The organism is Amycolatopsis rifamycinica, assembly GCF_000695625.1.
Lineage (GTDB): Bacteria > Actinomycetota > Actinomycetes > Mycobacteriales > Pseudonocardiaceae > Amycolatopsis > Amycolatopsis rifamycinica.
Map to the genome: position 1 here is coordinate 1 of NZ_JMQI01000028.1, position 54,804 is coordinate 54,804.

Annotated in this window: 59 protein-coding genes (1 of these 59 only partly in view); 25 read left to right on the top strand and 34 right to left on the bottom strand. The window is 72.3% G+C overall.

All coding sequences use genetic code 11. The features are described 5' to 3' along the window. Positions 1 to 32: 32 nt before the first annotated feature. Positions 33 to 923 carry a 30S ribosomal protein S2 gene (gene rpsB, locus DV20_RS14410; protein ID WP_043780369.1) on the bottom strand — a complete coding sequence of 297 codons (891 nt, stop codon included), beginning with the start codon at positions 921 to 923 and terminating at the stop codon, positions 33 to 35. Positions 924 to 1,883: 960 nt separating this feature from the next. Here rpsB and DV20_RS14415 point away from each other — a divergent pair. After that, entirely contained in the window at positions 1,884 to 2,378 is a 495-nt protein-coding gene (locus tag DV20_RS14415) for a M23 family metallopeptidase (protein ID WP_407638341.1), read from the top strand. On the opposite strand, the gene DV20_RS14420 is transcribed toward DV20_RS14415, so the two are convergent. From DV20_RS14420 to ffh, 18 genes are all read right to left on the bottom strand, one after another. Then, the gene (locus DV20_RS14420; RefSeq protein WP_043780371.1) at positions 2,379 to 3,227 is read right to left on the bottom strand and encodes a FliA/WhiG family RNA polymerase sigma factor; all 849 of its coding nucleotides are present in this window, start codon (positions 3,225 to 3,227) and stop codon (positions 2,379 to 2,381) included. Between the two features lie 109 nt (positions 3,228 to 3,336). Continuing rightward, on the bottom strand, positions 3,337 to 4,317 hold the full coding sequence (locus DV20_RS14425; RefSeq protein WP_043780373.1) for a tyrosine recombinase XerC: 981 nt from the start codon (positions 4,315 to 4,317) through the stop codon (positions 3,337 to 3,339). A 103-nt stretch (positions 4,318 to 4,420) separates the two neighbouring features. Then, positions 4,421 to 5,563 carry a DNA-processing protein DprA gene (gene dprA, locus DV20_RS14430; protein ID WP_200876425.1) on the bottom strand — a complete coding sequence of 381 codons (1,143 nt, stop codon included), beginning with the start codon at positions 5,561 to 5,563 and terminating at the stop codon, positions 4,421 to 4,423. Further along, a complete protein-coding gene (locus DV20_RS14435; RefSeq protein WP_043780375.1) occupies positions 5,560 to 5,808 on the bottom strand; it encodes a hypothetical protein in 249 nt (82 codons plus the stop codon). The genes dprA and DV20_RS14435 overlap by 4 nt, the downstream gene beginning before the upstream one ends. Before the next feature lie 95 nt (positions 5,809 to 5,903). Then, positions 5,904 to 7,415, bottom strand: a complete 1,512-nt coding sequence (locus DV20_RS14440; RefSeq protein WP_043780377.1) for a YifB family Mg chelatase-like AAA ATPase — start codon at positions 7,413 to 7,415, stop codon at positions 5,904 to 5,906. Next, positions 7,415 to 7,792, bottom strand: coding sequence for a YraN family protein (locus DV20_RS14445; protein WP_043780934.1), 378 nt, complete (start codon positions 7,790 to 7,792; stop codon positions 7,415 to 7,417). The genes DV20_RS14440 and DV20_RS14445 overlap by 1 nt, the downstream gene beginning before the upstream one ends. A gap of 292 nt (positions 7,793 to 8,084) precedes the next feature. Next, positions 8,085 to 8,408 (bottom strand): DUF2469 domain-containing protein, encoded by a 324-nt coding sequence (locus DV20_RS14450; RefSeq protein ID WP_003096226.1) that lies wholly within the window; start codon positions 8,406 to 8,408, stop codon positions 8,085 to 8,087. Next, on the bottom strand, positions 8,405 to 9,244 hold the full coding sequence (locus DV20_RS14455; protein ID WP_051736005.1) for a ribonuclease HII: 840 nt from the start codon (positions 9,242 to 9,244) through the stop codon (positions 8,405 to 8,407). Before DV20_RS14455 ends, DV20_RS14450 begins: the two co-directional genes overlap by 4 nt. 89 nt (positions 9,245 to 9,333) lie before the next feature. After that, entirely contained in the window at positions 9,334 to 10,272 is a 939-nt protein-coding gene (gene lepB / locus DV20_RS14460; protein ID WP_043780380.1) for a signal peptidase I, read from the bottom strand. A gap of 31 nt (positions 10,273 to 10,303) precedes the next feature. Continuing rightward, a complete protein-coding gene (gene rplS / locus DV20_RS14465) occupies positions 10,304 to 10,672 on the bottom strand; it encodes a 50S ribosomal protein L19 (protein WP_013223853.1) in 369 nt (122 codons plus the stop codon). A 133-nt stretch (positions 10,673 to 10,805) separates the two neighbouring features. Continuing rightward, positions 10,806 to 11,585 (bottom strand): tRNA (guanosine(37)-N1)-methyltransferase TrmD, encoded by a 780-nt coding sequence (gene trmD, locus DV20_RS14470; RefSeq protein ID WP_043780382.1) that lies wholly within the window; start codon positions 11,583 to 11,585, stop codon positions 10,806 to 10,808. A gap of 1 nt (position 11,586) precedes the next feature. After that, positions 11,587 to 12,099, bottom strand: coding sequence for a ribosome maturation factor RimM (gene rimM, locus DV20_RS14475; protein WP_043780384.1), 513 nt, complete (start codon positions 12,097 to 12,099; stop codon positions 11,587 to 11,589). 22 nt (positions 12,100 to 12,121) lie between these two features. Next, positions 12,122 to 12,361, bottom strand: coding sequence for an RNA-binding protein (locus DV20_RS14480; RefSeq protein WP_003103110.1), 240 nt, complete (start codon positions 12,359 to 12,361; stop codon positions 12,122 to 12,124). Then, positions 12,358 to 12,801, bottom strand: a complete 444-nt coding sequence (rpsP, locus tag DV20_RS14485; protein WP_043780385.1) for a 30S ribosomal protein S16 — start codon at positions 12,799 to 12,801, stop codon at positions 12,358 to 12,360. The genes DV20_RS14480 and rpsP overlap by 4 nt, the downstream gene beginning before the upstream one ends. A gap of 171 nt (positions 12,802 to 12,972) precedes the next feature. After that, positions 12,973 to 13,776 (bottom strand): CPBP family intramembrane glutamic endopeptidase, encoded by an 804-nt coding sequence (locus tag DV20_RS14490; RefSeq protein ID WP_043780386.1) that lies wholly within the window; start codon positions 13,774 to 13,776, stop codon positions 12,973 to 12,975. Between the two features lie 99 nt (positions 13,777 to 13,875). Next, the gene (locus tag DV20_RS14495; RefSeq protein ID WP_043780387.1) at positions 13,876 to 14,601 is read right to left on the bottom strand and encodes a CPBP family intramembrane glutamic endopeptidase; all 726 of its coding nucleotides are present in this window, start codon (positions 14,599 to 14,601) and stop codon (positions 13,876 to 13,878) included. A gap of 46 nt (positions 14,602 to 14,647) precedes the next feature. Then, positions 14,648 to 15,724: an amidohydrolase family protein gene (locus DV20_RS14500; protein ID WP_043780938.1), complete on the bottom strand. Its 1,077-nt coding sequence runs from the start codon at positions 15,722 to 15,724 to the stop codon at positions 14,648 to 14,650. A gap of 8 nt (positions 15,725 to 15,732) precedes the next feature. Continuing rightward, a complete protein-coding gene (gene ffh, locus DV20_RS14505) occupies positions 15,733 to 17,271 on the bottom strand; it encodes a signal recognition particle protein (protein ID WP_043780388.1) in 1,539 nt (512 codons plus the stop codon). 196 nt (positions 17,272 to 17,467) lie between these two features. Between ffh and DV20_RS14510 the strand changes: the two genes are divergently transcribed. Together DV20_RS14510 and DV20_RS14515 are read left to right on the top strand one after the other, a co-directional pair. After that, entirely contained in the window at positions 17,468 to 19,246 is a 1,779-nt protein-coding gene (locus DV20_RS14510) for an ABC transporter ATP-binding protein (protein ID WP_043780389.1), read from the top strand. Positions 19,247 to 19,255: 9 nt separating this feature from the next. After that, complete coding sequence (locus tag DV20_RS14515) at positions 19,256 to 19,735, top strand: MarR family winged helix-turn-helix transcriptional regulator (RefSeq protein WP_043780390.1); 480 nt, start codon at positions 19,256 to 19,258, stop codon at positions 19,733 to 19,735. A gap of 278 nt (positions 19,736 to 20,013) precedes the next feature. Here the strand turns inward: DV20_RS14515 and ku are convergent, their stop codons facing one another. Both ku and DV20_RS14525 read right to left on the bottom strand, forming a co-directional pair. Beyond that, on the bottom strand, positions 20,014 to 20,886 hold the full coding sequence (ku, locus tag DV20_RS14520; RefSeq protein ID WP_043780392.1) for a non-homologous end joining protein Ku: 873 nt from the start codon (positions 20,884 to 20,886) through the stop codon (positions 20,014 to 20,016). 53 nt (positions 20,887 to 20,939) lie between these two features. After that, positions 20,940 to 21,302 carry a hypothetical protein gene (locus DV20_RS14525; RefSeq protein WP_043780393.1) on the bottom strand — a complete coding sequence of 121 codons (363 nt, stop codon included), beginning with the start codon at positions 21,300 to 21,302 and terminating at the stop codon, positions 20,940 to 20,942. Between the two features lie 120 nt (positions 21,303 to 21,422). Between DV20_RS14525 and DV20_RS14530 the strand changes: the two genes are divergently transcribed. The 6 genes from DV20_RS14530 (at position 21,423) to DV20_RS14555 (ending at position 27,364) form a co-directional block, all read left to right on the top strand. Next, entirely contained in the window at positions 21,423 to 22,010 is a 588-nt protein-coding gene (locus tag DV20_RS14530; RefSeq protein ID WP_043780395.1) for a TetR/AcrR family transcriptional regulator, read from the top strand. 23 nt (positions 22,011 to 22,033) lie between these two features. Further along, positions 22,034 to 22,786, top strand: coding sequence for a glucose 1-dehydrogenase (locus tag DV20_RS14535; RefSeq protein ID WP_043780396.1), 753 nt, complete (start codon positions 22,034 to 22,036; stop codon positions 22,784 to 22,786). 620 nt (positions 22,787 to 23,406) lie between these two features. Continuing rightward, the gene (locus DV20_RS14540) at positions 23,407 to 24,711 is read left to right on the top strand and encodes a GGDEF domain-containing protein (protein ID WP_043780398.1); all 1,305 of its coding nucleotides are present in this window, start codon (positions 23,407 to 23,409) and stop codon (positions 24,709 to 24,711) included. Between the two features lie 67 nt (positions 24,712 to 24,778). Then, entirely contained in the window at positions 24,779 to 25,381 is a 603-nt protein-coding gene (locus DV20_RS14545) for a TetR/AcrR family transcriptional regulator (protein WP_043780400.1), read from the top strand. After that, positions 25,378 to 26,040, top strand: coding sequence for a VC0807 family protein (locus tag DV20_RS14550; protein ID WP_043780401.1), 663 nt, complete (start codon positions 25,378 to 25,380; stop codon positions 26,038 to 26,040). Before DV20_RS14545 ends, DV20_RS14550 begins: the two co-directional genes overlap by 4 nt. Continuing rightward, positions 26,033 to 27,364 (top strand): FAD-dependent oxidoreductase, encoded by a 1,332-nt coding sequence (locus tag DV20_RS14555; protein WP_043780403.1) that lies wholly within the window; start codon positions 26,033 to 26,035, stop codon positions 27,362 to 27,364. Before DV20_RS14550 ends, DV20_RS14555 begins: the two co-directional genes overlap by 8 nt. A gap of 59 nt (positions 27,365 to 27,423) precedes the next feature. On the opposite strand, the gene DV20_RS14560 is transcribed toward DV20_RS14555, so the two are convergent. From DV20_RS14560 to DV20_RS14570, 3 genes are read right to left on the bottom strand one after another with little or no spacing between them, the layout of a single operon-like run. Then, entirely contained in the window at positions 27,424 to 29,733 is a 2,310-nt protein-coding gene (locus DV20_RS14560; RefSeq protein ID WP_043780405.1) for a [protein-PII] uridylyltransferase, read from the bottom strand. A 9-nt stretch (positions 29,734 to 29,742) separates the two neighbouring features. Then, positions 29,743 to 30,081: a P-II family nitrogen regulator gene (locus DV20_RS14565; protein ID WP_013223833.1), complete on the bottom strand. Its 339-nt coding sequence runs from the start codon at positions 30,079 to 30,081 to the stop codon at positions 29,743 to 29,745. Next, entirely contained in the window at positions 30,078 to 31,463 is a 1,386-nt protein-coding gene (locus tag DV20_RS14570; RefSeq protein WP_167344379.1) for an ammonium transporter, read from the bottom strand. The genes DV20_RS14565 and DV20_RS14570 overlap by 4 nt, the downstream gene beginning before the upstream one ends. 173 nt (positions 31,464 to 31,636) lie before the next feature. Here DV20_RS14570 and DV20_RS14575 point away from each other — a divergent pair, with 173 nt between their 5' ends. Next, positions 31,637 to 32,485: a putative RNA methyltransferase gene (locus tag DV20_RS14575; RefSeq protein WP_063607810.1), complete on the top strand. Its 849-nt coding sequence runs from the start codon at positions 31,637 to 31,639 to the stop codon at positions 32,483 to 32,485. Next, on the top strand, positions 32,485 to 33,111 hold the full coding sequence (locus tag DV20_RS14580; RefSeq protein ID WP_043780408.1) for a (2Fe-2S)-binding protein: 627 nt from the start codon (positions 32,485 to 32,487) through the stop codon (positions 33,109 to 33,111). Before DV20_RS14575 ends, DV20_RS14580 begins: the two co-directional genes overlap by 1 nt. On the opposite strand, the gene DV20_RS14585 is transcribed toward DV20_RS14580, so the two are convergent. Together DV20_RS14585 and DV20_RS14590 are read right to left on the bottom strand one after the other, a co-directional pair. Next, entirely contained in the window at positions 33,108 to 33,962 is an 855-nt protein-coding gene (locus tag DV20_RS14585) for a sigma-70 family RNA polymerase sigma factor (protein ID WP_043780410.1), read from the bottom strand. The two genes, DV20_RS14580 and DV20_RS14585, sit on opposite strands and share 4 nt — an antisense overlap. 83 nt (positions 33,963 to 34,045) lie before the next feature. After that, positions 34,046 to 34,954, bottom strand: a complete 909-nt coding sequence (locus tag DV20_RS14590; protein WP_200876437.1) for a LysR family transcriptional regulator — start codon at positions 34,952 to 34,954, stop codon at positions 34,046 to 34,048. Positions 34,955 to 35,024: 70 nt separating this feature from the next. On the opposite strand from DV20_RS14590, the gene DV20_RS14595 reads away from it, so the two are divergent. Beyond that, positions 35,025 to 35,879 (top strand): SDR family NAD(P)-dependent oxidoreductase, encoded by an 855-nt coding sequence (locus tag DV20_RS14595; RefSeq protein ID WP_043780412.1) that lies wholly within the window; start codon positions 35,025 to 35,027, stop codon positions 35,877 to 35,879. A 15-nt stretch (positions 35,880 to 35,894) separates the two neighbouring features. On the opposite strand, the gene DV20_RS14600 is transcribed toward DV20_RS14595, so the two are convergent. Next, positions 35,895 to 36,332, bottom strand: coding sequence for a VOC family protein (locus DV20_RS14600; RefSeq protein ID WP_051736007.1), 438 nt, complete (start codon positions 36,330 to 36,332; stop codon positions 35,895 to 35,897). Positions 36,333 to 36,407: 75 nt separating this feature from the next. Between DV20_RS14600 and DV20_RS14605 the strand changes: the two genes are divergently transcribed. The 4 genes from DV20_RS14605 to DV20_RS45870 all read left to right on the top strand — a co-directional run bounded on the left by DV20_RS14605 (position 36,408) and on the right by DV20_RS45870 (position 39,405). Further along, a complete protein-coding gene (locus tag DV20_RS14605; protein WP_043780414.1) occupies positions 36,408 to 37,694 on the top strand; it encodes an O-acetylhomoserine aminocarboxypropyltransferase/cysteine synthase family protein in 1,287 nt (428 codons plus the stop codon). Continuing rightward, positions 37,691 to 38,176 carry a CoA-binding protein gene (locus DV20_RS14610; protein ID WP_043780415.1) on the top strand — a complete coding sequence of 162 codons (486 nt, stop codon included), beginning with the start codon at positions 37,691 to 37,693 and terminating at the stop codon, positions 38,174 to 38,176. The genes DV20_RS14605 and DV20_RS14610 overlap by 4 nt, the downstream gene beginning before the upstream one ends. Before the next feature lie 43 nt (positions 38,177 to 38,219). Next, positions 38,220 to 38,969, top strand: a complete 750-nt coding sequence (locus DV20_RS14615; RefSeq protein WP_043780417.1) for an MBL fold metallo-hydrolase — start codon at positions 38,220 to 38,222, stop codon at positions 38,967 to 38,969. 262 nt (positions 38,970 to 39,231) lie between these two features. Continuing rightward, the gene (locus DV20_RS45870) at positions 39,232 to 39,405 is read left to right on the top strand and encodes a hypothetical protein (RefSeq protein WP_167344380.1); all 174 of its coding nucleotides are present in this window, start codon (positions 39,232 to 39,234) and stop codon (positions 39,403 to 39,405) included. Here DV20_RS45870 and alc read toward each other — a convergent pair. Together alc and allB are read right to left on the bottom strand one after the other, a co-directional pair. After that, positions 39,402 to 40,415, bottom strand: a complete 1,014-nt coding sequence (alc, locus tag DV20_RS14620) for an allantoicase (protein ID WP_043780419.1) — start codon at positions 40,413 to 40,415, stop codon at positions 39,402 to 39,404. The two genes, DV20_RS45870 and alc, sit on opposite strands and share 4 nt — an antisense overlap. 1 nt (position 40,416) lies before the next feature. Next, positions 40,417 to 41,745 (bottom strand): allantoinase AllB, encoded by a 1,329-nt coding sequence (gene allB, locus DV20_RS14625; protein ID WP_043780421.1) that lies wholly within the window; start codon positions 41,743 to 41,745, stop codon positions 40,417 to 40,419. A gap of 129 nt (positions 41,746 to 41,874) precedes the next feature. On the opposite strand from allB, the gene DV20_RS14630 reads away from it, so the two are divergent. The 6 genes from DV20_RS14630 to DV20_RS14655 all read left to right on the top strand — a co-directional run bounded on the left by DV20_RS14630 (position 41,875) and on the right by DV20_RS14655 (position 46,490). Then, positions 41,875 to 42,351 (top strand): helix-turn-helix domain-containing protein, encoded by a 477-nt coding sequence (locus DV20_RS14630; RefSeq protein ID WP_043780423.1) that lies wholly within the window; start codon positions 41,875 to 41,877, stop codon positions 42,349 to 42,351. Between the two features lie 55 nt (positions 42,352 to 42,406). Then, positions 42,407 to 42,856 (top strand): 2-oxo-4-hydroxy-4-carboxy-5-ureidoimidazoline decarboxylase, encoded by a 450-nt coding sequence (locus DV20_RS14635; protein ID WP_043780426.1) that lies wholly within the window; start codon positions 42,407 to 42,409, stop codon positions 42,854 to 42,856. Next, positions 42,853 to 43,170: a hydroxyisourate hydrolase gene (gene uraH / locus DV20_RS14640; protein ID WP_043780428.1), complete on the top strand. Its 318-nt coding sequence runs from the start codon at positions 42,853 to 42,855 to the stop codon at positions 43,168 to 43,170. The genes DV20_RS14635 and uraH overlap by 4 nt, the downstream gene beginning before the upstream one ends. Before the next feature lie 2 nt (positions 43,171 to 43,172). Continuing rightward, positions 43,173 to 44,054 (top strand): factor-independent urate hydroxylase, encoded by an 882-nt coding sequence (pucL, locus tag DV20_RS14645; protein ID WP_043780430.1) that lies wholly within the window; start codon positions 43,173 to 43,175, stop codon positions 44,052 to 44,054. 177 nt (positions 44,055 to 44,231) lie between these two features. Continuing rightward, complete coding sequence (locus DV20_RS14650; protein WP_456356070.1) at positions 44,232 to 44,816, top strand: TetR/AcrR family transcriptional regulator; 585 nt, start codon at positions 44,232 to 44,234, stop codon at positions 44,814 to 44,816. Between the two features lie 114 nt (positions 44,817 to 44,930). Continuing rightward, positions 44,931 to 46,490 (top strand): glycoside hydrolase family 27 protein, encoded by a 1,560-nt coding sequence (locus tag DV20_RS14655; RefSeq protein ID WP_043780435.1) that lies wholly within the window; start codon positions 44,931 to 44,933, stop codon positions 46,488 to 46,490. Here the strand turns inward: DV20_RS14655 and pucD are convergent. From pucD to DV20_RS14675, 4 genes are read right to left on the bottom strand one after another with little or no spacing between them, the layout of a single operon-like run. Next, a complete protein-coding gene (gene pucD / locus DV20_RS14660; protein ID WP_043780436.1) occupies positions 46,477 to 48,735 on the bottom strand; it encodes a xanthine dehydrogenase subunit D in 2,259 nt (752 codons plus the stop codon). The genes DV20_RS14655 and pucD overlap by 14 nt on opposite strands. Further along, positions 48,732 to 50,072 (bottom strand): 8-oxoguanine deaminase, encoded by a 1,341-nt coding sequence (locus tag DV20_RS14665; protein ID WP_043780438.1) that lies wholly within the window; start codon positions 50,070 to 50,072, stop codon positions 48,732 to 48,734. Before DV20_RS14665 ends, pucD begins: the two co-directional genes overlap by 4 nt. Then, on the bottom strand, positions 50,069 to 50,536 hold the full coding sequence (locus tag DV20_RS14670) for a (2Fe-2S)-binding protein (RefSeq protein ID WP_043780441.1): 468 nt from the start codon (positions 50,534 to 50,536) through the stop codon (positions 50,069 to 50,071). Before DV20_RS14670 ends, DV20_RS14665 begins: the two co-directional genes overlap by 4 nt. After that, positions 50,527 to 51,390, bottom strand: coding sequence for an FAD binding domain-containing protein (locus DV20_RS14675; protein ID WP_043780443.1), 864 nt, complete (start codon positions 51,388 to 51,390; stop codon positions 50,527 to 50,529). Before DV20_RS14675 ends, DV20_RS14670 begins: the two co-directional genes overlap by 10 nt. A 121-nt stretch (positions 51,391 to 51,511) precedes the next feature. Here DV20_RS14675 and DV20_RS14680 point away from each other — a divergent pair, with 121 nt between their 5' ends. Together DV20_RS14680 and DV20_RS14685 are read left to right on the top strand one after the other, a co-directional pair. After that, a complete protein-coding gene (locus DV20_RS14680; RefSeq protein ID WP_043780447.1) occupies positions 51,512 to 52,831 on the top strand; it encodes a PucR family transcriptional regulator in 1,320 nt (439 codons plus the stop codon). Between the two features lie 105 nt (positions 52,832 to 52,936). After that, positions 52,937 to 53,425: a MarR family winged helix-turn-helix transcriptional regulator gene (locus tag DV20_RS14685; protein ID WP_043780448.1), complete on the top strand. Its 489-nt coding sequence runs from the start codon at positions 52,937 to 52,939 to the stop codon at positions 53,423 to 53,425. Here the strand turns inward: DV20_RS14685 and DV20_RS14690 are convergent. Then, positions 53,422 to 53,763 (bottom strand): DoxX family protein, encoded by a 342-nt coding sequence (locus tag DV20_RS14690; protein ID WP_043780449.1) that lies wholly within the window; start codon positions 53,761 to 53,763, stop codon positions 53,422 to 53,424. The genes DV20_RS14685 and DV20_RS14690 overlap by 4 nt on opposite strands. A gap of 105 nt (positions 53,764 to 53,868) precedes the next feature. Here DV20_RS14690 and DV20_RS14695 point away from each other — a divergent pair, with 105 nt between their 5' ends. Then, positions 53,869 to 54,804: the 5' portion of a DUF2786 domain-containing protein gene (locus DV20_RS14695; protein WP_043780450.1), read on the top strand. 219 nt of this gene lie beyond the right edge of the window; 936 of the gene's 1,155 nt are visible here — the first part of the coding sequence; its start codon is at positions 53,869 to 53,871; its stop codon lies off the right edge, out of view.

The window sequence follows — 54,804 nt, forward strand, 5'->3', positions numbered from 1 at the left end:
CCCGGGGGCGCGGCCGCACGGGCGGTGAAGCATCAGGAGGAGGCGGTCGCCTGCTCGGGGGCGGCCTCGGCCGGAGCCGCTTCGGCCGGGGCGGCCTCGACGGCAGCGGCGGCTTCGGTCGCGTCGGCGGCGGCGGTCTCGGAGCCGGCGAGCAGCTCCTTCTCCCACTCGGCCAGCGGCTCGTCCGCGGCGACGCCCGGCTCCGGCTTGGAGTCGGCCGAAGCACCGTTGCGGCTGGAGCGCTGCATCAGACCGGCGGCCGCGGCCTCGGCGACGACCTTGGTCAGCAGCGCGGCCGAGCGGATCGCGTCGTCGTTGCCCGGGATCGGGTAGTCGACCTCGTCCGGGTCGCAGTTGGTGTCCAGGATCGCGACGACCGGGATGTTCAGCTTCCGAGCCTCGCCGACGGCGATGTGCTCCTTCTTCGTGTCGACGATCCACACCGCGCTCGGCACCTTGGCCATGTCGCGGATACCGCCGAGGGTCTTCTCGAGCTTGTCCTTCTCGCGGGTCAGCGTCAGGATCTCGCGCTTGGTGAGGCCCTCGAAGCCGCCGGTCTGCTCCCGCGACTCGAGCTCCTTCAGGCGGAGGAGGCGCTTGTGCACGGTCTGGAAGTTGGTCAGCATGCCGCCGAGCCAGCGCTGGTTGACGTAGGGCATGCCCACGCGCGCGGCTTCGTTGGCGATGGCTTCCTGAGCCTGCTTCTTGGTGCCGACGAACATGATGGTGCCGCCGTGCGCGACGGTTTCCTTGATGAACTCGTACGCACGGTCGATGTAGGTCAGCGTCTGCTGCAGGTCGATGATGTAGATGCCGTTGCGCTCGGTGAAGATGTAGCGCTTCATCTTCGGGTTCCACCGGCGGGTCTGGTGCCCGAAGTGCACGCCGCTGTCGAGCAGCTGCTTCATGGTGACGACGGCCATTGCCGGAATCACACCTCTTCTGTGTAGTGCGCGCTTCGCTTCCGCTGACGCGCTGCTCGGTTTGTCGCTCGCGGCCGGGTGGCCGTTCGCCCTGGTGCCCGTGCCGGCGTCCGGACCCCGGGAGGTGAAACCCCCGGGAACCGCCGGACCCCGTGCGCCCGCCCGGCTTGCTTCCAGACCGGGGAACGCGCACGTGCACGCGAAGTCAGCCCGCTGAAACGGACTGCGCAGAAGATTCTACCCCCTCCCACCACCCCCTCCCCCACCGGCGGCCGCTGAGCGACGCGGTTGTCCACATCGACTCCGGTTATCCACAGATTCGCCATCCCCTCCCCACGAGGCGGCCGCCTGCCGCAGGCTGGAGACATGGAGTCGATCATGCGGTCCCAACGGTGGCTGGTGGCGGCGATTGTGCTGGTCACGGCGGTTTGGGGAGGAGTGTTCGCGAGGGGAGACGGGGGCGTCCGGGCCCCGGGCGCGCCTGGTTCGGGAGGTGAGCTGTCCGTGCCGGCGTGGCTGGGGACAGGTGCCGCCCGCGAGGAGGAATCCGGACCCCCACGGGCGGCCGTGGAGCCAGGGAGGGATGGCTTGGCACCACCACCGCCGCCGGACGTCGGGCCCACCGCGACGGCACCTGCCGGACCACGGCCGAGCGACGTGGCCGCACACCCGGCCGGGCCGACCTGGCGGCCCACCACGACAACACCAGCCGGACCACGGCCGGGCGAGGTGGCCACACACCCGGCCGAGCCGACCTGGTGGCCCACCGCGGCAGCACCAGCCGAGCCACGGCCGGGCGACATGGCCACACACCCGGCCGAGCCACCTTGGTGGCCCACCGCGGCGCGGGCCGAGGCACCGGCAGGTCGGCACGTGACCACCGCGCGCCCGTCGCCGGCCGAGGGCGCAGCATTTCTCCCGGCCGCGCGGGGTCCGGGCGCGCCGTGGGCGATCACGCTCATGGTCGCCCCGGCTTGGGCACCTCTGGTCGCGGTCGAACCCGGAGCCGGCCGCTCCCTCACCACGCGGCACTCCCGGCTCGCCTGGCCACTTTCACCCGATCCGGTGGTCACCAAGTACTTCGACGCCCCGGAAACGCCCTTCGGCCCCGGCCACCGCGGAGTCGACCTGGCCGCCGTGCCCGGGCAGGACGTGCTGGCCGCCGATACGGGTGTCGTGGTCTTCGCCGGTCTCGTGGGCGGGCGGCCTGTGCTCTCCGTCGACCACGATGGCGGCTTGCGGACCACCTACGAGCCCGTCGCGCCGAAGGTGGCGGTGGGCGAACAGGTCTACCGCGGCCAGGTGCTCGGCACCGTCCTCGCCGGGCATCCCGGTTGTGCGGTGGCGGCGTGCCTGCACTGGGGCGTGCGGCGGGGCGAGGAGTACGTCGATCCCCTCGCGTTGACCGGCGAGGTGGGCGAATACCGGCTCAAGCCGTGGGGAGGTGGTCGGTGATCAGGTGCCGGTCTGCTCGACCAGCTTGGCGCGCAGCCGCATGACCGCCCGCGTGTGCAGCTGGCTCACCCGCGACTCCGTGACCCCGAGGACCTTGCCGATCTCGGCGAGGGTCAGGCTCTCGAAGTAGTAGAGGCTGACCACGATCTTGTCCCGCTCGGTCAGCTGCGCGATCGCCTGGGCGAGCTGACGGCGGTTGTCCTGGTCGACGAGCACCGCGACCGGGTCGACGGCGTCGTCGTCGGGCAGCGTGTCGACCAGCGAGCCGCTGTCCTTGCCCGCGGCCACCAGGTCCTCCAGCGCGACGACGCTGGTGAGCTGCAGCTGACCGTAGAAGTCGCGCAGGTCGTCGAGGCCGATGCCGAGTTCGGCGGCGAGCTCCGCGTCCGTCGGGGTGCGGTGCAGGCGGGCGCCGAGGCGCTCCATCGCGCGCTCGGCCTCCTTGGCTTTGCTGCGGACCGCGCGCGGCACCCAGTCCTGGGAACGGAGGTCGTCCAGGATCGCGCCGCGGATGCGCTGCATCGCGTACGTCTCGAAGCGCAGGCCGCGCTCGGGGTCGAACTTCTCGATCGCGTCGACGAGCCCGAAGATGCCCGACTGCACGAGGTCGCCCACGTCGATGTGGGTGGGCAGGCCGGTGCCGACCCGGCCGGCGACGTACTTGACGAGCGGGGCGTAGTGCAGCACGAGCCGATCGCGCGACGCCTGGTCCGGGTTGTCGGCGAACTGCTGCCACAGAGCCGCGATCCCGGCGTCGACGTCGTAGCCGGCCCGGGTCTCCGCGGGCGCGGCAGCCTCACCGTGAGTGGTCACTCCGGCGGCTTCGGTCACGTGCGGGCCTGCGGTCATTGCACAGTCGTTCTCGGCATGCGGCTCAGTGTCGTCTCCGTGCTCGTGCGGATGCGCGTGCGCCGCCGGGCCCGCTGGTGACGACCCCGGCGAGCCACCCCCGGCCGCCTCAGGCCCTGGGGTGCGCTCGGTCATGGATCGCTTTCAACCGGTCGACGGTCACATGAGTGTAGAGCTGCGTCGTGGCAAGCGTAGCGTGACCAAGCAGTTCCTGAACGCTCCTGAGATCGGCACCCCCTTCGAGCAGATGCGTCGCGGCGGAATGCCGCAGGCCGTGGGGCCCCATGTCGACTGCTCCGGGCACCGCCGAGACGGCGTCGTGCACGACACGCCGCACCGCGCGCGGGTCGACGCGTTTGCCCCGCACCCCCAGGAAAAGCGCGGGCTCGACGCTCTCACCACCGCTTTCGGCGACGATCTTCGGGCGGCCCTCGTCGATCCAGTCCGCGAGCGCCTCCGCCGCCGGGACGCCGAACGGGACGACGCGTTCCTTGCCGCCCTTCCCCAGCACCGTCACGACACGACGGGAGAAGTCGGCCCCGCCGACGTCCAGCCCGCACAACTCGGACACGCGGATGCCGGTGGCGTAGAGCAGCTCGACGATCGCGCGATCACGCAGGGCGACCGGATCGCGCTGTGCCGCCCCGGCGGCCGACGCCTGCATGACCTCCCCCGCCTGCCCGGCACGCAGCACTCCCGGCAGGGTGCGGTGCGCCCGCGGGGCGGCGAGCCGGCCGCCCGGGTCAGTGGCCAGGACGCCGGTGCGGTGCGCCCAGGCGGTGAAGGTCCGAGCCGAGGCGGCCCGCCGCGCGAGCGTCGTCCGGCTCGCCCCACCGGACTGCTGCGCGGCGAGCCACGCGCGCAGCCGGGCGAGGTCCAGCTCTGCCACCTCATCGCCACCGTCGACGACGAACCCCAGCAGCGAAACCGCATCTCCCACGTACGCCCGGACGGTGTGCGCGGACAGGCCGCGTTCGAGCCCGAGGTGCCGTTCGTAGGCGGTGACGACGGCCCGCACGGGCTCGGGCAGCGCGGCCCGGAGCGCGCGCAGGTCGGGGCGGCGGGCCCGGCCGGAGCGTGATGGCGGCATGGCTGTCACGCTGCGCGAACAACCGCCTTCGGTCAAGGATCGCCACGCGGCCCCACCGGACCGGCCGAACGCGGGCGGCGATTTCGCCCGGATTCCGTCGTCGTCACGCGCTTTCCTTCCGTCGTCGCCAGCCGGATTCCCCGCGGACGGCGAATCCGTCGATTTCCAGCTCGGGCAGCAGCGCCCGCACCCGCCGCAACGGGAGCCCGGACTCGGCCGCGACCTCGGCGTCGGACCGGTCGGCGCGCACGGCGAGTGCCTCGAAGATCCGCAACGCCTCGGGCCCCAGCCGGTCGGTGCGCCGTTTCGGCCGGCTGGAGACGGGGTCCTCGGCGACGCCGAACCACCCGACGGTTTCGAGGACTTCGTCGACGGTCGAGACCAGCGTCGCCTTGGCGTCGCGGATCAGGTTGTGACAGCCGGCGGACATGCCGGACGACACCGGCCCGGGCAGGGCCATCACCACCTTCCCGAGGGCGCCGGCGGTGCTCGCGGTGTTGCGGGCGCCGCTGCGGCGTCCCGCCTCGACCACCAAGGTGCCCTCGGTGAGGGCGGCGATGAGCCGGTTCCGGACGAGGAAGCGGTGGCGCGCCGGCGGGACGCCGGGTGGGTACTCGCTGACGACGGCGCCGCCGGAGCGGACGATCCGCTTCAGCATCGTGACGTGCCCCGCCGGATAGCCGGCGTCGACAGCGCATCCCAGCACGGCGACGGTGACCCCCTCGGCGGCGAGTGCGCCTCGGTGCGCGGCTCCGTCGATGCCGTAGGCGGCGCCCGAGAACACCGGCACGCTCCGGCCGGCCAGGCCGTAGGCGAACTCGGCGGCGTGGTGTTCGCCGTACTCGGTCGCGGCACGAGCACCGACGATCGCCACGGCCCGATCGGCGGCCGTGCCGAGCGCGACTTCCCCGGCAACCCACAACGCCAAGGGCGGGACGGCCTCGGCCACCCCGCGCCGGGCGGCGAGCTCCAGGGCGAGCAGTGGCCAGGCGGGCCACTCGTCGTCCTCGGGGACGACCAGCCGGGCACCGGCCTCGGCGGCCCGGGCGAAATCCTGGGCGACGAGGTCGTAGCCCCGCCGTGCCTCGGTCGCCTTGAGCACTCCCTCCGGGCAGTCGCCACGCCGGACACGCGCGGCGGCCGCTACCGGCCCGTGCTCGGCGACGAACGCCACGAGGGCGGGTGCCGGTGGCTCGGCCACCCGCAGCAGGTACGCACGAGCCTGCCGCACTTCATCGGGACTCATGCCGCGACCTGCTTCCCGGAGGCAGGCATCGGCCTGGACCAGCAGCCGCCGACAGACGCAACGCCAGCCGAGACCAGCGGTTCGGTCGCCGGCTTCCGGACAGCCGCCATATCGAACCCGGCGCGCACCAGTGGCTCGACGATCCGCTGGACACCGACCTCGCGACGCGGCGCGACCGCATCGAGGCCACCCGCGCCGGCTGGCCGTAAGCCCACACCAGCCTGCGGCAACTCGTCGACACGCATGCCGCCCCCTCGGGCAACCTCGGCGGCAAGGAGCGGCGTCGATGGTGTGGCCGCGCGCAAGCGGTGAGCGCCGGCCCGGCGCGCCTCGGCGGGGCTCATGCCGCCACTCGCTCTCGGAAGGCCAGCGCCGCGCTCACCTGTTCGGCTCCCGGACGGGACTCGCCGTCCAGGTCGGCCAACGTCCAGGCTATTCGCAGGCAGCGGTCGGCTCCGCGACCGCTCAGGGCGCCTCGCTCCATCGCTCGGTCCAGCACCACTGTCGCTTCGGCGGGCAGGGCGAACTGACGACGTAGAGCTGGTCCGGGCACCTCCGAGTTGGACAGCCAGCCGTGCTCGCTCCAGCGTCGGGCTGCGCGCTCGCGGGCCGCGAACACCCGCCGGCGCACCGCCTCCGATGGCTCTGCCGCGCCGGTGTCGTGCGCGCTGATCGCACTCAGCGGGCGCAAGCGGACCCTCAGGTCGACGCGATCGAGCAGCGGTCCGGAAAGTTTGGCGAGGTAGCGGCGGCGGGCGCTCGGCGAGCACACGCAGTCCGTGTCCTTCGGCGGTGCGCACGCACACGGGTTGGTGGCCAGGACCAGCTGGAACCGCGCGGGATAGGTGATCGATCCCTTGACGCGGGAGATGCGGACCTCGCCCTCTTCCAGGACCGTCCGGAGCGATTCAAGGCACTGCGCGCCGAATTCGCAGACCTCGTCGAGAAACAGGACGCCACGGTGTGCCCTGCTGATCGCGCCCGGCCCGGCGATGCCGCTGCCTCCGCCGATCAGAGCCGGCACGGAGATCGAATAGTGCGGGGCCACGAACGGCGGGACGGTCACCAGTGGCGAGGACTTCGACAGCGAACCGTCGACCGAGTGGACCGCGGTGACCTCCAGGGACTCCTCCGGCGACAGCTGCGGGAGGAGGCCCGGCAGCCGCTTCGCCAGCATCGTCTTGCCGACTCCGGGCGGGCCGGTCAGCAGGAGGTGGTGGCCGCCCGCCGCGGCGACCTCCAGAGCCCAGCGTGCCTCCGGCTGCCCGACGACGTCCGCGAGATCCGGTACCTCCGGCGGGGGCACCGGGCCGGGCGGCTCCGGCTGGGCCAGCTCGGCTTCGCGGTTCAGCCAAGCCACGAAATCCCGCAGGTGCGGTGCGCCCGCGACTTCGATGCCGTCCACGAGGGCGGCTTCGACGAGGGAGTCCGTCGGCACGACGGCTCGCCCGTAGCCGGCCGCCCGGGCCGCCAGCAGGCCCGGGAGGATGCCGCGGACCGCGCGGATCCGGCCGTCCAGGGCGAGCTCGCCCAGCAGCACGGTGCCGAGCAACCGGGTGGCCGGGACCGCGCCCGAAGCGGCGAGCACCGCCGCGGCGATGCCCAGGTCGAAGGCCGACCCCATCTTGGGCAGGTTCGCCGGGGACAGGCCGAGCGTGATCTTGCCGTCGGGCCAGGGCTGACCGGAATTGCGGACCGCGGACCGGACGCGGTCCTTCGCCTCGCGCAACCCGGCGTCGGGCAGGCCCACGAGGGTGATCCGGCTGAGCCCGCCGCCGAGGTCGGCCTCGATTTCGATCACCCGGCCGTTGATGCCGAGAAGACCGGCGGACCAGGCTTTGGCGATGGGCATCAGAACGCCGCCTCGAGGTGCTGGAGCCGCGGACGGGTGCCCGGTTCGGCGAGGATCGTGACGACGTCGTAGCGGACGGGGCACCAGCCGAGGCGGAACTCGCGGAGCCAGCGCTGGGCGGCTCGGCGGACGCGGCCGGCCTTCTCTTCGGTGACCGTCTCCGTCGGGAGGCCGAATTCGGTACCGGAGCGGGTTTTCACCTCGCAGACGATGATGCGGGTGCGGTCGGTGAGGACGAGGTCGAGCTCGCCTTCGCGGCAGCGCCAGTTGCGGGCCAGCAGGACGAGGCCGCGGTTCCGGAGGTAGCCGAGGGCGATGTCCTCGCCCCAGGCGCCCAGGTCGCGGCGGTGTCTTGCGAGCTCGTCGGTGCCCGTCATCGTGTTCGCCCCCTCGTCGGTTCGCAGCCGTGCGATCACGGTGCGTGTGCCTTCGACGATGCCAGCGGGCGGAGGGGGCTCACCAGACCCGGATCGCGCAGCTGTGGACAACCGGGGTGTTGTGGACAACTGGTTCGAGGAAGGCCACCGGACGCCCCGAAAAGTCGGCGAGGTTCGCTACCGGAACGGACGACACGCGTACCTGGATGGACGACACGCGTACCGGGAGGGCGGACAGCACTGCGCCGGCTCACCCGGTGAGGGTGAGCCGGCGCAGTGGGTCGAACCGGAGTCAGCCCGAGAACGGGCCGTCTTCGGGCAGGCGGAGGTCCGGCTTGTCCAGCTCCTCCACATTGACGTCCTTGAACGTGATGACCCGGACGTGCTTGACGAAGCGGGCCGGGCGGTACATGTCCCAGACCCACGCGTCGGACATGCGGACCTCGAAGTACACCTCACCACCGCCGTCGCGGACCTGGACGTCGACCGCGTTCGCCAGGTAGAACCGCCGCTCGGTCTCCACCACGTACGAGAACTGGCCGACTATGTCGCGGTACTCGCGGTACAGCGAGAGCTCCATCTCGGTCTCGTACTTCTCGAGATCCTCTGCGCTCATGAAATCCGCGCCCCTCCTCGGGATCGTGCTGCTGCTCCGCCGGCGGAGCGTTCATTGTGACCCACACCCGCGGCCGGGGCATGCAGCGGCAGGCTGAGTTGTGGCTCTAATGCCTCGTCGAGGACAGCGGCGTGGCCGGCGCCGGGCGTCTCCATGGCCTTCTCCAGCGCCGCGTACGTCAGCAGGACCGGCCGCGCCGGACGCAGGCCGTGCTTGACGGCCACCGTGGCCACGTTCGTGTACGACCAGCGGTGGACGTCGCTGGGGCCGTGTTCACGCAGCGCCGCCAGGTGGTCGGACGTGCTGTACCCCTTGTGGACGTCGAACCCGTAGTGCGGGAAGTCGTCGTGGTAACCGGCCATGATGCGGTCCCGCGTCACCTTGGCCAGCACCGACGCGGCCGCGATGCAGGCCACCGAACGGTCGCCCTTGATGACCGCCGCGTTGGGGGCCGTCAGCCCCGGCACGCGGAACCCGTCGGTGAGGATGTAGCCCGGCTGGACCCGCAGGGCCGCCGCGGCGCGGCGCATGCCCTCCAGGTTCATCACGCGGATGCCGTAGAGGTCGACCTCTTCGGTCGGGATGACGATCACCGAGTAGTCGACGGCACGGGCGAGGACCAGGTCGTAGACCCGGTCACGCGCCTTCGCCGTCATCATCTTGGAGTCCGTCAGCTCGGTGAGCTTCGCCGCGTCGCTCTGCTTGAGCACGCAGGCCGCGACCACCAGCGGCCCCGCGCACGCCCCGGCGCCGGCTTCGTCCACGCCGGCGACCGGGCCGAGGCCACGGCGGTCGAGGGCGCCCTGCAGACCCCAGAAGAGGTCGCCGCGCACCACAGCTCGCGGTGGCCGGATCGGCTCGGCCGCCGTCAGGGGAACCGGAAGTGTCAAGGCTGGATCACCCGTCTGCCGCAAGGGTCGGGTGGCTAGGGCTTCCGCCCGGCCGCCCGGCGCAGTCCGGACTTGAGCTTGCGCCCGACGAACAACGCCGGCCACGCCGCCGCGATCCCGGCGCCGAGCGGGAGCCCGCTCTGCCAGGCCGGCGCGCCCAGGGCCACCGGCTGCGCCGCTTCCTGCGGGTTGTGGTCGGTGATCCCGCCCCACCGGCCCGGCGGCAGGACGATGATCCGCGCCTTGCCGATGATGTTGTCCACCGGGACCGCGCCGTTCACGCCGCCGCCGCCCTGGTACCGGGAGTCGTCGGAGTTGTTCCGGTTGTCGCCCATCACCCAGACCGTGCCGGCGGGGACCTTGACCGGGTCGAAGGTCTTCTGCTGCTGGACGGACGGGTCTTCCCAGTGGATGTACGGCTCGTCGAGCGCCTTGCCGTCCACGATCACGCGGTCCTGCGGGTCGCAGCACTGGACGGTCTGGCCGCCGACCGCGATCACCCGCTTGACGAAGTCGCGCTCGTCCGGCGGGGCGAACCCGACCAGCGAGCCGAGCCCGCGCAGGCCGCGGACGACGATGTTGCCCGATTCCTGCGGCGGGACCTCGTTGTTGATCCAGGCCTGCGGGCCCTTGAACACGATCACGTCGCCCGGCGAGGGCTCGGTGAAGTCGTAGGTGACTCGGTCGACGAGGATCCGGTCTCCGGTGCACCCGGGGCACCCGTGCAGGGTGGCCTCCATGGAGCCCGAAGGGATCATGAAGACCTTCGCGAGGAATGTCTGGATCAGGATCGTGAGCACCAGGGCGATCACGAGCAGGATCGGCAGTTCCTTCCAGAACGACCGTTTCTTGGCGGGTTTGGCGCGCCGCCGGCGGGATCCCCCGCGCTCCTCGGAGCGGGACAGCCTGGGCTTGTCCGCCTCGGAGCGATCGGGGTCATCCTCGGGAGCGTTCTGGGACACGGGTTCGGCCACGTCGTCAGGCTACCGGTAACCGGGTGGTGACTCAGTTAGCCGAGGCCGTCTCGCGGTTCTCGCGGCGCTCCTTGATCTTGGCCTTCTTGCCACGCAGGTCGCGGAGGTAGTACAGCTTCGCGCGCCGCACGTCGCCGCGCTTGTGCACCTCGATCTCGGCCAGGTTCGGCGAGTGCACGGGGAAGGTGCGCTCCACGCCGACACCGAAGGAAACCTTGCGCACGGTGAAGGTCTCCCGGATGCCCCCGCCCTGACGGCGGATGACCACGCCCTGGAAGACCTGGTTGCGCTCGCGGTTGCCTTCGATGACGCGGACGTGCACCTTGAGCGTGTCGCCCGGGCGGAAGTCCGGGATGTCGGAACGCAGCGACTGCTTGTCCAGCGCGTCCAGGGTGTTCATCGGTGGTCCGTCCTCGTCTTCGGTATGGCTTGCGTACAGATCCCGGGTGCGCAACGGTTCCGCTGCGGGCGACCCGGGGGGCTGATGGCGGGCTCGTGGACGAGGAGGTCCACTCACGCCAACCTGTCAAGTATTACAGACCGGGATCGGGCCGGGAGAACCGGCCCTCGGCCTGCTCGGGGTCCAGGCCCTTCAGGACCCCGCGATCGTGCTTGTCGAGACTACCTTCCGGCAGCCGCGCCAGGAGATCGGGGCGGCGGCGGGCCGTGCGCTCGAGGGCCTGGTCACGCCGCCAGCGGTCGATCAGCGCGTGGTTGCCCGACCGCAGCACCTCCGGCACGGCCAGGTCCCGCCACACTTCCGGGCGCGTGTAGCTGGGCCCCTCGAGCAGGCCGTCGGAGAACGAGTCCTCGGCGGCCGAACGCGCGTTGCCGAGCACCCCGGGCAGCAGCCGGACGACGGCCTCGACGATGACCAGCACCGCCGCCTCGCCGCCGACCAGGACGTAGTCGCCGATCGACACCTCGTCCACCGGCATCCGGCGGGCCGCGTCGTCGACGACGCGCTGGTCGATGCCCTCGTACCGGCCGCAGGCGAACACCAGGTGCTTCTCCGCCGCGTACGCGTGCGCCAGCTCCTGGGTGAACGGCCGCCCGGCCGGCGTCGGCACGACGAGCCGCGTCCCGGACGTGCAGACGTCGTCCAGCGCCGGGCCCCAGATCTGCGGCTTCATCACCATGCCGGGGCCGCCGCCGTACGGCGCGTCGTCGACCGCGCGGTGCACGTCGTGCGTCCAGTCGCGCAGGTCGTGCACGCCGACCTCGATGAGGCCGCGGTCGATCGCCCGGCCCAGCAGCGCGGCGCGCAGCGGGTCGAGGTACTCGGGGAAGATCGTGACGACGTCGATCCGCATCTCAGGCGTCCAGCAGCCCTTCCGGCGGGTCGAGCACGACCCGGCCGCCCGCGACGTCCACCGTCGGGACGATCGCGCGGACGAAGGGCACGAGGACCTCGCGGCCCTCGACGTCGAGCTCCAGCAGCTCGCCGGCCGGCGAGTGGACGATCTCGACGACCTTGCCGACGACCGTGCCGTCGGCCAGCTCGGCCCGCAGGCCGGCCAGCTCGTGGTCGTAGAACTCTTCGGGGTCCTCGGTCGGCGGCAGCGTGGCCGTGTCGGCCAGCAGCAGCGCGCCCCGCAGCGTCTCGGCGACGTCGCGGGTGAGGACCTCCTCGAAACGCACCAGCAGCCGCCCGCTGTGTTCGCGGGCGGCTGCGATGGTGAGTTCCCTCTTGCTGCCGTCACGCAGCTTCGTCGTGACGGCCGCACCGATCTTGAACCGCTCTTCCGGCGAGTCCGTGCGCACGTCCACCGCGAGTTCCCCGCGGATGCCGTGCGCCTTCGCGATGCGGCCGACTACGACGTCCATCCTGACCGTGCTTCCGAGAGGCTCAGCGGTCGGTGTCGACGACGTCCACCCGGACGCCGCGGCCACCGATGCCGCCCATGACGGTGCGCAGGGCGGTCGCCGTGCGACCACCCCGGCCGATCACCTTGCCGAGGTCGTCGGGGTGCACGTGCACCTCGAGCGTGCGGCCACGGCGCGTGGTCAGCAGCTCGACCCGGACCTCGTCCGGGTTGTCGACGATCCCGCGCACCAGGTGCTCGAGGGAGTCCGCGAGGAAACTCACTCGGACTTCTCGCCCTCAGCGGCCTCCGCCTTCTCGGCTTCGGCCTTCTTCGGAGCGGACTTCTTCTTCGGCGTGGTGGCCTCGGTGGAGGGCTCCTCGCCGGCCGCGGCCAGCGCCGCGTTGAACAGGTCCTGCTTGGACGGCTTCGGCTCGGCCACCTTCAGGGTGCCCTCGGCGCCCGGCAGGCCCTTGAACTTCTGCCAGTCACCGGTGATCTCCAGCAGGCGCTGGACCGGCTCGGTCGGCTGCGCGCCGACACCCAGCCAGTACTGGGCGCGCTCGGAGACGACCTCGATCAGGCTCGGCTCTTCCTTCGGGTGGTACTTGCCGATCGTCTCGATGGCCTTGCCGTCCCGGCGGGTGCGCGCGTCGGCAACGATGATGCGGTAGTACGGCGCACGGATCTTGCCGAGGCGCTGCAGCTTGATCTTGACGGCCACGGGTGTGGGTTCTCCTCGAATCTCTCTGGTGCTGGGCTGGGCGCACGCGGGCCGAGTGGGGACACGGACGCGGGCACCCGAAGGTCAGGAGCTTTCGCACGGTGAGAGGGTCCGGCGGAAGCAGGCAGTGCACCATTCTGCCAGACGGCGCTCACGGGACCGGAAACAGCCCTAGAAAGAGGCCACGCCGAGCGCCCCGAGCAGGATGGTCAGCGCCGGCAGGAAGTTGTTCACCTGGTGCGCGACGATGCTGCCCGGCAGGCGGCCGGTGACCAGCCGCACCAGGCCGATCGGCACCGCGATGACCAGCAGCAACGTCGTCCGCAGGGGCTCGAGGTGGCTCGCCGCGAACACGGCCGTGGAGAGCAGGAACGCCGCGACGCGGCCCCAGCGCTCGCTGCGCCACTGCAGCTGTTCCGCGGCGCCCCAGAGCAGGCCGCGGTAGATGATCTCCTCGCAGATCGGGCCGAGCAGCCAGAGGTAGACGAACATCACCACCGCCGCGGAAATCGACATCCGGCGGTCCTCGACCAGGGCGCTGATCGCCGACGTCGCGTTGGCGTCGCCGACCAGCCGCGTCCACAAGTAGGCGGCGATGGTGGTGAAGACCAGCCCGACGCAGCCGTACCGCAACCCGGTCTTCACGTCGGCCCAGCGCCACTCGAGCCGCAGGTCGGAGACGGGCCCGTTGCCGCGCACGAAGGTGATCAGCACCGCGACGCCGGCCGCGATCATCGTCGGCAGCATGGTGCCGAGGAGCACGACACGCATGGGCAGCGGGCCGGGACCGGTGTCGCCGACGAGGACGGACACGAAGGCCGCCGAGGCCAGCAGCACGGCTTCGACGAGCAGGAAGGCCCCGAAACCCCACCGGTGCCGCGGCGCGGGCGGCAGGAAGGCGGTCGCGGCGGGCTCCTCGGGCTCGGGCAACGGCGTGGCGTCGGCAGCCGGGTCCCGGGGCTGGGAAGTGGTCACGCCTTGCCCTCCGCGTCGCTCGGCTCAGATGTCGAGCCTAGCCGCCGCGATGTGATCTCACAGTATCCGTCCAGCTACTGTCCATCGATCTTCGCAACGTCAGTGCGCGACGAACAGCAGCACCGCGGGCGGCAGGTTGTTGGCCGCGTGGGCGATCACCCCCGCGCTGACCCGGCCGGACAGGTGCCGGGCCAGCCCCATCGCGATGCCCTGGCCGAACAGGGCGATGGTGCGGGTCGGCTCGCCGTGCAGCTGGGCGAACACGAGCGAGGTGAGCACGAGCACCGCCCACGGCGGGACCCGGTGGAACGACAGCGCGTTCCACAGCGTGCCGCGGACCAGCAGTTCCTCGGTGAGCGGCGCGCCGGCGATGACGATCACCGCCGCGAGCACCAGCCACACCGTGTCGCCGTCGAAGGTGTCGGCGAGGTCGGTCAGCGGGCTGTCGGAGACGTCGTCGGCGCCGTAGACCGCGATCAGCATCAGGTTGAGCAGGTAGCCGACGACCAGCGCGAGCACTCCGCAGGCGAGGCCGATCCGGACGTCGCGCCAGGTCGGCTTGAGGCCGAAGTCGGTGCGCAGCCCCTGTCCCCACTGCCACGAGCCCACCGCCGGGCCGAGGCCGAGCAGCAGGTTGGGGACGAACGCCAGGAGCAGCAGCGGGCCGATGTCGTGGAGCTCGAGCGGGTCGAACTCGCCGACGTTGCGGTTGACCGCCGCGGCGATGATCAGGTTGGCCAGGTAGTAGCCGGCGATGCCCGCGAAGAACGCCACGAAGCACCAGTGCGCCCCGAGCACGCGCCGTGCGCCGTCGTCGTCCGTCACGCGTCCCACGCTAAAGTGCCGTCCCCGCAAGGAAATCGGCGGGGGTCTAGGCGTACACGACCCCGCCGAGGACGATGTGCGACGGATGCCGCAGGACGCCCAGGTCCTCGCGCGGATCGCTCGGGTAGACGAGCAGGTCGGCGGGCGCGCCGTCGTCGACGCCGGGGTGGCCGAGCCAGTCGCGGGCGGCCCAGGACGCGCTCGCGAGGGCCTGCTCGCGCGTCATGCCGGCGCGGTGGAGCGCCTCGATCTCGTCGACGAGCCTGCCGTGCTCGACCATCCCGCCGGCGTCACTGCCCGCGAAGACGCGTACGCCCGCTTCGATGGCCGAAGCGACCATGTCGCCGACCCCGGCGTGCAGCGCGCGCATGTGCGCCGCGTACGTCGGGTACTTGCCCGCCTTGTCGGCGATGCCCGGGAAGTTCTCGATGTTGATCAGCGTCGGGACCAGGGCAACATCGTGGCGCGCCAGCTCGGCCAGCTGGCCGGCGCTCAGTCCCGTGCCGTGCTCCAGGCAGTCGATGCCGGACGCGATCAGCCCGGGCAACGCCGCTTCGCCGAACACGTGCGCGGTGACACGGGCACCGTTCTCGTGCGCCACCTTGACGGCTTCGGCCAGGACGTCGTCCAGCCACAGCGGGGCCAGGTCGCCGACGCCGCGGTCGATCCAGTCGCCGACGAGCTTGACCCAGCCGTCGCCGTCGCGGGCCTGCTCGGCCACGGCGTCCGGCAGCTGCGCCGGGTCCTCGAGCTCGATGCCGAGGCCTGGGATGTACCGCTTGGCCAGTGCGAGGTGCCGCCCGGCGCGGATGATCGTCGGCAGGTCGGCCCGCCGCTGCAGCGGGCGGACGTCGATCGGCAGCCCGCAGTCGCGGATGAGCAACGTGCCCGCGTCACGGTCCGCCTGAGCCTGGACGGCCGCTTCCTCGAGGGAGACGGGCCCGCCGACGCCGATGCCGGGGTGGCAGTGCGCGTCGACCAGACCAGGCACGACGAAGACGTCCCGGCCGAGACTTTCGGCGTCCGGCACCGGCTCGAACGAGATCCGGCCGCCGGTGATCCACAGCTCCCCCGGCTCGCCGCCGGGCAGGATCACCCCGGCGACGTGCAGTGTCTTCTCCACCACGCGGCTCAATTGTCCTTGGGGTTCTTCGGCAGCTTGAACTTCGACGGGTCGAAGCCCGGGACGTCGTTCATGCCGCCCAGCTGCGACAGGTCGGGCATCCCGCCCGGCATCTGCCCGCCCGGGGGCAGCATCGGCATGCCGCCGGGGAAGCCGCCGCGGACCTTGGGCTGGGTCGGGCCGCGCCCGCCCTTCTTGCCCTTCTTGCCCTTGCGCTTGGAGCTGCCGCCCCCGCCGCCGAAGCCGAACCGGCCGGCCATCTGGGCCATCATCTTGCGGGCCTCGAAGAACCGGTTGACCAGGTCGTTGACCTCGCGGACGGTGACGCCCGAGCCGTTCGCGATGCGGAGCCGGCGGGACCCGTTGATCATCTTCGGGTCTTCGCGTTCGGCCGGGGTCATGCCGCGGATGATCGCCTGGAGCTTGTCCAGGTGCTTGTCGTCGACCTGGGCCAGCTGGTCCTTCATCTGGCCGGCACCGGGCAACATGCCCAGGAGGTTGCCGATCGGGCCCATCTTGCGGACCGCGAGCATCTGCTCGAGGAAGTCCTCGAGGGTGAGCTGGCCGCTGGAGAGCTTCTCGGCGGCCTTCTCGGCCTGCTTCTGGTCGAAGGCCTGCTCGGCCTGCTCGATCAGGGTGAGCACGTCACCCATGCCGAGGATCCGCGACGCCATCCGGTCCGGGTGGAAGGTGTCGAAGTCCTCGAGTTTCTCGCCGTTGGAGGCGAAGAGGATCGGCTGGCCGGTGACCTCGCGGACGCTCAGCGCGGCACCACCGCGCGCGTCGCCGTCGAGCTTCGTGAGCACGACGCCGGTGAAGCCGACACCGTCGCGGAACGCCTCGGCCGTGGTCACGGCGTCCTGGCCGATCATCGCGTCGACGACGAACAGGACCTCGTCCGGGTCCACCGCGTCGCGGATGTCCGCGGCCTGCTTCATCAGCTCTTCGTCGACGCCCAGGCGGCCCGCGGTGTCGACCACGACCACGTCGTGCTGCGCGTGCTTGGCCTCGGCGATGGCGCGGCGCGCGACGTCGACCGGGTCGCCGACGCCGTTGCCCGGCTCCGGCGCGAAGGTGACGACGCCGGCGCGCTCGCCGACGACCTGCAGCTGCGTGACGGCGTTCGGGCGCTGGAGGTCACAGGCGACCAGCATCGGCGCGTGGCCCTGCTTCTTCAGCCACATCGCCAGCTTGCCGGCGAGCGTCGTCTTACCGGCACCCTGCAGACCGGCGAGCATGATCACGGTCGGTGGGGTTTTGGCCAAGTTGAGCCGGCGCGTCTCGCCGCCGAGGATCCCGACGAGCTCCTCGTTGACGATCTTGATGACCTGCTGCGCGGGGTTGAGCGCCTGGGAGACCTCGGCACCCTTCGCCCGCTCCTTGATCCTCGCGATGAAGGTCTTGACCACGCCGAGGGCGACGTCGGCCTCCAGCAGCGCGATGCGGATCTCGCGCGCCGTGGCGTCGATGTCGGCGTCGGACAGCTTGCCCTTGCGCGTGAGCGTCTGCAGGGCGGCGGTGAGCCGATCGGAGAGGGTGTCGAACACGGGTGTGCACGCTCCAGCTGGGTCGATGGTGGCGCGCCGGACGCAGCCGGCTCTGTCGAGGGTAGTCGCTCCGGCTGCTCCCCTCTGCGGGTATACGAGCAATAGTAATCATCGGTTTACCAGTTGCCGATGCCACTTTCGTGTGAAAGCACAAAAACCAGTGGCGGCGTGGGCCGATTTTAGTAAACATAGGTGCATGACCACTGTCCCCGTCCTCCGCGAACCGGCCGCGGACGCCGACGAGCCCGTGCCGCTGCGGCGGATCGCCGGGCTGTTCCGGCCGCACCGCGGGCCGCTCGGCGCGCTGTTCGCGCTGATCGTGGTCCAGGCCGGCCTCGGGGTCGTCTCGCCGTTCCTGCTGCGCGAGATCCTCGACGACGCCCTGCCCCACCGGGACACCCTGCTGATCAGCCTGCTGGCGGCCGGGATGATCATCTGCGCGGTGGGCGGCGGCTCCCTCGGCGTCGCCACCACCGGGTTGTCCAACACCATCGGGCAACGGGTCATGAACGAGCTCCGCGTCTCGGTCTACGGCCACCTGCAGCGGATGTCGCTCGGCTTCTTCACGCGGACGAAGAGCGGCGAAGTGCTGTCGCGGGTGTTCAACGACATCGGCGGCGTGGACAACGTGATCACCACGACGGCCGGGTCGATGGTGCAGAACGCGACCACGACGATCGCCATCACGGTGGCCCTGGTCGCGCTCGACTGGCAGCTCGCGGCGCTGTCGCTCGTCGTCGTGCCGGTGTTCCTACTGTTCACGCTGCGGCTGGGCGAGAAGCGGCGGAACCTGGCCCGCGGCCGGACCCGCCGGATGGCCCGGCTGACGACGATGGTCGAGGAGTCCCTGTCGGTCACCGGGGTGCTGCTCGCCAAGACGATGGGCAACGAGCGGGCCATGCGTGAGCGCTTCGGGGCGGAGTCGCGGGAGATCGCGTCGCTGGAACGGGCCGCCGCGCTGGCCGGCCGGCGGCAGACCGCGTCGCGGGCGATGAGCCTGACCGTCATCCCGGCACTGGTCTACTGGATCGCCGGGCTGGCACTGGCGGGCGGGGCGACGCCGTTCTCGCTGGGCACCGTCGTGGCGTTCACCAGCATGCTGAACCGGCTGGTCGCGCCGGCGAGCGCGATGCAGGCGATCGGGCAGAACGTGGCGACGTCGAAGGCGTTGTTCTGCCGGATCTTCGAGGTGCTGGACCTGCCGGCGGAGATCGCGGACAAGCCCGGGGCGCGGACACTGGAGGTGCGCCGCGGCGACGTCTCGATACGGGGCGTCTCCTTCCGTTACGACGAAGACGGCCCGCCGACGCTGGAGGGCATCGACCTCGACGTGCCGGCCGGCACCACGACGGCCCTGGTCGGCTCGACCGGCTCGGGCAAGACGACGCTCGCCTACCTCGTGGCGCGGCTGTACGAGGTGCGCAGCGGTTCGGTGACGATCGACGGCACCGACGTCCGGGACGTCACGCTGGCCTCCCTCGCGGCCGGCGTGGGGCTGGTGTCGCAGGAGACCTACCTCTTCCACGACACCGTGCGGGAGAACCTGCGGTTCGCGAAGCCGGACGCGACCGACGAGGAGGTCGAGGCCGCCGCGAAGGCCGCCCACATCCACGACACCCTGGCGGCGCTGCCCGAGGGCTACGACACGGTCGTCGGCCAGCGCGGCTACCGGTTCTCCGGCGGCGAGAAGCAGCGGATGGCGATCGCCCGGATCATGCTGCGCAGCCCGCCCGTGCTGATCCTCGACGAGGCGACCAGCGCGCTCGACACCCGCACCGAACGCTCGGTGCAGGCCGAACTCGACCGGCTCGCCGCGGGGCGCACCACGCTGACGATCGCTCACCGGCTGTCCACTGTGGAGTACGCGGACCAGATCGTGGTGCTACACGAAGGCCGGATCGTGGAGCGCGGGACGCACGAAGAGCTGCTGGCGCACGACGGGCGTTATGCCCGGCTGGTGCGCGGGAGCACCTAATGTGGGGGCATGCACGCCGAAACGGGCCGGACCCTCGACGAGATTGCCTCGCGGCTGACCGCGGACGCGGAGCTCGCGGACCTGGCCCGGCGGGTGCGCGAAGGCGTCGGACGGCTGAACTGGCGGATGCGCGCCGAGGCGGACAAGACCAGTCCGGGACCGGCCCTGCTCGCGGTGCTGAGCCGGCTCTACCGGGCGGGCACGCAGACGCCGACCGAACTGGCGGAGGCGGAACGGCTCCAGCCGCAGTCGCTCACCCGGATCCTGGCCGCGCTCACCATCCGCGGGCTGATCGAGCGGGAGCCGGATCCGGACGACGGGCGCCGTTCGCGGATCAGCATCAACGACGACGGCTTGGCCGTGCTGCGCGAGTACAGCGCGCAACGCGAACGCTGGCTGGCCGCCGCGGTCGAGTCGACGCTGTCGCCGACCGAGCGGCAGCTGCTCCGGCTGGCCGCCGATCTGCTGATCCGGGTCGCGGACGCCTGAAAGCTGCCGTGGAGACCCCTCGATCCCTCCACGGCAGCCTTCGGACACCCCCTTGGTCCCGCGCCGCCTCCCCGCGGTGCGGGACGGGTTCCGGAAACGGGCCGCTCCTCCTCCGACCCGCCCCGGAACCCTGGCGTCTGGACGGCTCACCTCCCCAGGGGCCGTCCGGACTGCCCCCCTCGCCAGCGATCCGGTACTCGCTGACAAGGAGAAGTCTGCCGCGCCGAAGGGTGGCGGGTTCAGTGTGAGAACCCTCAATTACCCGTGGGTAGTAATACTCAAGACGTCTTCGTGCGGCCGCGCGTCGCCGCTCGCTTCGCGGTCGTCCGCGCCTTCGCGGCCCTCGATGCAGCCGCCTTAGCCTTCGTGACGGCCGCGTTGCGCGCGTCCTCCGCTTCGGCGGCGCTCTCCTGCAACGCCGCCAGCAGGCGGGTTACTCCCTCGGCCTGTTCGGCGGCCGTCGGCTGGACGACTTCGGCGCCGTCGATCTTCGCCTGGACCAGCGCCTGGAAGGCCTCGCGGTAGCGGTCGGGGTACTTGGCCGGGTCGAACTCGCCGGTCAGCTCCTCGACCAGGTTCACCGCGCGCCGGAGCTCGCCGGGCCGGATGTCGACGTCGGCGTGCTGGAAGGGGAAGTCCGGCGTGCGCACCTCGTCCGGCCACCGCATCGTCTCCAGCACGATCACCTGATCGCGCACGCGCAGCGCCCCGAGCGTCTCGCGGCGGCGCAGCGCCACCGTGACCAGCGCGAGCCGATCCGACTGCTGGAGCGCTTCGCTGAACAGCACGTACGGCTTCGTGCCCGCCGGCTCGGGTTCGAGGTAGTAGCTCTTCGCGAACCAGAGCGGGTCGACGTCGGCCAGCGGCGCGAACCCGCGGATGGCGATCGTGCGGCCCGGCATCGGGAGCGACGCCAGCTCGTGGTCGGACAGCAGGACGACGTCACCACCGGGAACGGGGTAGCCGTGGATCATTTCCCCAGGCGGGACTTCGGCGCCGTCGACCTCGCACACGCGCTTCACCCGGACGCGGCCGCCGTCGGCCTCGTGCACCTGGTGCAGCGGGATGTCCCGCTCCTCGGTGGCGCTGTACGCCTTCACCGGGATGGCGTAGCTGCCGAACCCGATCGTGCCCGTCCACACTGCGCGCATCCGTGCCACCTCCGCAGCTCTCAGGCTAGACAGCGGGTGCGGCGGATCGACAGCTACAAACGGGTGTCAGGCGAGACGGATTCGCTCACACATTCGAATGACGGCGTGACCTCGTCGAGCGCTTCCGCCGAGCACCGGGAGGCGATGGCGGCCGCGCGGAGCACCTCGAAGACCACCTCGACGTCCAGCGGCGGCGCCGCGGCGAGCGCGGCCGAACTGGCTTCGACTCGGGCGGCGAGGCCGGCGAGGGCGTGGGAAATGGCTTCCTGGCCGGCGACGAGCTGGGCGACGACGTCGGTGAGCTCGGCCGTCGTCGCACCCGGGCCGCCGCAGCGCAGGCCGGCGGCGAGTTCCTCGGCGCAGGAGCGCAGGTGGGTGGCGACGACGGTCGGCGGCAGCGTCAGCCGATCCTGCATCGCTCACCCCCTCGGGCCGGTCCGAGCAGCCATAGTGCCACCGCACGCGCCGTCACCGGACACGACACACCGCCGCCCGCATATTTGACCGATCGTTCTGGATTAAGCTAGCGTTCGATCATGTCCCGGATCAAGGAGTTCGACGTCGACGAAGCCTGCGACGGCGCGCTCACGCTCTTCCGGCGCCAGGGGTACGAGGCGACGTCGGTCAGCGACCTCGTCACACACCTCGGCGTGGCCAAAGCCAGCCTGTACGCCACCTTCGGCACGAAGCACGACCTCTACGTCACGGCGTTGAAGCGCTACGCGGAACGAACCGACGCGCGGGTGATGGCGCAGCTGTCGGAGCCGGGGTCCGGGGTGGCCACGGTCCGTCGGCTCTTCGACGGCTACGCGGCCGAAATCCTGGGCGACGAAACGAGAATGGGCTGCTTCGTCGTCAACTCGGCGATCGAGCTGCTCCCCCACGACCCCGACGTCGCCCGGCTGGTGGAACGCAGCTGGAACACCCTCGAGGTCGCGCTCACCATGGCGCTGGAACGCGCGAAGGCCCAGGACGAACTCCCCGGCGGCAGCGACCCGGCGACACTGGCGCGTTTCCTGCTCACCGTGCTCCAGGGACTGCGCGTCCTGGGCAAGGGCGCCGACGCCGTCGGCCGGGTGGAGGCGGCCGTCTCCACGGCCATGCGGCTCCTCATTCGAGAATGACCGGACCAGAAAGAAGGATCACGATGGGGGTACGTTTCGCGGGCAAGGTCGTCCTCGTGACGGGCGGTGGCTCGGGCATCGGCCGGGCGACGGCGCGGGCGTTCGCGGGGGAAGGCGCGACGGTGGTCGTCGCCGGGCGCGACGGGCGGCGGCTCGAGTCGGCGGTGCGGGAGATCGGCGGCGACGCGAGCGCGGTGACCGTCGACGTCACCGACTCGGCGGACGTGGCGCGGATGGTGGAGACGGTCGTCGCGCGGCACGGCGGGCTGGATGTCGCGTTCAACAACGCGGGCATCCTCGGCTCGCCGGCGGCGGCCGCGGACCTCGACGAGGACGACTTCGGTGCGGTGCTGGGCACGAACGTCACCGGGACGTGGCTGTGCCTGAAGCACGAGGTCGCGCACATGCGGGCGCACGGCGGCGGCGCGATCGTCAACATGGCGTCGAACATCGGCGCGCACGGCAGGCTGCCGAACATGGCGGCCTACGCGGCGTCGAAGGCGGCGGTGAGCGCGCTGACCAGGACGGCGGCGCGCGACCACATCGGCGACGGTGTCCGCATCAACGCGGTCAGCCCGGGCGCGACCGACACGGACATGTCCCGGCGCCCCGGCGAGACGGACGCCGATCGCGCCGCGCGGCTGAAGAACGCGATCCCGCTGGGCCGGGTGGGCGCCACCGCCGAGGTGGCCGCCGCGGTGCTGTGGCTGGCTTCGGACGAAGCCGCGTTCACCGTGGGGCACGACTTGGTGGTCGACGGCGGGGCGACCGCCTGAGCGGTCCCACCCGGGCCCGCGGCTCCTTCAGGACTCACGGTTGCGCATGGTGACGATTCCTTTCTCGGGCGGGAAGGGATGGGGTGGCTGGGCTCAGGACTCGCGATTACGCACGGCGGCACTCCTCTCGGACGCAGGTAGACGGGGACCACACGCTTCAGGACTCGCGGTTGCGCACAGCGGCACTCCTCTCGGACGCAGATGAACGGCGGCCACAGCAGCTCAGGACTCGCGGTTACGCACGGCGGCACTTCCTCTCGGGGGCAGGTGAACGGGGACTGCACGCCTCAGGACTCGCGATTACGCACGACACCCCTCCTCTCGGCACGTGGTGGCGGACAGAACGTGGTTCACGACTCGCGATTACGCACGTCAGCTCCTTCCGGGCACGACTGAACAGGGCCTCACAGCTGCTCAGGACTCGCGGTTGCGCATGACGGCCTCCCTCCGGCGGTACGCGCGGACTTCGGGACTCGGGGGCCTCAGGACTCGCGGTTGCGCATGACGGCGGCCTCCCTTCACTGCTCCGAACGTGTGGCAATCATCGATCGCGGCTGCCCGGTGTGGTGGGGTGGAATGCGGATCGTCGGATCACCCAGGGGAGTTGCACCGCCTTGAGTATGGACGGCGCCCGTCCGGCCCAACCCCGCGCGGGACGGATCCGTGGGGTGCTGAACCCTGCTCACTGGACCCTCTGGCGGCAGCGCGGGTCGCTGGTCTTCTACTGCTTCCTCGTCGAGTCCGTGGCGCTCGTCGCCACCGGGTGGACCGCCGTTGCCGTTCCCGTGCGGGGGTGGGATCTGGCCGTCTTCGCCGTTCTCGGGTGCCTTGGTGTGCTGCAGGCCGAACTGGGCCGCAAGATCGAACGCGTCCGCCGTCTCGTCTCCGACACCCCGCACATCAACCTGACGTCCGTCTGGACGTTCGCCGGCGTTCTGCTCCTGCCGCCCGCGCTGGTCACGGCGCTGATCGCCGTCCTCTACGCGCACCTGGCGACGCGCAGCCTCGCGCGGATGAAGCGGGTTCCGCCGTTCCGGACGACACTGAACGCCACGCTGGTCGTCATCACCTGCTACTCGGCCGAACTGGTCCTGAGCCGCCTCGGCGTGCCGGACATGTACGCGGCGCTGACCGCGGGCTGGCGCGGGGTCACGGCCATCACGCTGGCCGCCGTGACGTACTTCCTGGTCTCGGCGATCACCATCGTCCCGGCCCTGACCATCACCCAGCGCACGATCAAGGCGTTCTTCGGCGGCCTCGGCGACAACCTGCTCGAGGTCGCGACGCTCTGCCTGGGCCTGCTCACCGCGCTGACGCTGGCGACCCTGCCCGCCCTCGCCCTGACGATCGTGCCGCCGTTGCTCGTGCTGCACCGCGCCGTGCTGATCAAGCAGCTGGAGATCGCCGCGACGACCGACGAGAAGACCGGCCTGTTCAACACGACCGGGTGGCACCTGCTCGCTTCCCGCGAGCTGGCCCGGGCCCAGCGCAGCACGCGCAGCACGTTCGGCGTGCTGATGATCGACCTGGACTACTTCAAGCTCATCAACGACGAGCACGGGCACCTCGCGGGCGACACCGTGCTGCGCGCGGTCGCGGCGACGATCAAGAGCGCCGTGCGCGACTACGACTCGGTGGGCCGCTTCGGTGGCGAGGAGTTCGTCGTCCTGCTGCCGGACATCGGGCCGGCCGCCGTGCTCGCGGTGGCCGAGCGCATCCGGTCGGCCATCGAGTCCCTGCGCGTCGAGTACGAAGACGGCAGCCGCGTCCGCGCCATCGGCGGCCTGTCCGCCTCCATCGGCGTCGCGACCTACCCGGACGGCGGCACGGCCGTCGACCGGCTGCTGCAGGCCGCCGACAAGGCGCTGTACCGAGCTAAGGACGCCGGACGCAACCAGGTCGTCGACGGCACCGCGCTCGCCTGACATCCCTCTTTCCCCAGGTCTGACCAGGCACCTTGTGAAATTTGCTCGTCTGAGCTAAATTTTGCTCATGCGAGCAAGGACGTTCACGGAGTCCGGTAGGCGGGCCCAGATCGTGCGAGCGGCGATCGCCGTGATCGCCGAAGCCGGCTACCTCAAGGCGTCCTTCAGCCGGATCGCGAAGCACGCCGGCCTGTCGAGCACCGGCATGATCAGCTACCACTTCGCGGGCAAGGACGACCTGCTCACGGCCTGCGTCACCGAGATCGAGGAGATCACCGGGGCGTTCATGCAGCCGCGCATCGACGCCGCCGTCGGGCACGTCGCCCAGCTGCGGGCCTACGTCGAGTCGAACGTCGAACTCGTCGGCGAACACCCGGACGAGGTCCGGGCGCTGATCGACCTCGTCAAGAACGCCGGCTCGCCCAGCGACGCCGTCAGCGGCCGCCTCGCGCTGTTCGAAGAGCACTTCCGCACCGGGCAGGCGGCCGGGGCCTTCGGCGCCTTCGACGTCCGGACCACCGCGCTCGCCTTCACCGCCGGGCTCGACGCCGTCGTCGCCACCGCGGCGGCGAACGTGCCCGAGCCCGCCGAGCTCGCCCGCATCGGGCGCGAGCTCGCCGACCTCTACGTGCGGGCGACCGCACCCGGATCCGCTGGGGGACCCGCATGATGATCGAGCAGAAGACCGAACCCGACGCCGGCTTGCGGCGGCTCGTCCGCGCCAACGTGCGCAACGTCGTGTTCGAAGTCGTCGTGCCGATGGCGCTGTTCTACGGGCTGCGCGCCGCGGGCGTGAGCCAGTGGTGGGCGCTGATGGCCGGCGTCCTGGTCGCCGCGCCGTACGTGGTGTGGACCATCGCCCGCACCCGCAAGGTCGACCTCGTCGCCCTGGTCACGCTGAGCGTGCTGGTGCTGTCGGTCGTGCTCGGCCTGCTCTCGGACGACCCGCGCACGCTGGTCATCCGCGAAGGCTGGACGGCGGCGCTGGGCGGCCTGTTCGGCGCCTGGATGCTGGTCACGGTCTTCGCCGGCCGCCCGGCGCAGCTGACGCTCGGCCGCACGATCGCCGAGGTCAAGCGCGGTGCCGAAGGCGCGGACGCGTGGGCGGCCCGCTGGGACACCGACGCCCGGTTCCGGCGTGGGCTGCGGATCAACACCGCCGCCTGGGGCGCGGTGCTGCTGGGCAGCGCGGTGGTGCACGTCGTGCTCGTCTACACGTTGCCGATCGACCTCATCGCCCTGGTCACCAACGTGGCCTGGTTCGGTGCGCTGGCCCTGCTGATCACCTGGCACGTCTGGTACCTCCGCAAGGAGCACCTCGATGCCTGACGTCCTGGTCGCGGGGGCCGGTCCGACCGGGCTGCTGACCGCGTTCGAGCTGGAGCGCGCCGGGGCCGAGGTCCTGGTGCTGGAACGCGACGCCGGACCCGCCACGCAGTCGAAGGCCCTCGGCCTGCAGCCGCGGTCGGTCGAGGTGCTGGCCGATCGCGGCCTGCTCGCCGCGATCGAGCCGCACGTGCGGGCGAAGCTGCCCGCCGGGCACTTCTCCGGTGTCCCGATCGACTACCGCGACCTGCCCACGCGCTTCCCGTACCAGCTCGGCGTGGAACAGGCCCACGTCGCGGCGGCGATCGAGGCGCGGCTGCGCACACCGGTGCTGCGCGGCGCGGCCGTCACCGCCGTGGTCCAGGACGACGAGGGCGTCACGGTCACCGCGGGCGGGCGCGAGCACCGGGCCGGCTGGCTGGTTGCCGCCGACGGCGGGCACAGCGCGGTCCGGACGCTGCTGGGGGCCGCCTTCCCGGGCCGCCCGGCGCGGGTTTCGCTGGTCGTCGCCGACGTCACGCTGGCCGCCAAGCCCGCCGGTCTGGCGGAGGACTGGCAGCTGCCGTCCTCGGGGTCGGGGTACCTGCTGCCGCTGTCCGATGGCCGCTACCGCACGATCGTCTTCGGCGAGGAGCAGCAGCGGCTCGGCCGCGACGCCCCGGTGACGGCCGGCGAGGTGCAGCGCGCGCTGACCGCCGCGCACGGACCGGAGATCCGGGTGGGTGACGTGCTGTGGGCGTCACGCTTCGGCGACGCGTCCCGGCAGCTGGAGCGCTACCGCCACGGCCGCGTGCTGTTCGCCGGCGACGCGGCGCACATCCACCTCCCGGTCGGCGGCCAGGGCCTCAACCTCGGCCTGCAGGACGCGGTCAACCTGGGCTGGAAGCTGGCGGCGACGGTCCGCGGCACGGCACCGGACGGCCTGCTCGACAGCTACCACGACGAGCGCCACCCGGTCGCGGCCCGCGTGCTGGTCAGCACCCGGGCCCAGGCGGTACTGGGCGTGCCCGACCCGGACGCGGCGGCGGTCCGGGCGGTGGTCACGGAGCTGCTGGCCGTCCCCGAAGCGCGCCGCGCGGTCGCGGCGGAGCTGTCGGGCCTCGGGGTGACGTACCCCGGCATCGCCGGCCGCGCGACCGACGTCCCGGCGAGTGCGGACGGCCGCGCGGTCCTGGTCGGCGCGGCCGTGCCGGCCGGATGGGCCGGCCGGGTCGAGGGCCGCGAGGGGGCGGCACCTCGGCTCGTCCGGCCCGACGGTTACGTCGCGTGGGACGGCGGACCGGGCCTGGACCAAGCGCTCCGCCGCTGGGTCGGAGCGCCCGCCTGACGTCACGCGCCCCAGGTCCACCTTGGTTGCGTTCAACGCACCCAAGGTGGACCGGGTGCTCAGGAAGCCGCGGCCAGGACCGCCTGTTCCACCTCGCGGCGCCACCCCGGTTCGATTCGGCCGCTGCGCGGGGTCACCGCGAAGGAGTCCACCACCGCACCACCGAGCGTCGACGCCTTCGCCCAGCGGACCTCCGCATCACACCGCCGGAGCGCCCCGGCCACCCGGAACAGCAGGCCGATCCGGTCGGCCGCGCGCAGTTCCAGGACCACCGTGTCCGGGCCCGTCGTCTCGTCGTCGAACCACAGCACCTTCGGGGCGACCGGAGCCGGTGAACCGTAGTCGCGTTCCTTCGCCGCCAAGCGCTGCGTCAGCGGCAAGGTGCCCGCGACCGCGCGGGCGAACTGCTCGCGCAGCAGCGTCGTGTCCGGCAGCGAGCCGAACTTCGGGGACGCCGTGAACACGCCCGCCCGGCCGCCGTCGTGGCCGCGCAGGACCGCCGAATGGACCTCCAGCGAATTGAGCGCCAGGACGCCCGCCGCCGGGGCCAGCAGTTCCGCGCGGGCCGGGACGGCCAGCAGGACCGTGACCACCTTGCCGTGCGAGCTGATCCGGATCTCGCCCGTGCCCGACGCCACCGCCGAAGCGACGAGCTCGCGTTGTTCGTCGTCCATCGGTGAGGGGGCGGTGAACCCCTTGCCGCGCAACACTTCTTCGCAGCCCGACACGAGCTCCGCCAGCAGGCGGGCCTTCCAGTCGGTCCAGACGCCAGGGCCGGTGGCCAGCGAGTCGGCCTGGGTCAGCGCGTGCAGCAGCTCGACCAGGACGATATCGCTGTCCAGGGTCTTCACCACCCGGCCCACCGTGGCCGGCTCGCTGATGTCGCGCCGCGTCGCCGTGTGCGGCAGCAGCAGGTGGTGGCGGACCATCGCCGACACCGTCGCCGCGTCGGCCGGGGTGAGGCCCAGCCGGGTCGCGACCTGCAGGGAGATCTTCGCGCCCAGCTCCGAGTGGTCGGCGTCGCGGCCCTTGCCGATGTCGTGCAGCAGCGCGCCGATCAGCAGCAGATCCGGGCGGGACACCGTCGTGGTCAGCTTCGCCGCCTCGACGCACGTGCGGATCAGGTGCCGGTCGACCGTCCACTGGTGCACCGGTGAGCGCGGCGGCAGGTCGCGGACCGCACCCCACTCCGGGAACAGCCGGGACCACAGGCCGGTCCGGTCGAGCGACTCGACCGCGTCGACCAGGCCTTCGCCCGCGCCCAGCAGCTCGACCAGCGCGTTCCGCGCCTCGGCCGGCCACGGCGTGCGCAGCTCCGGGGCCGACTCGGCCAGTGCCTTGAGCGTGCCGAGCGCGATCGGTTTGCCCGTGCGGGCCGAGGCCGCCGCGACCCGCAGCAACAAGGCCGGGTCCTTCGCCGGGACGGCGTCGCGAGCCAACGCGACCTCGTTGCCGTGCAGCACCACATTTTCGGCCAGCGGCGTCCGGGCCGGACGCCGCCCGAACCGCGTCTTCGGCGGCTCCACAGTGGACCGCAGGGCCACGTCGAGCGCGTACGCGATGGTGCGGCCCGCCCCGGACAGCTTGCGGGCCAAGGTGAACCGATCGCCGAAGCCGAGCTCGGCGGCGACCAGTTCGGCCTCCGGCGCGGACAGGACGTCCCGTTCACGCCGGATCTCGCGCCGCAGCTCGGTGCGGACGTCGAGCAGGAGTCCCTTCGCTTCCAGGAGTTCCTCGCCCGGACGCGCGGTCAGCTGCGCCGCGGCGAGGGCTTCCAGGACGGCGAAGTCCCGCAGCCCGCCCCGGCCGTGCTTGAGGTCCGGTTCGGCGGACTGCGCGATCTCCCCGCTGCGGGCCCAGCGCTGCCGGACCGACGCCGTCATGTCGGGGATCTGCTTGCGCGCGGTGCGGCGCCACTGGTCCCGCGCCGCGGAGACCAGGCGGCCGCTCAGCTCGGCGTCGCCGGCGAGGTGCCGGGCGTCGAGCAGGCCCATGGCCACCCGGAGGTCCTCCGAAGCGACCTTCAGCGCCTCACCCGGTGTGCGGACCGAGTGGTCGAGCCCGACTTTCGCATCCCACAAGGGATACCAGAGCGCGTCCGCGATCTCGCCGACGCCGCTGTTGCCGTTGTGCACCAGCAGCAGGTCGAGATCGGAGAACGGCACCAGTTCCCGTCGGCCGAGCCCGCCCACGGCGACCAGCGCGACACCCGGTTCCGCGGTGTCGACGCCGGCCGCCGAGGCTCCCCTGCCCAGCCAGAACTCGTAGAGGTCGACCAGGGCCGCCCGCAGTGCGGACGCCCCCAGCCTCCCGTGCCTGCCCTCGAGCAAACGCTCGGTGGCCTTGACCAGTTCGCCCCCGTCGGCCATCCCAGACGCCTATAGAGCGTCCGTGCCGCGCTCGCCGGTCCGTACCCGGATGACGGTCTCCACCGGCGTCACCCACACCTTGCCGTCACCGATCTTGCCGGTGTGCGCGGCCGTGGTGATGGCCTCGAGGACCTTCTCCACGTTGGTGTCGTCCGTGACGACCTCGACCTTCAGCTTCGCCACGAAGTCCACCGAGTACTCCGCACCGCGGTAGACCTCGGTGTGGCCCTTCTGCCGGCCGTAGCCCTGGACCTCGCTGACCGTCATGCCCAGCACGCCCAGCTGCTCCAGCGCGGAGCGGACGTCGTCGAGCGTGAACGGCTTGACAATCGCCGTGATGAGCTTCATGCCTTGCTCTCCTCGAGTTTCGCGGCCGGGGTGGACTTGACCGGGATGGTGTTCGGGTGGCCGAGGCCACCGCCCGTCCCGGTGAAGTCGTAGGCGCTCTCCGCGTGCTGGGCTTCGTCGATGCCGCCGACCTCGTCCTCGGTGCTGACGCGGAAGCCGCCGGCCTTCTTGATCACGAAGCCGATGATGAAGGACAGCACGAAGGAGTACACGAGCACCGCGCCGGCGGCCGCGGCCTGGCGGCCCAGCTGGGTGAAGCCACCGCCGTAGAACAGGCCGTCCGCGCCCAGCGAGTTGACGCTCGTGGTGCCGAAGAAGCCGATCAGCAGCGTGCCGACGATGCCGCCGACCAGGTGGACGCCCACGACGTCGAGCGAGTCGTCGAAGCCGAACTTGAACTTGAGCGAGATGGCCAGCGCGCAGACCGCACCGGCGATGAGGCCGATCGCGATGGCCCCGAGCGGGCTCACGAAACCACACGCCGGGGTGACGGCGACCAGGCCGGCGACCGCACCGGAGGCCGCGCCGAGGGTGGTCGGCTTGCCGAACTTGATCTGCTCGATGAGCAGCCAGCCGAGGACCGCGGCGGCGGTGGCGACGGTGGTGTTGGTGAAGGCGACCGCGGCGAGGTCGTTGGCGGCCAGCGCCGAACCGGCGTTGAAGCCGTACCAGCCGAACCACAGCAGCGAGGCGCCGAGGAGCACGAACGGCACGTTGTGCGGGCGGCCGGTGTCCTTCGGCCAGCCCTTGCGCTTGCCGAGCACGATGGCCAGCGCCAGGCCCGCGGCACCGGCGTTGATGTGGACCGCCGTACCACCGGCGAAGTCGAGTGCCTTGAGGTTGTTCGCGATCCAGCCGCCGACGGCGTTCTCGCCGATGAAGCCGTTGAAGGAGAACACCCAGTGCGCGACCGGGAAGTACACGATCGTCACCCAGACGACGACGAACAGCGTCCAGCCCCAGAACTTCGCGCGGTCGGCGATGGCGCCGGAGATCAGCGCGGGCGTGATGATCGCGAACATCAGCTGGAACATCACGAAGGCGAGGACGGGCAGGCCGTCCGAGCCGGGCCAGGCGACCGCCGGCGAGGTGTCGGTCGCGGCGACCGCGAAGCCGGCGACCTTCCCGAAGGTGTTTTCGAGGCCGGCGAAGTGGAAGTTACCGAGGAAACCCCCGAAAGCGTCGTCGCCGAAGGACATCGAGAAGCCGTACAGGGCCCACAGCACCCCCACGACGGCCAGCGCGATGAAGTTCATCATCAGCATGTTCAGGACGCTCTTCGCGCGGACCATGCCGCCATAGAAGAACGCCAGTCCTGGGGTCATGAGCATGACCAGCGCGGCGCTGGCCAGTACCCACGCGGTGTCTCCTGCGTTCAGCACATCGTCCTCCCGTGCCCTGGGTTGGTGCGATGGCAGTTTTGGCGCGCGGTGTTTCACGGGGCGGCGCGTGAGGTTTCACCCGCGTGAACTGTCCGCGCCCGGTTGTTACGGCCAGGTTTCCCCGTACCCCTCCTCGGGTGTCCGGTTGCGAAACGTCGTGGTCGAATATCCCCATGACACCGGCCGACCACGGGAATGACCCACTGCCACCCCGGGTCGTCGCGGCACTGCGGTGTTCGGTGTGCGGCGACCCGATCGGCGTAACGGGTCGCACGCTGCGTTGCGGGAACCGCCACTCATTCGATCTAGCCAAGCAGGGTTACGTGAACCTGTTGCACGCGCGAATCCCGGCCGGGACGGCGGACACCGCGCCGATGGTCGCCGCGCGCGCGGACTTCCTGGCGTCGGGTGTTTACGCGCCGCTGGCGGACGAGCTCGCCCGCGTCTGCGCGGACGCCGGCGAGCTGGTGATCGACGCCGGTGCGGGCACGGGGTACTACCTCGCGCGCGTGCTGGAGGAGTCGGCGGCGTTCGGCCTCGCGCTGGACGTCTCCGCGGTCGCCCTGCGGCGCGCGGCGCGGGCGCACCCGCGGCTGGGCGCGGCGGTGTGGAACCTCTGGGAGCCGTGGCCGGTCGGCGACGGGGTGGCGTCGGCCGTGCTGAACGTCTTCGCGCCGCGCAACGGGCCGGAGTTCCACCGCGTGCTGAAGCCCGGCGGACTGCTCGTCGTGGCCGCGCCCGCCCCGGACCACCTCGGCGAGCTGGGTGACCTGGTCCTCGCCGTCGACGAGCGCAAGGACGAGCGTCTCGACGCCACGCTCGGCGCGTACTTCACGCGCACGGATCGCACGCAGGTCCGGCGCGCGGTGGAGCTGACGCCGCGGCAGGTGCGCCAGGCGGTCGAGATGGGTCCCGCCGGGTTCCACCTGGACCGCGACGGCCGCCGGGAGCGCCTCGACGCGCTGGCGGAGTCCCAGGTCGTCACGGTGTCGTTCACCGTCTCCACGTATCGGAGGAAGTAGTGCAGCCCGGCTGGACCGTGTCCGCGACCCGGCTCGCGGACGAGGACTGGGTGCGGGCCCGCATCGGCGGCGCGGCGAAGCTGTACGGCTGCGCGCGGCCGGAGGTGCTGGGGACGATCTGGTGGTACTCGCTGTCGTCGGTCCTCGTGGCCCCGGCGGTGGAGGGCCTGGTGGCCGGGGGACCGGTCGATCCGTCCCTGGACGCCGTGGAGCTCGACCTCGTCGCCGACGGGCGGTTCCTCGGCGCCCGGTCGACCCGCGCCCTCGACGGCGGCCTCCCCGCGGTGGGCGCCGCGCTCACCGGCGCCCTCGGCACCGCGATCACCACCATCGCCGCCGTCAGCGGGGCCCGGGAGCGGGCGCTCGGGGCGATCGCCACCGACTCGATCGGCAACCGGCTGTTGTGGACGCCCGACCCGGAACGCGCGATGACCCTCGCCGAGCCCCTGATCGCCGCGATCGGCCTGGACCTGCCGAAGCCGCGTTTCGTGCGCGTCGGCCGCACTCCCGCCGTACGGCGTGCTTCGTGCTGCCTCATCTACGAAGTCGGCAACCCCAAGTGCGTCAGCTGCCCGCGTCAGACGCCCGAAGAGCGCGAAGCACGCCTTCGCGCGGCCCTGGGTTAGAGAACCGCCAGCTCCAGCGCGGCGAGCCGCTCTGGGTCGGCGATGACGTCGATGCCGGTGATCCGGTCGTCGCCGACGCGGAACGCCAGGACGACCGCCGGCCGCCCGTCGCGGACCATGAGCAGGCCGGGCGCGCCGTCGACCAGGACCAGTTCGCTGGCCCGGGCCCGGTCGGACGCCAGGATCGCGCCGCGGCGCACGCTCTCGACGCCGCGCAGCTCGATCGGCGCCGGGCTCGGGCCGGCGAACCGGTCGGCGTGCAGCACGACGTCCGGGTCGAGCAGGGCGAGCAGCGCTTCGAAGTCGCCGCCGCGGGAAGCCGCCAGGAAGGCTTCGACGACCTTGCGCCGCCGTGGCAGGTCCGCGTCCGCGGTGGCCCCGCCCTTCACCCGCCGGCGGGCGCGGCTCGCGAGCTGCCGCGCGGCGGCCGGGGTCTTGCCGAGCACCGGCGCGATCTCGTCGAAGGGCACGGCGAACATGTCGTGCAGCACGAAGGCGACGCGCTCGGCCGGGCCCAGCGCGTCGAGGACCACCAGCAGCGCCAGCCCGACGGTGTCGGCGAGCTCGGCCTCCTGCCCGGGGCCGCGGCGGTCGTCGTCCGGCTCGGGCCGCGCGTCCAGGGGCTCTTCGCGGTGGTTGCGGCGGGTGCGCAGCAGGGACAAGCACACCCGGGCGACGACGGTGGTCAGCCAGGCGGGCAGGTTGCCGATCTCGGCGGCGTCGGTGCGGTGGAACCGCAGCCACGCCTCCTGGACGGCGTCGTCGGCTTCGGCCGCCGAGCCCAGCATCCGGTGGGCGACCGCCCGCAGCCGCGGCCGCTCCTGCTCGAACCGCTCGGTCAGCGCGTCCACTGTGTCCTGTCCCTTCCGTCGGCCGGTCGTAGGAGTAGACCCCGCGAAGACGCGCGATGTGACCGGAACGGGAGTGATCCCGGTCATCCGGCGGCCGCGCGGCGGAGGACGCCGGAGAGCAGCGCCACGGGCTCGGACACCGGCCCCGGCAGCCGCGCCAGCACGACGCGCCGCCGCTCCGACGGGCCGCCGCGCACCTCCACCACCCGCACTCCCGCCGGCACCGCTTCGGCCAGCGAAGCGGGCAACGTCGTCAGCCCGCAACCCGCCGCGACCAGGTTCAGCTTCGCCAGCCAGTCGCGGGCCGTGTGGGCGATCTCGGGCCGTTCGTCCAGGCCCGGCCACACGCCCATCAGCGTCCCCTCCCCCGCCGACGGCCCGGCGATCCAGCGCTGCCCGCGCAGGTCGGCGACGTCGACCGGGCCGGCTCCGGCCAGCGGGTGTCCCGCCGGGACCGCGACGCGGAGGCTGCGCTCGGCGAGCGTCTCCAGGCGCAGCGCCGGCGTCTCGGCGTCCGGCGGGCGGAACGGCGGGACCGAGCCGAGCACGGCCAGGTCGATCGTGCCGGCGCGCAGCGCCCGGACGAGGACCGGCGTCGTGCCCTCCCGGGTGACCACGGTGACGGCGGGGTGCGTGCGCCGCAGTTCGGCGACGGCCCGGGGCACCAGCACCGCGCCCGCGCTGGGGAACCAGCCCAGGCGGACCGTGCCGGCGTCGGCGGGCAGCCCGGCCAGCTCACGCCCGGCCGCGTCGATCTCGCCGAGCACCGCGATCGCGCGCCGCAGCACGATGGTGCCGGCCGCGGTGAGGCGGACGCCGTCCGGGCGCCGCTCCAGCACGGGGGTGCCGGCCACCCGTTCGAGGGACGCGATCTGCCGCGAGACCGCGGACTGCGTGTAACCCAGCGCCGCCGCGGCCGCGGTCAGGGTGCCGCGTTCGGCGACCTCGCGGAACACGCGCAGGGCGACCAGGGAGACGTCACCGAAGTCCATGACGTCCACGCATACCAGGCATGCTTCTTTCTCGCTTTTCGCATGCCTTCCGCCGGCTTAGCCTGCCGCTATGACACGCATCGCCGTGGTGACCGGGGCCAACCAGGGCCTCGGCTTCGCCCTCGTCCGCGGGCTCGCCGCCCGGCTCGCTCCCGAAGACCTCGTCCTGCTCACCGGCCGCGACGCCGGCCGGGTGGCCGCCGCGGCCGCGCGCGTCGCCGCCGACCCGGCGACGCGCAGCCGGGTCGAAGGCCGCGTCCTCGACGTCACCGACTCCGCGGCCGTCGCCCGCTTCGCCGGCTCGCCGGTCGACATCGTGCTTTCGAACGCCGTCGGCCCGCTCGACCCGGGCCGCCCGCAGGCCGAGCAGGCCGACGTCTTCCTCGACGTCGCCAACAGCGGCACGCACGCGGTGCTGAGGTCGTTCGGGCCGGTCCTGCGGCCGGGCGGACGCCTGCTCGTCGTCGCCAGCTCGCTCGGCACCCTCGGCCACCTGCCCGAGCCGCTGCGGGCGCGCTTCGACGACGTCTCACTGGACGACGTCGAGAAGGCGGTCGAGGACTGGCGCGCGGCGATCCACGACGGCACGGCCCGGGCGCGGGGCTGGCCGGACTGGATCAACGTGCCGTCGAAGGTCGCCCAGGTCGCGGCGGTCCGCGCGGTCGCGGCGCGGCGCCGGGACGCCGACCTCGCGAACGGCACCCTGGTGGCGGCGGTCTGCCCGGGCCTGGTGGACACGCGCGCGTCCCGGCCGTGGTTCCGCGACTTCAGCCAGGCCCAGACCCCGGACGAAGCGGCCAGGGCGGTGCTGGACCTGGTGTTCGCGGACGTCGACCCGGCCACCTACGGCGAGCTGGTCCGGTTCGGGCGGGTGCTGCCGTGGCGGACTGGCCGGCCGCACCGGCACGAGGAGCTGATCGGCTGAGGAGCGGACCACCCCTCACAGCACGCAGAACTCGTTGCCCTCCGGATCGGCCATCACGATGTGGTCGGGGCGGCCGTCCAGCTCGTGCCGGCTCAGGACGGTCGCGCCCGCGGCGGTGAGCCGGGCGACCGCCTCGGCGACCCGCTCCCAGCGCGTCTCCCACGGCACCTCGCGCCCGCCGCCCGCCTGGACGTCCAGGTGGACGCGGTTCTTCGCGGTCTTGCCTTCGGGGACCTTGAGGAAGCTCAGGTTCGGCAGGACGCCCTCCGGATCGCCGAGGTACGCGCCGTCGTCCCACTCCTCCTCGGGCACGCCGTGCCGGGCGAACCACGCCTCCCAGCTCGCGAACCCCGGTGGGGGCGGCCGTTCGATGTAGCCGAGGGCCACCGCCCAGAACCTCGCCAGCGCGCGGGGTTCCGCGCAGTCGATCGTCACGCTCCAGCGCACCGTCACGGGGTGGAGCGTAGCCGCGCCCACGCCGTGAGAGGACGTGTCAATCGGGGGATGATGCGGTTACCGTGAACCACGATGAGTGAACGCAGCTGGGGCTTCCGGACCCGCGCCCTGCACGCGGGCGGCACGCCCGATCCCGCGACCGGCGCCCGGGCCGTGCCGATCTACCAGACCACGAGCTTCGTCTTCGAAGACGCCGCCGACGCCGCGAACCTCTTCGCGCTGCAGAAGTACGGCAACGTCTACAGCCGGATCGGGAACCCGACCGTGGCCGCCTTCGAAGAGCGGATCGCCAGTCTCGAAGGCGCGATCGGCGGGGTCGCCACCGCCAGCGGGCAGGCCGCCGAGTTCCTGACCTTCAGCGCCCTCACCGAGGCCGGGGACCACATCGTCTCCGCGAGCGGCCTCTACGGCGGCACCGTCACCCAGCTCACGGGCACGCTGCGGCGCTTCGGCGTCGAGACGACCTTCGTCAGCGGGGGCATCGACGACTACGCCGCCGCCATCACCGACCGGACGCGGCTGCTCTACACCGAGGTGATCGGCAACCCCGGCGGCGGCATCGCCGACCTCGCCGCGCTGGCCGACCTCGCCCACGCCCACGACCTCCCGCTGGTCGTCGACGCGACGCTGGCGACGCCCTACCTGTGCCGCCCCATCGAGCACGGCGCCGACATCGTGCTGCACTCGGCGACGAAGTTCCTCGGCGGCCACGGGACGACGCTCGGCGGGATCGTCGTCGAGTCCGGGAAGTTCGACTGGGGCAACGGGAAGTTCCCGCGGATGACCGAGACCGTCCCCAGCTACGGCGGCCTGAGGTACTGGGAGAACTTCGGCGAGTACGCGTTCTGCACCCGGCTGCGCGCCGAGCAGCTGCGGGACATCGGCGCGGTGCTGTCGCCGCACTCGGCTTTCCTGCTGCTGCAAGGCGTCGAGACGCTGCCGCAGCGGATGGACGCGCACGTCGCGAACGCCCGACTGGTCGCGGAGTACCTCGAGGCCGACCCGCGCGTGGCCTGGGTGTCCTACGCCGGGCTGCCGTCGCACCCGCACCACGAGCTGGCCCGGAAGTACCTGCCCGCGGGGCCGGGCGCGGTGTTCTCCTTCGGCATCGACGGCGGCCGCGCCGCGGGCGAGAAGTTCGTCGAATCGGTGGAACTGCTGTCGCACCTGGCGAACGTCGGGGACGCGCGGACGCTCGTCATCCACCCGGCGTCGACCACACACGCCCAGCTGTCGGAGGAGCAGCTCGCGGCCGCGGGCGTCGGGCCCGACCTGATCCGGCTGTCGATCGGCCTGGAGGACGTCGACGACCTCCTCTGGGACCTCGACCAGGCGCTGGGCAAGGCGGTGGCCGGATGACGCACAGCGTCCACGACACCGGCGCCGTCGAGCGGCGCGCGATCCTCGGCCGGACGAAGTCGGTGACGCTGGTCGGCGCGTCGGCCAACCCGGCGCGGCCCAGCTACTTCGTCGCGACCTACCTGCTGTCGTCGACGCGGTACGAGGTCAACTTCGTCAACCCGCGGCTGGACACGCTGTTCGGGAAGCCGGTCTACGCGTCCTTGAAGGACGTGCCGGGCGGCCTCGACCTGGTGAGCGTGTTCCGCAGGCACGACGACCTGCCGCAGGTGGCCGAGGAGGTCATCGACGCCGGCGCGCGGACGCTGTGGCTGCAGCTGGGGCTGTGGCACGAGCCGGTGGCCGGCCGGGCGCGCGAAGCCGGGCTCGACGTCGTGATGAACCGGTGCGTGAAGATCGAGCACGCGCGGTTCGCCGGCGGGCTGCACCTGGCCGGGTTCAACACGGGCGTGATCAGCTCGCGGCGGCAGTCGGCGCCCTGAGCCGTCCGGGAAGAGAACGGCCGTTCCCGCGGTTGGCCCGGATATGACCTTGGGCATCACGTTCTCCGGCGGCCCGACCGCCCTCCTGGAACTGGGTGGCGTCCGGCTGCTCACCGACCCGACCTTCGACGCGCCCGGCGATCACCCGTCCGGCCCGCGCGTGCTGGTCAAGACCGAGGGTTCGGCGCTGACCGAAGAGGCGATCGGGGTGGTGGACGCGGTGCTGCTGTCGCACGACCAGCACCCCGACAACCTGGACGACCGCGGCCGCGCGTACCTGGCGAGGGTCCCGTTGACGCTGGTCACCCCCAGCGGAGCCGCCCGGCTCGGCGGGACGGCCCGGGGTCTGGAGCCGTGGGAGCCGGCGCGGGTCGGGGCGCTGACGGTGACGGCGGTGCCGGCGCTGCACGGACCGGAGGGCGCTTCCCGGGTGACCGGGGACGTCACGGGCTTCGTGCTGACCGGCGACGGGCTGCCGACGGTGTACGTGAGCGGGGACAACGCGTCGGTGGAGCTGGTGCGCGAGATCGCGGCGCGGTTCCGGGTGGACGTCGCGGTGCTGTTCGCCGGCGCGGCCCGCACGGTCCTGTTCGACGGGGCACCCCTGACGCTGACCAGCGCCGACGCGGTCGAGGCGGCGAAGGTGCTGGATGCGGCGAAGGTCGTTCCGCTGCATTTCCGGGGCTGGCAGCACTTCAGCGAGGGCCCGGACACACTGCGGGAGGCCTTCGAGGCGGCGGGGCTGGCGGACCGGCTCGTGCTGCTCGAGCCCGGGCAGCACGCGGAAGTCTGAGACCGCGAAGGCGGCCGGGCTGGTCGACCGCCTCGTCCTGCTCGAGCCCGGGCAGCACGCGGAGGTCTGAGACCGCGAAGGCGCCCACTCCGGGCTGCGCGGGCTTGCCCCACCCCGGCCCTCCGCGCGCGCCCGGAAAGACGGCTCGCGCCCCGGAGGGTCGGAGGCCTGCCGCGGCCGGTTGTGCGTGGTAAGCCCTCCTTACCACGCACGACCCGGGGCAGCGGGCAGGTCCGGCTGCGGGGCGTGAGAGGGTGGCGGCATGGCCAAGCCGACCCCGCTGCAGTTCCGGAACATCCTCGTCGCCGCCCTCGCGGCGGCGGGCTTCGTCTGGAGCGTCGTGGTGGGCATGCAGTGGTGGGTGAGCGCGATCATCGGCTGCGCCTGCGTGCTGTCGCTGGCCTCCGCGTACCTGAACCGGCCCGGCGCGAACTAGCGCGTCTTCGCGAATCGGGCTTCGAGGTTCGTGCGGCCCGCTTCCGTGAGCCGCCCGAACAGGCGCAGCCGGGCCAGGCCGCCGTCCGGGTAGATGTCCAGCCTCGCCTCCGTCACCTCCGGGCCGTCCGGGAGCGCGAAGCGGTGGCGCGTGTCCGGCTGCAACCGCGTCTTCGGCAGCAGCGGAACCCACTCGCCGTAGGTTTCCCGGCCGCTCACCGACGCCCAGCCCGGCGCGTTGCCCTTCAGGTTGCTCGTGTCCAGCTCGACGAACCGGACGATCCCGGCACCCGCCAGGCGCAGTGTCACCCAGTCGTTGCCGTCGTCGCGACGGCGGGCCGTCTCCCAGCCCTCCGCCTGGTGGGCCGCCAGCCCCGGCGACAGGATGTTGTTCGGCGACGAATAGAACCGGTTGCTGCAGCCCGTGACGATCGCGCCGTTCTCCAGCGCCGCCAGGTCGAGCGCGGCCAGGTCGAGCAGCGCCGGGTCCGGGATCGGCGCGCCGTGCACGCGCAGGCGCGCCACTCCCCCGTCCGGGTGCTGCGTCAGCCGGACGTGCGTGTAGCGCCGGGAACCGTTGATCGCGTAGAAGTTCTCCGTGTGCCCCGACGCCGGCGCGCGGTCGACCAGGACGTCCCACTCGGCCGCGGCCACCTCCGCCGCCGACGGGTAGCCCGGCAGCGACGTCGCCTCGACCGAGACGAACGGCGGGTAGTTGCCCTCGAAGAACGCCGTGTCGACGATGACGCCGGTGATCGTGCCCGCCAGGCCGAGCCGCACGATCGCCTGGTCGTCGCCCGGTTCGCGGTGGCGCCGGGTCTCCCAGCCGTCGTAGACCTGGCCCTTCGGGCCGAACGTCTCCGCGCGGTGCGCCGGCGGCCACGGGTTGACCAGGTTCTCCTTCTCGGCGAACAGCTCGTCGGTCGCCCACATCACCGTGCCGCCGAAGCAGCGGGACGCCAGATCGGGCAGTTCTGTCCACTCCGGACGGTCGGACACCTGGGCCTCCATTTCAGCAGTTCCCCCGGGTCAGCAGCGCGCCGCGCGGCTCGTCACCGGTGATTTCGGTGCCCCGCAGCCAAGTCGAGCGGACGACGCCGGCCAGCGGACGCCGGTCGTAGGCGCTGACCGGGTTGCGGTGCTTCAGTTTCGCGACGTCGACCACGAACGCCTCGTCCGGCGCGAACACGCAGAAATCGGCGTCGTAGCCGACGGCCAGGTGCCCCTTGCGGCGCATCCCGGCCTGCGCGGCCGGCCGCTCGGCCATCCAGCGGGCGACGTCGGTGAGCGTGAAGCCGCGCTGCCGCGCCTGCGTCCAGACCGCCGGCAACCCCAGCTGCAGACCGGAAATGCCGCCCCAGGCGAGCCCGAAGTCGCCGCTGTCGAAGCGCTTCAGCTCCGGCGTGCACGGCGAGTGGTCGCTGACGATCGTGTCGATGACGCCGTCGGCGAGGCCCTGCCAGAGCTGCTCGCGGTTGGCCGCCTCCCGGATCGGCGGGCAGCACTTGAACTGCGTCGCGCCGTCGCGGATCTCCTCGGCGACGAAACTCAGGTAGTGCGGGCAGGTTTCCGCCGACAGCCGGACGCCGTCGCGGCGCGCCTCGGCGATCAGCGGGAGAGCGTCCGAAGAGGACAGATGCAGGATGTGCGCCCGGGCGGAGTGACGCTTGGCCGCCTCGATGACGTGCGAGATCGCGAGGTTTTCGGCCTGCCGCGGCCGCGAGCGGAGAAAGTCGACATAACGACCTCCGTGGGGCTCCGGCGCTTCGTCGATCTCGTGGGCGTCCTCGGCGTGCACGATCATCAGCGCGTCGAAGGAACTCAGCTCCCGCAACGCTTCGTCGAGCCCGGCCGGGTCGAGGGGCGGGAACTCGTCGACGCCGGAGTGCAGCAGGAAGCACTTGAAGCCGAACACCCCGGCATCGTGCAGGCCGCGCAGATCGCCGGTGTTGCCCGGGATCGCCCCGCCCCAGAACCCGACGTCGACGTGCACCCGGCCGGCCGCCGACGTGCGTTTGACCTCCAGCGCGGCGACGTCGACGGTCGGTGGCAGGCTGTTCAGCGGCATGTCCACGATGGTGGTCACCCCGCCCGCCGCGGCCGCACGGGTCGCCGTCTCGAAGCCCTCCCACTCGGCGCGGCCGGGGTCGTTGACGTGGACGTGCGTGTCGACCAGCCCGGGCAGCAGCACGACGTCGTCGCCGAGATCGAGGACACGGTCGCCGGCCAGCGAGGCGCCGCCGGGTTCGACCGCGACGATCCGGCCGCCGTCGACGCCGACGGTCGCGGGGACCTCGCCCTCGGGCGTCACGGCCCGGGCGGCGCGCACCACAAGATCCATCCGAAAGCCCTTCTGCGGGAGGATGACCACCGCCGATTTCACAGAACGGAAAGGCGGTTTCGCACAACGACAGTAACCACGGCGCGCGCCGCTCGTCAACGACGGACGCCGCACGTTACGGTCATCTTCGTGCGGCTTGAGGCGGAGTTCACCAGCGAACCGTTCCACGGCGAGGGTTCGCCGCCCGAACACGCCGTCGCCGCCCGGGACGCCGCCGCGGAAGCCGGGCTGGACACCGATTTCGGCCCGCTCGGCACCCTCGCCCGCGGCGAAGCGAAGGAGCTGCTCGAAGCGCTCCCGGCGATCGCGAAGGCCGCGCTGGAGGGCGGCGCCACGCGGGTCACGCTGCAGCTGCGCCGGGCCGACGACCCCGGCGGCGCGCCGGTCGTCGAATTGAACGACGCCCTGGCCCGGCTCATCGCCGACGTCGAGCGCGAACTGGGCGCCAAGCTGGGCGAACTCGACCGCGCGGGCAAGCAGCGCGCGGTACGGCTGCTGCGCGAACGCGGCGCCTTCGGGTTGCGGAAATCCGTCTCGTCGGTGGCCGACGCGCTGGGCGTCACGCGCTTCACCGTCTACAACTACCTCAACCGGGAAACGGACTGACCAGCGCTTTCAACAAAATGTTGACGGAATTCCGGCACCGACGTACGGTCAGCACGTGCTGCTCACCGAGTTCAACACCACCGACGTCCGGCCGCTGCTGACGGCGTGCCTGGCCGTCCCGCGCTGGGTCGACGCCGTGCTCGCCGGACGGCCGTACGCCGATCTCGACGCGCTGAAGGCGGCCGCCGACCTGCCGTTGAGCAGCGACGAGATCCGCCAGGCGATGGCCGCGCACCCGCGGATCGGGGAGAAGCCGGCGGACGGCTGGGCGCGCTCCGAACAGTCCGGTGTGGACAATCCGGACGCCTTCGCCGCGGCGAACGCCGAGTACGAAGCCAAGTTCGGCCACGTCTACCTCGTTTGCGCGAGCGGCCGCAGCGGCGACGAGCTGCTGAAGATCCTCCGCGAGCGGCTGGCCAACGACCCCGGGACCGAACTGGCCGTCGCCGGCCGTGAACTGCTGAAGATCGCCGAACTCCGGCTCGCGAAAGCGGTGACCGCGTGAGTCTCGTGACCACCCACGTCCTCGACACGGCGGCCGGGCGCCCCGCGGCCGGGATTGCCGTCCGCTTCGAGACCGCCGAGGGCGAGCCGATCGCCGAGGGCCGGACCGACGAGGACGGCCGCATCCGCGACCTCGGCCCGGAAAGCCTGGCGCCGGGCCGCTACCGCCTGATCTTCGACACCGGCGCGTACCTGGGCCCGGACGCGTTCTTCCCGGAGGTCGCGCTCACCTTCCGGATCACCGACGGGAGCGCGCACCACCACGTGCCGCTCCTGCTCAGCCCGTTCGCCTATTCGACCTACCGAGGGAGCTGACCGTGGCCATCACCCTGGGCCCCAACCAGTACGGCAAGGCGGAGGTCCGCCTGGTCACGGTGCGCCGCGACGGCCCGGTACACCACCTGAAGGACCTCACGGTGTCGACGTCCCTGCGCGGCGAGCTGGCCGCGACGCACCTGACCGGCGACAACGCCGGGGTGCTGGCGACCGACACGCAGAAGAACACGGTGTACGCCTTCGCGAAGGAAGCGCCGGTCGGCGAGATCGAGGACTTCGGCCTGCGGCTGGCCCGGCACTTCACCGGCATGCAGGACAACATCACGGAAGCCCGCGTCAAGATCGACGAGCACGGCTGGGACCGCATCGCCGTCGGCGGCGAGCCGCACGACCACGCGTTCAGCCGGTCCGGCGACGAGCGTCGCACGACGGCGGTGACGGTCCGGGGCGACCGCGCGTGGGTGGTGTCCGGCATCGACGGCCTGACCCTGCTCAAGTCGACCGGATCGGAGTTCCACGGGTTCCCGCGCGACCAGTACACGACCCTCGCCGAGACCGGCGACCGGATCCTGGCCACCGCCGTCACGGCTCGGTGGCGTTACCAGGGCGGGGACATCGACTGGGCGGCTTCGCACGGCGAGATCCGGCGGGTGATGCTGGAGACGTTCGCGACGAAGCACAGCCTTTCGCTGCAGCAGACGCTGTACGCGATGGGCGAGGCCGTGCTGACGGCCCGCGAAGAGGTCGCCGAAGTCCGGCTGTCGCTGCCGAACAAGCACCACTTCCTGGTGGACCTGAGCCCGTTCGGGCTGAAGAACGACAACGAGGTCTTCTACGCGGCGGACCGCCCGTACGGCCTGATCGAGGGCACGATCCTGCGCGACGACGCCGAAGACCCCGGCCCCGCCTGGGACCTCCACTGACTCCCCGGTAAGCGCCCCCGTCAGCGCCCCGGGCAGCGCCCACCCTCCCGGGGGACCATCCCCGGTCCAGTCTATCGAGCCCGGCCGACGGAAACCCGCCCCCGACCCGGCTTGTCCACAGGTCGGCCGAGCTGTGGACAAGCCGGATTTGATAGACCGCTCTGTATCCTCGGCTTCGTGGCAGGGACCAAGGAACGCATCATGGCCGCCGGGGCCGAGCTCTTCCGGCGCAACGGGTACGCCGGCACCGGGCTGAAGCAGATCGTTTCGGAGGCCAACGCGCCCTTCGGGTCCCTCTACCACTTCTTCCCCGGCGGCAAGGAGCAGCTCGGCGAGGAGGTCATCCGCACCTCCGGGCTGGCCTACACCGCGCTGTTCGACCTCTTCGTCGCTCCGGCCGAAGACCTCGTCAGCGGCATCGAGGCCTTCTTCGCCGCCGGGATCGCGACCCTCGAAGCGACCGACTACGTCGAAGGCTGCCCGATCGCGACCGTCGCCCTCGAGGTCGCCGCCACCAACGAACCGCTGCGGAAGGCCACCGCCGACGTCTTCACCGCCTGGATCGACGCCGGCACCGAGAAGTTCGGCAGGTTCGGGCTCACCCCCGAAGCCGCCCGGACGCTGACCATCACCGCGGTCAACAACCTCGAAGGCGCCTTCGTCCTCTGCCGCTCGCTGCGGGACACCGAAGCCATGGCCGTCGCCGGGGCCGCGACCGTCGACGTCGCCCGGCGGTTGTTGCAGGAGAGTGCGCAACTTTAGTCGGGAATCGAACGCAAATCACCAACATGGCGCTTGACCGAACATCGAGTCACCACCGATGCTGCGCAATGGTCTAGTCCTCCTGCCTCACACCGTCGTCCGGTTGGAGCCGCCATGCGCCGATCCGTCGCCGTCGCCGCCGCCGCAGTCGCCCTCACCTTCTCGGTCACGAACCCGGCCCAAGCCCTCGAGAACGGCCTCGCCCGCACCCCGCCGATGGGCTGGAACACCTGGAACACCTTCGAGTGCAACATCAACGAGACCCTCGTCAAGCAGACCACCGACCTCATGGTCAGCTCCGGGATGCGCGACCGCGGCTACACCTACGTCAACCTCGACGACTGCTGGATGACCCGGTCCCGCGACGCGGGCGGCAACCTCGTCGCCGATCCCGCGAAGTTCCCCGGCGGGCTCAAGGCCCTCGGCGACTACATCCACGCGCGCGGGATGAAGTTCGGGATCTACGAAGACTCCGGCACGATGACCTGCCAGGGGTTCCCCGGCAGCTACGGGCACGAGCAGGCCGACGCGAACCTCTTCGCGAGCTGGGGCGTCGACTACCTCAAGTACGACAACTGCCACAACGACGGCACCACCCAGCAGGACTACATCCGGCGCTACTCGGCGATGCGCGACGCGCTGCAGGCGACCAAGCGCCCGATCACCTACAGCATCTGCGAATGGGGCTACTTCGACCCCGCGACCTGGGCCGCGGACGTCGGCAACCTCTGGCGCACCACCGGCGACATCACGAACAACTGGGGCAGCGTCGACGCGATCTACCGCCAGAACGTCGGGCTCGCCTCCGCCGCGAAGCCGGGCGCCTGGAACGACCCCGACATGCTCGAGGTCGGCAACGGCATGGACTTCCAGGAGGACCGCGCGCACTTCACGCTCTGGGCGGCGATGGCCGCGCCGCTGATCGCCGGGCCCGACCTGCGCTCCGCGAGCGTCGCCACCTTCTCGACGTACCTCAACCCGGACGTCATCGCCGTCGACCAGGACCCGCTCGGCAAGCAGGCCAGGCGGATCTCGTCGGGCGACGGCCTGGACGTCCTGGCCAAGCCGCTCCAGGACGGCGATGCCGCCATCGTGCTGTTCAACGAAAACAGCACCCCGAAGACCATCGCGACGACGGCCGCCGCGGCCGGGCTGCCCGCCTCGGCGAGCTACCGGCTGACCAACCTGTGGTCGAAGGAGCTCACCACAAGCACCGGCGCCATCAGCGCGACCGTGCCGTCGCACAGCACGGTCGTCTTCCGCGTGAAGCCCGGCGCCACGGGCACCAGCATCGGCACCACCCAGCCGATCCAGGGCGCGTCGTCGTCCCGCTGCATCGACGTCGACGGCACCAGGGCCGACATCCGGGACTGCGACGGCGGCGCCGGCCAGGCCTGGGCGTTCACGAGCGCGGGTGAGCTCACGGCGAACGGCCTCTGCCTCGACGCCGAGGAGAGCGGCACGACCGCCGGGACCAAGCTCCTCGCCTGGACCTGCCACGGCGGCGCGAACCAGAAGTTCCGGCTCGAGGCCGACGGCTCGATCACCCAGGCCGGGCTGTGCGTCGACGTCACCGGCGGCGACAAGCCCGCCGGCAACGTCAACGGCACGCCGCTCGAACTGTGGAGCTGCAACGACGACGCCAACCAGAACTGGGCGCTCAGGTCCCGGTGAGGTGCTCCGGCCGCACCGGGACGCGCGTGAGCGCGAGCCCCGTCGCGGCCCGGATCGCCGCCACGATCGCCGGTGTCGACGAGATCGTCGGCGGCTCGCCCACCCCGCGCAGGCCGTAGGGCGCGTGCGGGTCGGGGCGTTCGAGGACGTCGATGGTCATCGGCGGCATGTCGAGGACCGTCGGGATGAGGTAGTCGGTGAAGGAGGGGTTCCGGATCTTCCCGCCGGAGGTCTGGATCTCCTCCATCACCGCGAGCCCGAGCCCCTGCGCCGAACCGCCCTGGATCTGGCCCAGCACGGCCTGCGGGTTCAGCGCCTTGCCGACGTCCTGGGCGCAGTCCAGCGCCACCACCTTGACCAGCCCCAGTTCGGTGTCGACGTCGACGACCGCCCGGTGCGCGGCGAAGGCGTACTGCACGTGCGCGCTCCCCTGCCCGGTTTCCGGGTCCAAGGCCTGGGTCGGCCGGTGCCGCCACTCCACGGTTTCGTCGTGGACGTCGTCGCCGAGGACGTCCACGAGATCGGCCAGTACCTGGCCGTCGGCCGCGACGACCTTGCCGCCGGCCACGCGCACCCGCCGGTCGAAGCGGGACAGCAGGCGCGCCCGCACCGCGGCACACGCGGCCCGCACCGCGCCGCCGGTGACGTAGGTCTGGCGGGACGCCGACGTCGAGCCGCCGTTGCCGATCGAGGTGTCCATCGGCAGGACGGTCACCTGGTCGACGCCGAGTTCGGTGCGGACGATCTGCTGCATGATCGTCACCAGGCCCTGGCCGACTTCGCAGGCCGCGGTGTGCACGGTCGCGGCCGGTTCGCCGCCGACCAGCTGCAGGCGCACGCGAGCCGTCGAGTAGTCGTCGAAGCCTTCGGAGAAGCAGACGTTCTTGATCCCGACCGCGTACCCGACGCCGCGGACGACGCCTTCGCCGTGCGTCGTGTTGGACACCCCGCCCGGCATGTGCCGCAGGTCGAACGGCCGCTCCGGCGGCAGCGGCATCTCCCGGACGCGGGTCAGCAGTTCCGCGACCGGCGCGGCGGAGTCGACGACCTGGCCGGTCGGCATCAGGTCGCCCTCGCTCATGGCGTTGCGGACGCGGATCTCCACGGGGTCGAGGCCGCAGGCGTCCGCGAGCTTGTCCATCTGGGACTCGTAGCCGAACGCCGCCTGGACCGCGCCGAAGCCGCGCATCGCGCCGCACGGCGGGTTGTTGGTGTACGTGCCCCAGCAGTCCACCGAGACGCTGTCCACTTTGTACGGTCCGACGCCGAGTGTGGCCGCGTTCGCGGCCACCGCGCCCGTCGAGGACGCGTACGCGCCGCCGTCCAGGAACAACCGCGTCTTCACGTACACGAGGTGGCCGTCGCGGGTGGCGCCGTGCTCGTAGTACATCTTCGCCGGGTGGCGGTGGACGTGCCCGTAGAAGGACTCTTCGCGGTTGTAGACCATCTTCACCGGCTTGCCGGTGTGCAGCGCCAGCAGGCACGCGTGCACCTGCATCGACAGGTCCTCCCGGCCGCCGAACGCGCCGCCGACGCCACCGAGCGTCAGCCGCACCTTCTCGACCGGCAGCCCCAGCGCGGCGACGATCTGCTGCTGGTCGACGTGCAACCACTGCGTCGCGACGTACAGGTCGACGCCGCCTTCGGTGTCCGGCACGGCGAGCCCGGACTCCGGGCCGAGGAACGCCTGGTCCTGCATGCCGACCTCGTACACGCCGGAGACGACGACGTCAGCGGTGAGCTCCTGCGGCCCGCGGCGGATCTTCACGTGCCGGACGACGTTGCCACCCTCGTGCAGCGAAGGGCCTTCGCCCGCGACGGCGGCTTCGGAGTCCGTCACCGGAGAGAGCTCTTCGTAGGTGACGTTGATCCGCTTCATCGCGCGGCGCGCGGTTTCCGGGTGGTCGGCGGCGACCAGCGCCACCGGCTCGCCCTGGTACCGCACGACGTCGGAGGCGAGCACGGGCTGGTCGGCGTGCTCGAGGCCATAGCGGTTGACGCCGGGGACGTCCTCGTGGGTCAGCACCGCGTGGACGCCGGGCACGGCGAGGGCTTCCGCGATGTCGATGCCGGTGATGCGGGCGTACGGGTGCGGGCTGCGCAGCGTCACGCCCCACACCATGTCCTCGTGCCACAGGTCCGAGGAGTAGGCGAACTCGCCGCGGACCTTCACCGTGCCGTCGGGCCGCCGCGGTGAAGTGCCGACACCGTTCGCGGTTTGCGTCGTGACGGAAGTGGTCGTCATCTGCCCTCCCTCAGCCGGGCGCTCGCGGCGGCCAGCTCGCGGGCGATCGCGGACTCGTCGGCTTCGCGCAGGGTGCCGTCCTCGACGACGGCCTTGCCGCCGACGAACAGCCGCCGCAGCGGCGGCGTGGTGCCGAGCACGAGCGCCGCGACCGGGTCGGTGATACCGGCGTGGTCGAGCCCGGTCAGGTCCCAGACGGCCAGGTCGGCGAGCTTCCCGGGCTCCAGGGAGCCCAGGTCGTCCGCGCGGCCGAGGCAGCGGGCGCCGCCCATCGTGCCCATCCACAGCGCCTCGCGCGTGGTCAGCCCGTGCGGGCCGCCGCGCTGGCGGGCCTGCAGCAGCGACTGGTGGAGCTCTTCGCCGAGGCCGCCGGATTCGTTCGACGCGGCGCCGTCCGCTCCGAGGCCGACCGGGACCCCGGCGTCGAGCAGGTCGCGGACGGGCGCGATGCCGGCGCCGAGGCGGCCGTTGGACGTCGGGCAGTGCGCCGACCCGGTGCCGGTCGCACCGAAACGGCGGATCGCGTCGGGCGCGAGGTGGATGGTGTGGGCGAGCCAGACGTCGTCGGCGAGCCAGCCGAGCTTGTCGGCGTACTCGGCGGGCGTGCAGCCGGCCTCGGCCAGGCACTGCCGCTCCTCGTCGAGCGTCTCGGCGAGGTGGGTGTGCAGGCGGACGCCCTTGCGCCTGGCCAGCTCGGCCGCGCCGGACATCAGCCGCTCGGTGACCGAGAACGGCGAGCAGGGCCCCACGGCGATCTGCAGGTGGGCACCCGCGGAGTCGTCGTGGAAGCGGGCGATGGCCGCTTCGGTGCCGGTCAGGGCGTCCTCGGTCGACTCGACCAGGTTGTCCGGCGGGAGGCCGCCGTCGGACTCGCCGCGGTCCATCGACCCGCGCACGACGTGCAGCCGGACGCCGATGCGCTGGCGGGCCGCGGCCAGCGCCGCGACCTGGTCGCCGCCGTCGCGCGGGAAGACGTAGTGGTGGTCGGCGACGGTGGTGCAGCCGGTCAGCGCCAGCCGGGCCATCCCGGCGGTGCCCGCGGCGTGCGTGATCTCGTCGTCGAGGCGGCTCCAGACCGGGTAGAGCGCGACCAGCCACTCGAAGAGCGTGTGGTCGGCGGCCAGCCCGCGGGTCGCCCACTGGTAGAGGTGGTGGTGGGTGTTGATCAGGCCGGGCGTGATCAGGCAGCCGTCGGCTTCGACGCGTTCGTCGAACTCGCCGGTGTACACGCCTTCGCCGACTTCGGCGATCCGGTCGTTCTCGACGACGACGTGCCCGCTCGCGTACTCCTCGCCGGTGACCGTGGCGATGGCCGCGTTCGCGATGAGCGTCCTCACGCGACACCACCCTTCGCCGCCGCGCGCACCGCGTCGAGGATCTTCTCGTAGCCGGTGCAGCGGCAGAGGTTGCCCGCCAGCGCTTCGCGGATCTCCTCGTCGGACGGGTCGGGGACGCGGTTCAGCAGGTCGTGCGCGGCGACGACCAGGCCCGGCGTGCAGAACCCGCACTGCACCGCGCCCGCGTCCACAAAGGACTGCTGGACCGGGTCGAGGGTGTCGCCGTCGGCCAGTCCCTCGACCGTGCGGACCACGCGCCCCTCGGCCTGCCCGGCGGCGACCAGGCAGGCGCACACCGGGACCTCGTCGAGGTAGACCGTGCAGGAGCCGCATTCGCCCTGCTCACACGCGTTCTTCGAGCCCGGCAGGCCCAGCCGCTCCCGCAGCGCGTAGAGCAGGCTTTCGCCCTCCCACACGTCGTCCGCCTGCCGCGGCTCGCCGTTGATCGTGACATTCAGGCGCATGCGCGCTCCCCCGTCCGGTGTTCGTCCCACGCCCAGGTCAACGTACGCCGCGCTAGTACCCCCAAAGCGTGCTTCCGATACGCGGCACTGCCGCGGACGTCGTCGATCGGCGACGCGGCTTGCCCGACCAGGTCGCCGAAGCGGCGCTTGAGCGAGTCCGGCAGCGGCTCGGAGGACGTCCAGGGCAGCTCGGCGGCCAGGAAGTCCTCGGCCTCCCGGGCGCGGCGCGGGGTCGGGGCGGCGGACCCGATCGCCGCGCCCACCACACCGTCGCGCAGGACCAGCGCGAAGGAGCAGACCGCGATGACCATCGCGTTGCGCGTGCCGACCTTGGCGAACTGCTGCGGCCCGGCGTGCGCGGGCAGGTGGACGGCGGTGATCAGCTCGTCCGGCGCGAGGGCGTGGCGTTTCACGCCGACGTAGAACTCCTCCGCCCGGAGGAGGCGGGTCCCCCGCACGGAGGCCACTTCGACCCGCGCGTCCATGGCGAGCAGCACCGGGTGGGTGTCGCCGGCGGGCGAGGCGGCGCCGAGGTTGCCGCCGACCGTGCCGCGGTTGCGGATCTGCGGGGAGCCGACGGTGCGGGCGGCCATGGCCAGCGCGGGGACGGATTCACCCAGTTCGGCGATGACCCGGGCGTACGGGACACCGGCGCCGAGCCGGACCGTGCCGTCCGATGTGGACCACTCCGCCAGCTCGGGGACCCGGGTCAGGTCGAGCAGGGCCTCGGGCCGCCGGTGGTCGAAGTTGAGCTCGACCATGACGTCCGTGCCGCCGGCGATCGGCACGGCGTCCGGCCGCCCGGCCTTCAGCGCCAGGGCCTCGGCGAGCGTCGCGGGACGCAGGAACTCCACTGGTTGCTCCTTCGTGGGGCGATAGACCAGTAGACGACGGATCACCGCCGGGCGGCAACGGCACCACGCATGAAACGCACAGGAGCGGACGCGGGGGCGTTTGTGCTTTCCTACAAGCCTCATGACGACCGTGAAAACTCTGCTGGGCCTGCCCGGGCTGCGGCTGCGCCCGCGGGCCGGGGCCGACCTGCTCGACCGGCCGGTGACGCGCATCTACGTCACGGAGCTGTCCGACCCCGGACGGTACCTGTCGGCCGGTGAGCTGGTGCTTTCCGGCCTGCTCTGGTGGCACGCCCCGGGTGACGCCGAGCCGTTCGTGGCCGCACTGGCCCGGTCGGGCGCGGCGGCACTGGCCGCGTCCGGCGCCGACTCGGGCGGCATCCCGGACGACGTGGTGGACGCCTGCGTCCGGCACCGGATCCCGCTGCTGGAGGTGCCCGACGACCTGTCGTTCTCGGTGATCACCGAGCAGGTCGTGCTGGCGCTGGCGGCGGCGTCCGACAGCGCGCGCAAACGTTTGCAGGCGGCCGCGGAAGCCCCGGTCGAGACGCTGGCGGAGCGCGCGTCGGCGGAGCTCGGGCTGCCCTGCTGGGTGCTGTCGGGGCTGGGCCGCCTGATCGCCGGCACGGCGCCGCTGCCCATCCCGCCCGAGGACGTCGTCCGCCGGTACGCGGCCCGCGAGCCCGGGCCGCTGACCCTGGTCCCGGTCGAGGGGCGGCACGCGGTGCCCTGGCTGATCGCCGTCGGCGGGCCGCTGAGCACCGCGCAGGTCGAGCTGGCCGAGGAGGTGGCGGGCCTCGTCGGGGTCACGCGAGCGCGGGCTGTCCGGCCGGAAGCGTCGCCGCCCGGCGAGGTGTGTGTCGTGGCGTTGCGGACCGAGGGCAGCGACGAGAGCCGGGACGTCCTCGGCGAGCTGCTCCCGGACGCCGTGCTGCTCGAATCCTCGGGGGAAACGTCGTACGCGGCCGCGGCGCGGCCCTCGGTGGCCGGGTTGTCCATTGTGGAGCCACTGCTGCGGGCCACGCGGATCCTCTGCGGAGTCAGCGATCCGGGCCCGCGGGCCGAAGCCGCGGAGAGCGCGCGGTACGCGGTGGAGGTGGCGGCGCGGCGGCCGGGCCGGGTGGCGGTGGTCCGGACCGGTGCGGTGGACGCGCACGAGCTGCTGCTGGCCGGCGCGCCGGCCGGGCTGCGCGCGGCCCTGCGCCGTCGGGTGCTCGGGCCGCTGCTGGCCTACGACGCGGAGCAGCACACGGACCTGGTGCACACGGTCCGGGTGTTCCTGGAGTGTTCGGGCTCGCCCACCCGGGCGGCGAAAGCCTTGCACGTCCACGTCAACACGCTGCGCTACCGGATCGGGCGGGCGGGTGACCTGCTGGGCGTGGACCTGACGGAGTTCACCGGCCAGCTCGACGTGTACCTCGCGCTGCGGGCCGGCGACTAGCGCCGCCGGACGCCCGCTCGCCCGCTCGGCGCAGGGGGCGCGCCTCGCACCCCATCGGCCGCCGTCTCGCATTGCGTGGCCGGGGGCGAGGGGGAGGATGAGCGCGTGGACCCCGAAATCACGTCGGCGCGGCAGGCGGCGGACGACGCCCGCGTGCTGGCCTTCGGGCGGTTGCAGGGGGCCGCGCACCGGCTCGGGTACCTGCTCGGGCGGGCGCTGGAGCGCGAATGCGGGATCACGCACCTGATGTACGAAGTCCTGCTCCTCGTCGGCCGCACCGGGGCAGCCGGGCTGACCATGCGCTCGATCGCCCAGGAGCAGGTGCTCACCACCGGGGGCGCGACCCGGCTGGTCGACCGGATGGAGGCGCTCGGGCTGGTGACCCGCACGGCGTCCCCGAGCGACGGGCGGGTCCAGCTCGTCCGGCTGACCTCGTTCGGCGAAGAGACCACCGTGCGGGCCAGCCGCGTGCACGTCGAGAACGTCGAGCGGTTCTTCCTCCGGCCGCTGCCCGAAGACCACCGGGCGCGGTTCGCCGAGGACCTGCGGACGTTGAGCCACTTCGCCCGGGACGCGCTGCCGCGCCTGCGTTAAAGCACGACCAGGGACGCCACCGCGAGCCCCAGGAAGGCGAGCGGTGCCGCGCCGGTCGCGAACGCGCGGGCGCGGACGTGCACGGCGATCGCCCCGGCGAAGAACAGGACGAGCCCGATCGCCGCCGCGACACCCAGGGCCCGCACGCCGAACAGCCCCATGAGCAGCCCGGCCGCTCCGGCGAGCTTGAGCGCGCCGAGCACGGGCAGCCAGCCCGGCGGCACGTCGACGGCCGCCGAATTGGCGAGGACGAAGCGGGCCCTCAGCAGATCGGCGAGACCGACGGCCGCGTTGAGCGCGATGGTGGTGGTGAGGATGGCGATGGCGGAAAGGTCCATGCCTTCCCGACGCGCGTGCCGCCGCGAAGGTGACCGGGCTCAGGCGGTGACCGGCGTGCGACGGCGGCCGACGCCCGGAAAGGCCCCTGCGGCAGACTGGGCGGGGTGGGCAAGCGGAAGCAGGTCCGGGTCGGCCCGCCACCGACAACGGCCGAAGGGTTCGGCGAGGCGCTGCTCGCCGCGGCACCGGGCGACGCCGACCGGCTGGCGCCCGGCTTCACCCTGCCGGCCGAACTCGCCGAAGCCGCGGACCGGACCGGGCAGCAGCTGATCGGCCGCGCCTGCCGGGCCGGCTGGCTGCCCGAAGACCTCCACCAGGCGGCGCGGCGGCGCCTCGACGAGTTCACCGGCGCCTACCTGCTCGACACGCTCGCCGCGTACGCCGGGCAGTTCCCGGTCCTCCACCCGGAGTGGCGGGAGCAGCTCGACGCGGCGGGCGCGGCACGTTGGTGGGCGGAGACCGAGCCGCACCTGCCGCAGTGGGCGGCGAAGCACATCCTCACGCCGTCCGAAGCCGTGGCGGCGGTCATCGAAGCCTTCGGCCTGCTGAAGACGCTGCCGCCGGTGACCGTCGTCCTGCCGGCGCCGGGGACCGCGCCGGAGCGTCCGGTGCGCCACCACGTCGACGAGAAGAAGCTGAGCCGGGTCCGCGCGCTGCTGGCCAAGGCCGAGTCGAGTGCGTTCCCGGAGGAGGCCGAGGCCCTTTCGGCGAAGGCGCAGGAACTGATGACCCGCCACGCCCTCGACCGCGCGCTGGTCGAGAACACCTCGGCGACGCCCGACCGCCCCGCGGCCCGCCGGATCTGGCTGGACACGCCGTACACCGACGCCAAGTCGCTGCTGGTCCACGTGGTCGCGACGGCCAACCGCTGCCGCGCGGTCTTCGACCCGCGCTGGGAGTTCGTCACCGTCATCGGCGACGAGGAAGACCTGGACTCGGTGGCCCTGCTGACGACGTCGCTGCTGGTGCAGGCGACGCGGGCGATGATCGCCGACCCGGCCGGCCGGTCGCGGCCGTTCCGCAAGTCGTTCCTCGTCTCC

What these genes read in the sequence shown, in the direction of transcription:
- DV20_RS14545 (WP_043780400.1), top strand. Translation starts at nt 24,779, where the DNA reads ATGCGAGCAAGGACGTTCACGGAGTCCGGTAGGCGGGCCCAGATCGTG.
- DV20_RS14610 (WP_043780415.1), top strand. Translation starts at nt 37,691, where the DNA reads ATGACGCACAGCGTCCACGACACCGGCGCCGTCGAGCGGCGCGCGATC.
- DV20_RS14525 (WP_043780393.1), bottom strand. Translation starts at nt 21,302, where the DNA reads ATGCAGGATCGGCTGACGCTGCCGCCGACCGTCGTCGCCACCCACCTG.
- rimM (WP_043780384.1), bottom strand. Translation starts at nt 12,099, where the DNA reads ATGGACGTCGTAGTCGGCCGCATCGCGAAGGCGCACGGCATCCGCGGG.
- DV20_RS14590 (WP_200876437.1), bottom strand. Translation starts at nt 34,954, where the DNA reads ATGGACTTCGGTGACGTCTCCCTGGTCGCCCTGCGCGTGTTCCGCGAG.
- dprA (WP_200876425.1), bottom strand. Translation starts at nt 5,563, where the DNA reads ATGAGTCCCGATGAAGTGCGGCAGGCTCGTGCGTACCTGCTGCGGGTG.
- DV20_RS14435 (WP_043780375.1), bottom strand. Translation starts at nt 5,808, where the DNA reads ATGCGTGTCGACGAGTTGCCGCAGGCTGGTGTGGGCTTACGGCCAGCC.
- DV20_RS14655 (WP_043780435.1), top strand. Translation starts at nt 44,931, where the DNA reads ATGCGCCGATCCGTCGCCGTCGCCGCCGCCGCAGTCGCCCTCACCTTC.
- rpsB (WP_043780369.1), bottom strand. Translation starts at nt 923, where the DNA reads ATGGCCGTCGTCACCATGAAGCAGCTGCTCGACAGCGGCGTGCACTTC.
- DV20_RS14680 (WP_043780447.1), top strand. Translation starts at nt 51,512, where the DNA reads ATGACGACCGTGAAAACTCTGCTGGGCCTGCCCGGGCTGCGGCTGCGC.
- DV20_RS14450 (WP_003096226.1), bottom strand. Translation starts at nt 8,408, where the DNA reads ATGAGCGCAGAGGATCTCGAGAAGTACGAGACCGAGATGGAGCTCTCG.
- DV20_RS14615 (WP_043780417.1), top strand. Translation starts at nt 38,220, where the DNA reads ATGACCTTGGGCATCACGTTCTCCGGCGGCCCGACCGCCCTCCTGGAA.
- DV20_RS14550 (WP_043780401.1), top strand. Translation starts at nt 25,378, where the DNA reads ATGATGATCGAGCAGAAGACCGAACCCGACGCCGGCTTGCGGCGGCTC.
- DV20_RS14565 (WP_013223833.1), bottom strand. Translation starts at nt 30,081, where the DNA reads ATGAAGCTCATCACGGCGATTGTCAAGCCGTTCACGCTCGACGACGTC.
- DV20_RS14515 (WP_043780390.1), top strand. Translation starts at nt 19,256, where the DNA reads ATGCACGCCGAAACGGGCCGGACCCTCGACGAGATTGCCTCGCGGCTG.
- DV20_RS14575 (WP_063607810.1), top strand. Translation starts at nt 31,637, where the DNA reads ATGACACCGGCCGACCACGGGAATGACCCACTGCCACCCCGGGTCGTC.
- DV20_RS14670 (WP_043780441.1), bottom strand. Translation starts at nt 50,536, where the DNA reads ATGCGCCTGAATGTCACGATCAACGGCGAGCCGCGGCAGGCGGACGAC.
- DV20_RS14605 (WP_043780414.1), top strand. Translation starts at nt 36,408, where the DNA reads ATGAGTGAACGCAGCTGGGGCTTCCGGACCCGCGCCCTGCACGCGGGC.
- DV20_RS14445 (WP_043780934.1), bottom strand. Translation starts at nt 7,792, where the DNA reads ATGACGGGCACCGACGAGCTCGCAAGACACCGCCGCGACCTGGGCGCC.
- pucD (WP_043780436.1), bottom strand. Translation starts at nt 48,735, where the DNA reads ATGACGACCACTTCCGTCACGACGCAAACCGCGAACGGTGTCGGCACT.
- ku (WP_043780392.1), bottom strand. Translation starts at nt 20,886, where the DNA reads ATGCGCGCAGTGTGGACGGGCACGATCGGGTTCGGCAGCTACGCCATC.
- DV20_RS45870 (WP_167344380.1), top strand. Translation starts at nt 39,232, where the DNA reads ATGGCCAAGCCGACCCCGCTGCAGTTCCGGAACATCCTCGTCGCCGCC.
- DV20_RS14440 (WP_043780377.1), bottom strand. Translation starts at nt 7,415, where the DNA reads ATGCCCATCGCCAAAGCCTGGTCCGCCGGTCTTCTCGGCATCAACGGC.
- DV20_RS14560 (WP_043780405.1), bottom strand. Translation starts at nt 29,733, where the DNA reads ATGGCCGACGGGGGCGAACTGGTCAAGGCCACCGAGCGTTTGCTCGAG.
- rplS (WP_013223853.1), bottom strand. Translation starts at nt 10,672, where the DNA reads ATGAACACCCTGGACGCGCTGGACAAGCAGTCGCTGCGTTCCGACATC.
- DV20_RS14415 (WP_407638341.1), top strand. Translation starts at nt 1,884, where the DNA reads ATGGTCGCCCCGGCTTGGGCACCTCTGGTCGCGGTCGAACCCGGAGCC.
- DV20_RS14530 (WP_043780395.1), top strand. Translation starts at nt 21,423, where the DNA reads ATGTCCCGGATCAAGGAGTTCGACGTCGACGAAGCCTGCGACGGCGCG.
- allB (WP_043780421.1), bottom strand. Translation starts at nt 41,745, where the DNA reads ATGGATCTTGTGGTGCGCGCCGCCCGGGCCGTGACGCCCGAGGGCGAG.
- DV20_RS14535 (WP_043780396.1), top strand. Translation starts at nt 22,034, where the DNA reads ATGGGGGTACGTTTCGCGGGCAAGGTCGTCCTCGTGACGGGCGGTGGC.
- DV20_RS14420 (WP_043780371.1), bottom strand. Translation starts at nt 3,227, where the DNA reads ATGACCGCAGGCCCGCACGTGACCGAAGCCGCCGGAGTGACCACTCAC.
- DV20_RS14540 (WP_043780398.1), top strand. Translation starts at nt 23,407, where the DNA reads ATGGACGGCGCCCGTCCGGCCCAACCCCGCGCGGGACGGATCCGTGGG.
- DV20_RS14425 (WP_043780373.1), bottom strand. Translation starts at nt 4,317, where the DNA reads ATGCCGCCATCACGCTCCGGCCGGGCCCGCCGCCCCGACCTGCGCGCG.
- DV20_RS14510 (WP_043780389.1), top strand. Translation starts at nt 17,468, where the DNA reads ATGACCACTGTCCCCGTCCTCCGCGAACCGGCCGCGGACGCCGACGAG.
- DV20_RS14555 (WP_043780403.1), top strand. Translation starts at nt 26,033, where the DNA reads ATGCCTGACGTCCTGGTCGCGGGGGCCGGTCCGACCGGGCTGCTGACC.
- DV20_RS14690 (WP_043780449.1), bottom strand. Translation starts at nt 53,763, where the DNA reads ATGGACCTTTCCGCCATCGCCATCCTCACCACCACCATCGCGCTCAAC.
- trmD (WP_043780382.1), bottom strand. Translation starts at nt 11,585, where the DNA reads ATGCGGATCGACGTCGTCACGATCTTCCCCGAGTACCTCGACCCGCTG.
- DV20_RS14595 (WP_043780412.1), top strand. Translation starts at nt 35,025, where the DNA reads ATGACACGCATCGCCGTGGTGACCGGGGCCAACCAGGGCCTCGGCTTC.
- alc (WP_043780419.1), bottom strand. Translation starts at nt 40,415, where the DNA reads ATGGAGGCCCAGGTGTCCGACCGTCCGGAGTGGACAGAACTGCCCGAT.